This is a genomic window from Flavobacterium ammonificans, from assembly GCF_020886115.1.
Classification (GTDB): Bacteria; Bacteroidota; Bacteroidia; order Flavobacteriales; family Flavobacteriaceae; genus Flavobacterium; species Flavobacterium ammonificans.
In genome coordinates this window covers 1845489-1903159 of record NZ_AP025185.1, presented here as the reverse complement: position 1 = coordinate 1903159, position 57671 = coordinate 1845489, and the positions used below count along the sequence as shown (strand labels likewise).

Here is a 57671-nt window from a genome sequence, read left to right as displayed (position 1 = left end):
GGGAAACAATTACTGGAACAGTTTTTACCTTCAGTAGTTCAATTTTCTCCAGAAGCGACTGTTTATGTTGCAGACAATGCTTCGACAGATGATTCCGTTTCATTTGTTCAGGCTAATTTTCCAACCGTTTCTGTAGTTGTTAATGCTACTAATACCGGTTATGCTGGTGGTTATAACGAAGCTTTGCAACATATTGAAGCTGATGTTTATGCATTAGTGAATTCGGATATAGAAGTAACCGAAAATTGGTTACAACCTATTATCAAAACATTTCAAAACGAAACTGCGACTGCTATAATTCAACCTAAAATCTTAGATTATAAGAACAAAGACTATTTTGAATATGCTGGTGCAGCAGGAGGTTTTATTGATCAATACGGTTATCCATTTTGTCGTGGGCGTATTTTCGATACTTTGGAAAAAGACAACGGACAATACGATTCCAATCAAGAAATTTTTTGGGCTTCGGGAGCTTGCTTCTTTATTAGAAGTTCCGTTTACAAAGAATTGAATGGATTTGACTCTTCCTTTTTTGCACACCAAGAAGAAATTGATTTATGTTGGCGTGCTATAAATAAAGGATATAGCATTAATTATCTATTTGAGTCAAAAGTATACCATGTTGGAGGTGCTACTTTACAACAAGGCAATCCAAAAAAAACGGAATTGAATTTCAGGAATTCGTTGTTGATGCTAACTAAAAATCTTCCACAAAAAGACTTGTATCGAATACTTTTCATACGAATGGTTTTGGACGGAATTGCAGGTATCAAATTCCTATTAGAAAAACAACCCAAGCATTGTATAGCCATCTTGAAAGCTCATTTTGCTTTTTATAGATTATTTAAAGCTAATTATGAAAAAAGGTATAGTTACCAACAACCGAAATACTATTTCTCAAAAAGTATCGTTTTTAGTTATTACATTGAAAAAAAACTATTTTTTAGCAATTTATTTAGAAAAACTAAAATTTAAAAAACTAAATTTGTATAACATTAATTAAAAATTTCATTTTATGAGAAAAGTTGTATTAGCTGTATCAGTTTTAGCACTATTGAGTTCATGTGTTTCAAAAAAGAAATATGCTGAACTAGAAGCTAAAAACAAAGAAACACAAGATTTATTAAATACTTGTACCGTTAAATTGAATACTTGTTTAGAGGAAAAGGCAGCATTATCTGCAACTACTATTGCTCTAAAAGACCAAAATCAAAATTTAATGGAAACTTCTAAAGAGATGGCTATCTTGTCTACTAAAGGAGCTGAAAATATTGAAAAAGCTTTAGAATCTATCAAAGAAAAAGATTTGAAAATTAGCAGAATGCAAGACGCTTTGACTAGAAAAGACAGTGTTACTTTAGCAGTTGTTACTAGCTTAAAAAGTGCAGTTGGATTATCTGATCCAGATATCGAAATTAATGTAGAAAAAGGTGTGGTTTTCATTTCTATTGCTGATAAATTATTATTTAAAAGCGGAAGCTACGAAGTGTCTGACAAAGCAAAAGGTGTTTTAGCTAAAGTCGCTAAAGTAATAAATGACAAGCCAGATTTCGAATGTATGGTTGAAGGACACACAGATAATGTTCCTTTTACTGGAAGCGGAATTTTATTAGACAACTGGGATTTAAGTGTTAAACGTTCTACATCTATAGTTCGTGTATTAACCAATAGTTTAGGAGTAAAACCTTCACAATTAATTGCTGCTGGTAGAAGTTCTTATGTTCCATTAGTGGACAACACAACCTCAGAAAATAAAGCGCGTAATAGAAGAACACGTATCGTAGTTTTACCTAAAATTGACCAATTCTATGAAATGGTAGAAAAAGAAATGAAGAAACAACAAAAATAATTTTCTTCTCATCTCATAAAAAAAACGTCTTGAATTTCAAGACGTTTTTTTTATTTAAAATTTTAAAATACAAACAGTTAAATATGATTATCTAAAGTATATCTACATCTCCTTTTCCTTCTCTGATAACAATTGGTTCATGCCCTGATAAATCAATTATGGTAGAAGCAGTATTATCTCCATATCCTCCATCAATAACCATATTCACCAAATTTTGCCACTTCTCAAAGATTAATTCTGGATCAGTTGTATACTCAATTACTTCATCTTCATCGTGAATAGAAGTGGATACAATCGGATTTCCTAATTGACGAACGATTTCTAATGCAATAGAATTGTCTGGTACACGAATACCAACAGTCGTTTTCTTTTTAAACTCTTTTGGTAAATTAGTACTTCCAGGTAAAATGAAGGTATAAGGTCCTGGTAACGCTCTTTTTAAGATTTTAAAAGTAGCCGTGTCAATTTGCTTCACATAATCCGACAGATTACTCAAATCATGACAGATAAAGGAGAAATTCGCTTTCTCTAATTTCACGCCTTTAATACGGGCAATGCGTTCCAACGCCTTTGTATTCGTAATATCACAACCCAATCCATAAACCGTGTCGGTTGGATAAATGACCAAACCACCCTCTTTCAAGACTTTTACCACTTTGGCAATAGCCGCTTCACTCGGATTGTCGGGGTATATTTTTATAAATTCAGCCATAGTTTAAATGAGTCTATCCTATTATTTCCAACTTTGCAAAACGCAACAAGAGTTTCTTAATTCCTCCCACTTCAAAACGAATTTCCGCTTTTCTGTCGGCTCCAACACCTTCCATATTGATCACTTCGCCTTTGCCAAAACGCTCGTGCATTACAATATTTCCAACTACTAATTTATTATCGAATAAATTAGCATTGCCAGAATTGGGAGCATTTCCAGTTACTGGTTTCAAACGTCTAATAGGACTGTCTGGTTTAGGTTGATTATCGGTAATGTATTTAGGTGGCGTTCCTGAAACGGGTTTTGCTAGACGCAATTTGGATTTGTCAACATCGCCAAAAATATCACTATCAATCATCGGTTTGTAGCGGTAATTAGATTCGGCAGCTGTTAAATATTCTAAATACTGTCCGTCAATTTCTTCAATAAAACGAGAAGGTTCACTATCCGTTAGTTTTCCCCAACGATAACGTGATTGCGCATAGGTTAAATACGCTTGATGTTCGGCACGAGTTAACGCCACATAGAATAAACGACGTTCTTCTTCCAACTCTGAACGGGTACTCATACTCATCGCGCTTGGAAACAAATCTTCTTCCATTCCTACCACAAAAACGTGTGGAAATTCCAATCCTTTGGCCAAGTGAATCGTCATCAAAGCTACGCGGTCTTCATCGCTGGTGTCTTTATCTAAATCGGTAGCCAAAGCCACATCTTCCATAAATTCGGATAAGGCTCCACGTGCACCATCAATTTCTTTTTGGCCTTCGGTAAAATCCTTGATACCATTGAGTAATTCCTCAATGTTTTGGATTTTAGCCATCCCTTCTGGTGTAGCATCTTTCTTCAATTCTTGTACTAAACCTGTTTTTTTGGCTACATGATCGGTAATGTAAAAAGCATCTTGGTTTTCATTGATAATTTGAAAACTCTTGATCATATTGACAAAATCGGTTAGCTTTTGTTTGGTTCCCGAATTCAGTTTCAAGTCGATTTTGTCAATGTTTTGCATCACTTCAAAAATCGAGCGCTTGTAATGATTGGCTGCAATAGTCAACTTTTCGACAGTGGTATCCCCTATTCCTCTGGCAGGATAATTAATCACACGAATCAAGGCTTCTTCATCCTTTGGATTTATTATCAAACGCAAATAGCACAAAACATCTTTGATTTCTTTTCTTTGATAAAAAGAGAGTCCGCCATAAATTCGATATGGAATATCACGTTTACGCAAGGCATCTTCCATAGCACGCGATTGCGCATTGGTACGATACAAAATAGCAAATTGACCATTTAACATTTGGTTTTGCATCTTTTGTTCAAAAATTGTACTCGCTACAAAACGTCCTTCTTCCGCATCGGTCAAACTGCGGTGTACTTTTATTTTTGGTCCAAAATCATTGGCTGTCCAAACAATCTTATCCAGTTTGGTTTTATTCTTATCAATAATGGTATTCGCCGCTTCCACTATATTACGTGTCGAACGGTAATTTTGTTCCAAACGAAAGGTTCTTACATTATCATAATCCTTTTGGAAATTCAAGATGTTATTAATGTTGGCACCACGGAATGCGTAAATACTTTGCGCATCATCTCCCACCACACAAATGTTTTGGAATTTATCCGATAAGGCGCGAACAATCAAATACTGAGAATGATTCGTATCTTGGTACTCATCCACTAAAATATAGCGAAAACGGTTTTGGTATTTGGCTAATATTTCTGGGAAACGAGTGAGTAACTCATTCGTTTTTAATAATAAATCATCAAAATCCATGGCGCCTGCTTTAAAACAACGCTCCACATAATTTTGGTAAATCTCGCCCAAACGCGGTTTCTTAGACATCGCATCGGCTTCTTGTAATTCGGGATTATTGAAATAGGCCTTTACGGTAATTAAACTATTTTTATAGGTGGAAATTCGGCTCAACACCTGTTTGGGTTTGTAAATATCGCGATCCAATTGCATTTCCTTAATAATCGAAGAAATCAAACGCACTGAGTCTTGTGAATCGTAAATCGTAAAATTAGAGGGGTAACCCAAATGCTCTGCTTCAGACCGCAAAATACGCGCAAACACCGAGTGAAACGTTCCCATCCAAAGATTTTTAGCCTCACTGGCTCCCACAATAGACGCAATACGATTTTTCATTTCGCGCGCAGCTTTGTTGGTAAAGGTCAAAGACAAAATATTAAACGCATCTACGCCTTGACTCATCAAATAGGCAATTCGAATCGTCAACACACGGGTTTTACCAGAACCTGCACCCGCAATGATAATCATTGGACCGTCTTTTTGAAGTACGGGTTCACGTTGCGCTTCGTTTAATTGATCAATATAGTGCTGCATTTGGAAATTAAATTAAGGAAAGCAAAAATAAGGATTTCAAACGAGGTTTTGGATACTAATAAAAGTAAGAACAAATAAATTTATTAACCATTTTGAATGCATTTTAATTACCGCAGATTCACAGATTTTATAGTTTATAGTTTTATAAACTGTGAATTACAATATTAATTTATAAATTTAATGAATAATTAATTTTGATATGAAACAACTATTTCTCACTTTCACACTATTAGTGGTTGCTACTTCTTTTGCACAAAAATTATCAGGCAAAGTTTCCGGACTTATTATTTCAAAACCAGAATATTCTATGAACGACTCCATAATAAGAGTTGTATACAGTAAACCTCGATTTAATTTCACTAAAAAACCAGCTATTTATATTAATGGTGTTTTGGCTAAAGAAATAAATCTTTTGACTATGAACTCAAATGAAATCGAATCAATGAATATAGAAAAAGAAGAAATTGAAATTGATAATGTCAAATACTATGGAAAAGTTTATATTAAAACAAAAGACAACTTTAGTTCCATGCCTCGTCATTTAATTTCTTTAAACAATTTAAAAGAAAAATATATAAATTCTTTAAACGGATCTATTATTTTCCAAATTGACAATGAACGGATAACTGCAGATTACGATCAATATCTAGTTGATGAAAAACATATCCTGAAAATTATTGTGGAGGATTTTGAAAATGAAAAAGAAAAACTAAAGTTACACTTTGTAACATTAGTTACAAAAACAGAAGAAAATGTTAAAAAGGCAAATGAGATACGAATTCGTGGAGGAAAAGATATTGCAATAGATTAGTTTACTTAAAAAACACATCGTATCCAAAACGAATTAATGTACCTACTACAACCACCAAAAAGAAAATCCGAATAAAGTTATTTCCTTTATTAATAGCCATTTTAGCACCCAAAAAACCACCTAAAGCATTGCTAAATGCCATCGGAATAGCAATTGCCCAAATGATTTTTCCTTTGATAAAAAACAAACAAATCGAGCCAAAATTGGTAGCCAAATTGACCATTTTTGCATTCGCGGAAGCATGTAAAAAATCAAATCCCATGATAGCGATAAACGCCACCACCAAAAAACTTCCCGTTCCAGGTCCGATAAAACCATCATACAAACCGATCACGAAACTAATACTGACAGCATTGAATAATTGTCTTTGAGCGGAAATATTCTTTTCAATTTGTTGTCCAAAATTTTTCTTGGCATAAGTGTAAATCACTAAAAAAGAAAGAACCACCAACAAAATAGGTTTCATAAAATCGTTACTCACATAAGTAAGTAAAGTCGAACCTAAAAAAGCCGATGGAAAGGCTAATAACATCATAATAGAAAGTAATTTCCAATTCATATCCACTTTTTTGAGGTATTGGTAGGCTGCGAAAGAAGTACCACTAAAAGCAGGAATTTTCAGACTTCCCACTACTGTAGAAACAGGTAAATTGGGCAGTAATATCAATCCCATTGGAGTTTGAATTAGTCCGCCACCACCTACAACAGCATCAATAAATCCTGCAAAAAAGGCAGCCAAACAGAGTAAAATGATAATGTAATTTTCCATAAAGGTTTCGTTGCAATTGATACGCTATTTAAGATTCTAGAATGACAAACTATTTCGTTACAAACTCAAAATGCGTATTTTTGTGTTTCAAAAATAGAAAAAAACAAATGGAAACAGCCAAAATACTTGAAATCCTTGGATATACATTACCTTCATTAGTAACTGGAGGTGTTGCTTATTTTTTATTTGAAGGTTATTTTAAAGACCAACAAAACACACGTCGTTGGTTATTACAAAAAGAAAACAAAAAAGACCTTTTACCTTTACGTTTACAAGCCTACGAACGTTTGACATTATTAATGGAACGCATTCATCCTGCACAAATACTATTGCGAAATAGCCCTGTAACCAATGACAAAAAAGAATATGAAAATTTTATTATTGACCAAATCCAACAAGAATTTGAACATAATTTAAGCCAACAAATCTATGTGTCTGGCGAATGTTGGTCTATCATTCAAACCGCTAAAAATGCGACTATCCAAATGATTCGCATTGCTGCTCAAAACGAAAAAGTTCAGACCGCTGCTGCTTTGAGAGAATTTGTAGTGAGTAGTTTAGTAGATAAAGTCTCGCCTACTTATGCTGCTTTGGACTTGATTAAGGAAGAAGTGGGACAATTGTGGTAAATTGAAATAATTTTTGTTTAAATTTGATTGGTCATTTTAAAAAGTAACCTAAATTATAAAATTATGAAACTTAAAATTATATTCTTACTTACTTTAATATCGAATGCTATTACAGCACAGGATTCCATTAAAATGACTAATAATTATGGAAGTCAAAACAAAGAAATTCAAGATTTAATTGATTTTGAAAATATTTATATTGAACAATTAAACTTTAGTAGTTTAAAATTAATCGGAAAATCATATAAAATAAACATCGAAGAGTATAAAAATGGGATTTTATTGAGTACTACAAAACTTTTTGATGGTTTTGAAACGGACTACTTCAAAATAACTACAAAGGAAGAAACATTAAAATTTTTCTTTCGACTAAGTGATGGTAAATTGAAAACTTACATTAGAGGAAAAAAATTTGGTAGTAAAAAATCTTATTTTAATTTAATGAGTGATTCAGATCAATATGTACTCAAAGATTTTTTTGGAAATAAAGAAGTAATAAACCTCGATATTAATTCGAAAAACACTTTGTTTGCAATAATAACACCAACAATTCACAGTGATGGTTCAGGGTCATATTGTGAAGTTGTACAATCTGACATTAAACCAGAAAAACTAGGAGAACAATTTAATATTCCACACTACTTTTTGATAACAATTACATTTAAATAAAATTTTAGAATCAAAAATCTCTTAACTATAGTTAATTTCCATCTCTACGGGACCTTTATTCTACCCCATGTTACCGCAAAAATCTCTTCGTGTGAAATTTTAAACATATCATCCCTTCGGGACTTAAGTATTAGTTAACTTCTTTTATTACCAAGATTTAGCTCCTAACGGAGCAGGTTTTGCAAATGATTAAAGAGTAACACCAAATCGCGTAGCGATGCAATATTGGTAATTCAAGATGTCATAATAAGACACTTTGTCCCGTAGGGACAAGATAAAGGTTAATCAAACGCAGTATACATTTCCAACAACTGCGTCACCGTATTCCAATTTCTAATTGTAGCTGTCACATTCAGTTTTTTCTCAATGTATTTTTGATCTAATCTAGTTTTTCCTGCACCAACGGCATATTTAATGTATATTCTATTCCCATCAATATGCGCTTGATCTGGCTTTACCTGACTCATTTTTAAATCGTTAATCGAGTCGCTTCGTAACCCAATCGATACAAAAGCTACATACAATTTTTTGGTATCCAAGTCTTTTTCTTTCAAATAGGGATTATTTGTCATACAAGCTTCTAAATCAGATTTATTAACCACCACCACAGGCACTTCGTGACCAAAGGCTTTGAAAAGTTCTTGTTTGATAAGGAAACCTACTTTGGCAGGATTTTCTTCTTCAGTCGTCACAAACACATTCCCTGATTGAATGTAAGTCGTCACGTTTTGAAAACCACAGTTTTCCAAAGTCGTTTTTAACGCCTCCATTTTAATCATATTGTGTCCGGAAACATTGATTCCGCGTAGTAAAGCGAGATGGGTTGTCATAATAATTTACGATTTACGATATTGGATATACGGTTTACGATTTACGATATACGAAGTAGGATTTATTGAATTAAGACTTTTATCACTACTTTCTTCACTTCGGAAGCTAATTCCGTTTGAACACAAGGTTGGTGCAAATCATCTGGGAAGAAAATAGTAAACATTCCTTTTGAAACAAGCACTAATGAAGTCGTCCCTTCATAAAAAGTATAGTCTTTATCTTCGTTTACCTCCAGAATCTTTTGATTGTTCTTAGTAGTTATTCCCATAAATTCCTCACCACGAATCACATATTGAATGTCAATGTATTTTTTATGACTTTCTAATTTACATTCCGCCAAAGGTTTGGTTTGGTATTCTTGTACCAAAGCAAAAATAGTATCGCCATCGATATCGTGTTTTCCTGAAGGAATAGCATCCAAATCGGTATTGTGTAAAAATTCAAATCCTTTGGCTATACGTTCATTAATAGACTGGTAAAGTTGATAGTTATCTAGAGTATCGAGAATCATTTTGTAGTTTTAATAATTTTCAAATATATCATTTTCAAACGCTACTTTCTATTTTCCTAACAAAAAACTATCTTCGCAGTATGCAGCAAAATCTTCTACAAACTCCTATCGAATACCTTAAAGGCGTTGGTCCCAATCGGGGCGAACTCTTGCGTAAGGAATTGGGGATTTTCAAGTACGGAGATTTGGTGAATTTCTTTCCTAATCGTTACATAGACAGAACGCGTTATTATAAAGTTAACGAGTTGCAAAACACCGTTTCTGAAGTCCAAATCATAGGCAAAATCATCCACATTAAAACCGTAGAATTTGGCAAAAATAAAAAACGTTTGGTCGCTACTTTTGTGGATGATACGGGTCAAATGGAATTGGTTTGGTTCCAAGGTCACAAATGGATTCGAGAAAGTTTGAAGTTGAATGAAGTGATGGTAATTTTTGGAAAATGTACTTCATTTAATGGTACGTTCAATATGGCGCATCCTGAAATAGAATTGCTTAGCGAACACCAAAAAAGCTTACGCTCTGCCATGCAAGCCATTTATCCCTCTACAGAAACCTTGGCGAATCGTGGTGTTTCGAACCGAGTTATTATCAAAATGATGCAACAATTATTTTTGGAAACTCAAAACTTGTTTTCAGAAACCTTACCCGATTATTTGCTAGACGAATTGAAATTGATTTCTAAGAAAGCCGCGCTATTTAATATTCATTTTCCTCAAAGTTCGGAAGCTTTGGCGAAAGCTCAATTCCGATTAAAGTTTGAAGAATTGTTTTTTATTCAGCTACAATTAATCACCAAAAACCTAATTCAGAAGCATAAAATTAAAGGACATCCGTTTACTTCTGTTGGGCAGCATTTCAATGATTTTTACCAAAATCATTTGCCTTTTGAGTTGACCAATGCGCAGAAAAGAGTCATAAAAGAAATCCGCACTGATATGGGAAGTAATGCCCAAATGAATCGGTTGTTGCAGGGCGATGTAGGTTCTGGAAAAACCATTGTCGCGTTTATGAGTATGCTTTTGGCAATTGACAATGGCTTTCAGGCTTGCTTAATGGCGCCCACTGAAATATTAGCCAATCAACATTTTTTAGGCTTATCCGAATTGGCAAAGACCGCCAACATCAATATAAAATTATTAACTGGTTCTACTAAAACTGCTGAACGAAAAATAATTCATGAAGCATTGGAAGACGGCAGTTTACATATCCTAATCGGAACCCATGCTTTATTAGAAGATAAAGTACAGTTTAAGAATCTGGGACTCGCCGTAATTGATGAACAACATCGTTTTGGCGTAGAGCAACGTTCAAAACTATGGAAGAAGGCCTCCCCTGACCCCTCCAAAAGAGGGGAAACCGAACGTATCTTAAAAAAGTATCAAACTGCACGACCTTCAATGTATACTCTTTTAAAAGAGCTTAAAAACGAAAATAAAAAAAAGAGTACACAAGCAGAAAATATTCTTTGGGAATGTCTTAGAGATAAAAATCTTAATTCTAAATTTAGAAGACAACATATTATTGATGTTTTTATAGTTGACTTTATTTGTTTAGAAAAAAATTTAATTATTGAAGTAGATGGTGGTTATCATAATACTGCAGAACAGAGAGAAGCAGATGAATTACGAACCAACATATTAAATGAGATTGGTTTTAAAGTGATTCGTTTTACTAACGAAGAAGTAATTCACAATACTGAAAATGTTTTAAAAAAAATAACCTCTATCTTGGAAAGCCTCCCTTCCGGGGAGGTTGGAGGGGCTATCATCCCACCACATGTTTTAGTGATGACCGCCACTCCCATTCCGCGTACTTTAGCCATGAGTTTGTATGGGGATTTGGATATTTCAGTCATTGATGAATTACCTCCCGGACGAAAACCCATTCAAACGGTACATCGATTTGATAGCAACCGATTGAAAGTTTGGAAGTTTTTGAAAGACGAAATTGCTTTAGGGAGACAAATTTACATTGTCTATCCGTTGATTCAGGAATCAGAAAAAATGGATTTTAAAGACTTGATGGACGGCTACGAAAGTATTTCAAGAGATTTTCCCCTACCGCAGTATTCTATTTCCATTTTACACGGAAAAATGAAACCCGCGGATAAAGAGTCTGAAATGAAACGCTTTGCCGAAGGTAAAACTAATATAATGGTCGCAACGACGGTAATTGAGGTTGGAGTTAATGTTCCCAATGCCAGCGTAATGATTATTGAAAGTGCCGAGCGATTTGGATTGTCCCAATTGCATCAGTTGCGTGGTCGTGTAGGACGTGGCGCCGAACAAAGTTATTGTATTTTAATGACCAGCCATAAGTTAAGTTCTGACAGTAAAACCCGAATGGAAACGATGGTAAGTACTAATGATGGCTTTGAAATTGCTGAAGTTGATTTGAAATTACGGGGTCCAGGTGATTTAATGGGAACGCAACAAAGCGGGGTTTTAAATCTTCAAATTGCCGATATTGTAAAAGATAGGGACATTCTTATGCTAGCTAGAAATTATGCTCTGAAATTACTCCGAGAAGATGCAAGCATGCAAAAACCAGAACATGCTACAATGCGGACTGTCTTCATTGAAATGACAAAAAAGAAAAATATTTGGAATTACATAAGTTAATTGCACTCTTACTTTTCTTATTTTAGATGAGTAATTAGTATACCACTTCTTGACTGACTCATCACCCATTTTAAAATATCTTACCATTTTTATGGAATCAATTTAAACCTTTGTGCTTTTTTAATGTCTATTGAATTGCAATTTAAATGTTAAAACTTTTTAAAAAGAGTTAATAACTAATGGTTATTAAATGTCTCTTATAAAACACAAAGCTATAAATTTGTTAATTGCGTAAAATTGACACAAGATTTAAATATGAAAATAAAAACTCTCGTTTATTCCCTATTAATTATCGGTTTAGTAGGATTGATTGGTTACAGAATTACAAAGAACAGTTCTAATGGCGGTCCAAAAGACAAAGGTAAAGAAGAAAAACCTATAACTGTCAGTGGCTATGTAGTTAACTTGCAAACATTTGACAATAATTTAGCGTTATCAGGATCAATTGAAGCCGATGAACAAGTGGAGATTCGCTCTGAAGTTTCAGGAATTGTAACTGCTATTTATTTTCAAGAAGGAAGTAATGTGAGCAAGGGACAACTACTATTCAAAGTCAATGATATTGAACTTAGAGCGCAATTGGCGCAAGCTAAAACCAAAGAAAGTTTGTCTGCCGAAAACGAAAGAAGAGCTAAATTATTACTCCAAAAAGAAGCTATTAGTCAGGAAGAATATGAAGTGGCTCGTGCCGATTACAAAACTACTCAAGCGCAAAGCCAACTGATTCAAGCCCAAATAGAAAAAACTTCGGTGCGTGCTCCTTTTTCAGGAAAGATTGGATTGCGTTCTATTTCTCCTGGAACCTACGTTACTCCTTCTCTTTTAGTAGCTAAGTTGGTGAATAGTGGTCAATTAAAAATTACTTTTTCTATTCCAGAAAAATATGCTTCTCAAGTTAAAAAGAACGCTACTATATCATTTAAAGTATCTGGATCAGATCAATCGTATTCAGCCAAAGTGTATGCTATTGAGCCAGAAGTCGAAATTGCAACAAGAACCCTTCAAGTTCGCGCATTAGCAAGTAATAAAGATGGTAAATTATTTCCAGGAACTTTTGCAGATGTGGAACTTCCTTTAGACATAATTAAAGACGCCGTAGTTATTCCTACCGAAGCAATTATTCCTGTTCAAAACGGAAAAAAAGTATTTATTGCTAATAAAGGAATGGCAAAAGAAGTACTTGTTGAAACAGCTACGAGAACAGATGCCTCAATACTTATATTATCAGGTTTAAAAGCAGGAGATACTGTATTAACTTCAGGAGTGATGTCATTAAAAGACGAATCTCCTATCGTAGTAAAGATTAAATAAGCATCAGCTAATTTACATTTCTAAAAAAACACAAATGAGTTTATCTACATTAAGCATAAAAAGACCTGTATTTACTATTGTTGTCAACTTAACTATTGTTTTGTTTGGTTTAATTGGATACAGTTTTTTAGGCGTTCGAGAATTCCCGTCCATTGATCCTGCACAAGTTTCTATTCGTACGAATTATACTGGAGCCAACTCTGATATTATCGAGTCACAAATTACAGAACCACTTGAGAAAGCGATTAATTCCATCGATGGTATTCGAAATGTTACTTCGTCCAGTATTCAGGGAAGTAGTAACATTACAGTTGAATTTAACTTAGACAAAGATTTAGAAGAAGCAGCAAATGATGTTCGTGATAAAGTGTCGCAAGCTATTCGAAACTTACCTCAAGATATCGATGCGCCACCTGTTGTATCAAAAGCGGATGCTAATAGTGATGCGATTATTTCGATGACAGTTCAAAGTGATTCACGAAATGCTTTAGAGTTAAGTGATTTTGCAGAAAATGTTATTGGTCAGCGATTAGAAACTATTCCAGGAGTCAGTGGAATTCAAATTTGGGGTCAAAAACGTTATGCTATGCGTTTATGGATAGATCCTGTAAAATTAGCTTCTTATGGTTGTACAGTTTCTGAAGTTAGAAATGCACTTGTAAAACAAAATGTAGAATTACCTTCTGGTAAAATAACGGGATCCAATACCGAATTAATGGTGAGAACCATTGGAAACATTTCAAAAGAAGAAGAATTTAATAATATCATTATTCGTTCCGAAGGAGATAAAATTGTTCGTTTTAGTGATATTGGAAAAGCCGAAATTGGTCCAGAAAATGTGGAAACTAATATGATGCAATCTGGCGTTCCTCTTGTAGGGGTTGCTATTGTGCCAAGACCAGGAGCTAATTATTTAGATATAGCGAAAGCATTTTACAAAGAATTTGAACGCTTTAAAAAAGAACTTCCTAAAGATATTAAGTTAAATATTGTAATTGACAATACCGTTTTTGTAAAACAATCGGTTATTGAAGTGGCAGAAACATTAGGGATTTCAATCTTGTTAGTTGTTTTAATTATCTATTTATTCTTTAGAGACTGGGCCATTGCTTTCCGACCTTTAATTGATATTCCAGTTTCTTTAATAGCTACATTTTTTATTATGTGGTTGTTTGGATTCTCTATAAATGTACTTACATTATTAGCTATTGTTTTAGCAACAGGGCTAGTTGTAGATGACGGAATTGTAGTAACCGAAAATATTTTCAAAAAAGTAGAAGAAGGAATGAGTCCAATCGAGGCAGCTATCAAAGGTTCCAACGAAATCTTTTTTGCTGTTATTTCGATTTCAATCACCTTAGCTGCAGTATTCTTACCAGTAATTTTCTTAGAAGGTTTTGTGGGACGCTTGTTCCGGGAATTTGGAGTCGTTATTGGAGCAGCCGTTTTAGTTTCTGCTTTTGTTTCACTTACGCTAACACCAATGTTGAATGCGTATTTGATGAAAGGTGGAAAGCAAGAAAAGTCGAAATTTTACAATCTGACAGAACCGTATTTTCAAAAATTAAACAGTGGCTATGCTGATTCTTTAGCCCGTTTTATGAAAAAGAAGTGGTTGAGTTTCCCAATTTTAATAGCTTGTTTTGGATTAATTTATCTGTTCTTCAATTTGTTAAAAAAAGAAACCGCACCCTACGATGACCGTAGCGGAATGGTATTGCGTGTAGCCACATCAGAAGGTTCTTCGTATGAATATACCGATCGTTTTATGCAAGAGATTTCAAAATTAGTTGACGATTCTATTCCGGAAAAGAAAGTAGCTTTAGTGATTACTTCACCTGGTTTTAATGCTTCATCTGTAAATAGTGGTTTTGTTAGAATTTCGTTATTACAACCCAACGAAAGAAAAGCGTCTCAAAAAGAAGTAGCTGAAAAACTAACCAAATGGACAAGTGGGTATTCCGAAGCAAAAACATCAGTTATCGAACAACCAACAATTGCAGTTAATAGACGCGGTGGATTACCTATCCAATATATTATTCAAGCTTCTAATTTTGAAAAGTTAAGAGAAAAAATTCCTTTGTTTATGGAAGAAGCAGCTAAGAATGAAACTTTCTCCACTACGGATGTGAATTTAAAATTCAACAAACCTGAAATCAATGTTACCATTGACAGAGAGAAAGCAGAAAGTTTAGGTATTTCAGTACTTGATGTAGCTCAAACATTGCAATTGTCATTAAGTGGACAGCGTTTTGGATACTTCCTACGCAACGGAAAACAGTATCAAGTTATTGGACAATTTGAAAAAAATGACCGTTCTAAGCCATTGGATCTGACCTCAATGTTTGTTAAAAATAACAAAGGGGAATTAATTCAGATGGATAACGTCATTACCATTGAAGAGCAAAGTAATCCAACGCAATTGTATCATAATAATAGATTTATGTCTGCTACAGTTTCAGCTGGTTTAGCGCCAGGAAAAAGTATTGGAGATGGGATTGAAGCTATGAACGAAATTAAAGACAAAGTATTAGACGATTCCTTTACTACTGATTTAGGAGGAGAATCAAGAGATTTTGTTGAGAGTAGTTCCAATACTAGTTTCGCTTTTGGGTTGGCTTTATTATTAATATTCTTAATCTTAGCTGCTCAATTTGAAAGTTTTATAGATCCAATAATTATTATTTTAACTGTTCCAATGGCAGTGGCAGGAGCTTTATTTTCATTATGGTTGTTCAACCAAAGTTGGAATATATTCAGCCAGATTGGAACCGTAATGTTAATCGGTTTGGTTACTAAAAACGGAATCTTGATTGTGGAATTTGCCAATCAACTACGCGAACAAGGAAAACCAAAATTAGAAGCTATTTTAGAAGCCTCAGAAGCCCGACTTCGACCAATATTAATGACTAGTTTAGCCATTGCTTTGGGCGCTTTGCCAATTGCACTATCACTTGGAGCAGCTTCTACTAGCAGAATTGGTATGGGAGTGGTTATTGTAGGAGGAACTGTTTTCTCCCTTGTACTAACATTATTCGTTATACCAGCTTTATATATGATGTGGTCTAAAACCAGAAAACATTATCCTGAATTTGATCATATTGCTGAATACGAACAAGAAATTAAATAAAATGAAAAATTGTCACCGAATCAAAATATTCTATTTAATAGTATTTTCTGTTTTTTCGAGTTCTTATTCGCAAGAAGTTTTAACTATTGAAAATGCTATTAAAATTGCGTTAGAGAACAACTTTGAAATAAAAATTGCCTCTAACAATTATAACATTGCAAAAACTAATTCTACTATTGGAAATGCAGGAATGCTTCCTACATTGACAGCCTCCGTAGCTGCAAACAATAGAGTTCAAAACAGTACATTAACGCTACAAAATGGTGTTGTCAATGCATTAGATAACGCATTGAATAATAGTTTAAATTATGGTGTAAGTTTAGATTGGACTATTTTTAATGGATTTAAAATGTTTACTCGATTAGAACAGTTAAAAGAACTTGAAAAACTAGGATCTACTCAACTTCAACAAACAATTATATCAAAGTTAAGCGAGGTATCATCTACTTATTTTAATTTGGTTCAACAGCAACAACAATTAAAAGCGTTGGACTCTACTTTAGTAATTTCTAATCAAAGATTGGCTTTAGCTCAAAATCGGTTTGCAATTGGTAAAGCTTCTAAATTAGAAGTTCTCAACGCTCAAGTAGATTTAAATACAGATAATGTTGTCTTATTAAAGCAGCAAGAAGTATTTCAAAACACTAAAACTTTATTAAATAAGATTTTAGCAAGAGATCTACAAACCCAATTCAATGTAATCGAAAAAATTAAAGTTGATGAAAATCTAAAACTTACCGAATTGTCTGATTTAGTTGAAAAACAGAACCCACAATTAGTAAGTTTATTATTGTCAAAGAATGTTGCCGAATTACAACTTAAACAAATTAAAGGCGATCGTTATCCAGTTATCACATTAAGTTCAGGCTATGTATTTAGTGAAACACAAGCAAGTCTTGGTTTTGCTGCAGCAACATCGGCAAGAGGTTTTAATTATGGATTTAACGCTGCTCTCAATTTGTTTAATGGTTGGAATCAAAATAGAAATGAAAAGATTGCTAAGATAATGTTAGACAATTCTAAACTTACATTAAATTCACAAAGGTTAGAGTTGCAAGCTCAGCTAAACGCAGCTTATCAAACCTACTTAACCAACAATCAATTAGTTGTAATTGAAAATAAAAATGAAATATACGCTAAACAAAATTTAGATATTACATTAGATAAATTCAAGATTGGAACAATTACAACTTTAGAGTTCAGAACTGCACAATTGAATTATGTGAATGCTAAAGTGAGAAATAGTAATGCACAATTTCAAGCTAAATTATCAGAGATAGTACTAAAAGAATTAGCAGGTATAATTAACTTAGACTAATCTATTTTCATGACTTCATACAACCCAAAAGATTGGTTTAGCTTTATTTTTCATTTTAGCAAAGCAGACACTTTCAGGAAATTAATTCCAATTATGATTATTATTGGAATTTATTCAGGAATTATCGCTTATCTTGAAATTGAATATTGGCACTTACCTGATGATAGTCATGTGAAGAATATTTCTATGATGCATGGAATGTTGGGTTTTGTTATTTCATTATTGTTAGCTTACAGAACCAATACTGCTTACGATCGTTGGTGGGAAGGAAGGAAATTATGGGGAGGATTAGTGAACAGTTCCCGTAATTTAGCAATAAAACTTAACGCTATGTTAGTGGATGACAATGATCGTGAATTTTTTAAAAAAATGATTCCGCATTATGCTACTATTCTAAGAAAACATTTAAATGATAGCGATACAGGGAAACAATTATTTGATGATGTCGATTTAGAAATTGACCACCACAAACACCGTCCCAATCAAGTAGCCAATAAATTATTCGTGAAAGTAAATAGTTTGTATCTTTCTGAGAAAATAACGGGAGACCAACTAATTATAATTAATAGCGAATTACAATCGTTTACCGACATATGTGGTGCTTGCGAACGAATAAAAAATACGCCTATACCCTATTCATATAGTGCTTTCATAAAGAAGTTTATCTTTATTTATGTTTTAACATTGCCTTTTGGTTATGTATTTAGTTTAGGATATTTTGTAATTCCAGTAGTAGTTTTTATTTTCTATGTATTGGCAAGTTTAGAATTAATTGCAGAAGAAATCGAAGATCCTTTTGGTCAAGATGCTAATGATTTACCCACTAAAAAAATCGCCGAAAATATCAAGAAACATATTGAAGAAATATTATAAACTCAATTTTTAGTCTATGAAAACATTTGCTACATTTTTTTTAGTTGTACTTCTTTCGTTTTTTGTTTCTTGTCAAAAAATTGTCTCAGAAAATTCGTCTGTATATTTTGAAAAGTCAAACGATAGTATTCAAAATGGTGGTGTAAAAGTAATTCCAATCACTACTTCAAAAGGAACATTTAATGTTTGGACAAAACGTATTGGTAACAATCCGAAAATTAAATTATTGCTTCTTAATGGTGGACCTGGAGCTACACACGAATATTTTGAGTGTTTTGAAAATTTTCTGCCTGCTGAAGGAATTGAAATAATTTATTATGATCAATTGGGTTGCGGTAACTCAGATAATCCAAATGACGCTGCGCTTTGGGATTTGGGACGTTACGTCGAAGAAGTAGAACAAGTTAGAAAAGCGTTGCATTTAGACGAATCAAATTTTTATGTATTAGGACATTCTTGGGGTGGAATTTTAGCAATGGAATATACGTTGAAGTACCAACACAATATGAAAGGTCTGATTATTTCCAATATGATGTCGAGTTGTCCTGAATATGGTAGATATGCTGACGAAGTATTAGCCAAACAAATGGATCCAAAAGTGCTAGCAGAAATTAATAAAATTGAAGCTGCGAAAGATTTTGCCAACCCACGCTATATGGAATTATTAATTCCTAATTTCTATGAAAAACACATTCTTCGTTTTCCTTCAAAAGATTGGCCAGAACCGGTAAATCGTTCTTTTGCTAAAATGAATCAATCGTTATATGTGACTATGCAAGGGCCAAGTGAATTTGGTATTTCTGGAAAATTAGAAAAATGGGATAGAAAATCCGATTTGAAAAAAATTACCATTCCTACCTTAGTTATTGGAGCAAAATACGACACAATGGATCCAAATCACATGTCAGCAATGTCAAAATTAGTTCAAAACGGAACCTATTTATTTTGTTCAAAAGGAAGTCATATGGCGTTTTACGATGATCAAAAAACCTATTTTAAAGGTTTGATTGCCTTTTTAAATAAAAGTAACTAAGACACTTTTTTGTTATATTAACTACTGAAAAATCATAAAATTGTTTCTTACTCCAACAAGCAATCCTTATATTTGCGTTCTTGTAAATAATTCAAAATGAAAATATCATACAACTGGTTAAAACAGTTCATTAAAATAGATTGGCAATCCGAAGAAACGGCTGCATTACTTACCGATTTAGGCTTGGAGGTAGAAATGGTAGAAAAGTACCAATCTGTTAAAGGAGGTCTAGAAGGAATAGTAGTTGGACATGTTCTAACTTGTATTCCTCATCCTGATGCTGATAGACTAAAAATAACTACCGTAGATTTAGGAGATGGAGCTCCTGTTCAAATTGTATGTGGAGCATCTAATGTTGCTGCTGGACAAAAAGTACCGGTTGCCACTATTGGTACAATTTTATACGATAAAGAAGGCGAATCATTTACAATTAAGAAAGGTAAAATTCGTGGACAAGAAAGTCACGGAATGATTTGTGCTGAAGACGAAATTGGTCTTGGCAACAGTCATGACGGAATTATGGTTTTAGACGAATCCTTACAACCAGGAACGCCTGCAGCCACAGTTTTTAAAATTGAAAATGACCAAGTCTTCGAAATTGGATTAACCCCCAATCGTGCCGATGCAATGAGTCATTTAGGTACCGCTCGTGATCTACGTGCTGGAATGTTACAAAGTGGCGTTAATGTTGAGTTAATTACACCATCGGTTACCAATTTCAGAGTTGATAAACGTACCTTAAAAATTGATATTGACGTTAAAGAAAATAAATTAGTTCCGAGATATTGTGGTTTGACTATTTCAGGAATTACTGTAAAACCATCTCCTACTTGGTTACAAAATCGTTTAAAAGCAATTGGATTAAATCCGAAAAACAATATAGTAGACGTTACTAATTATGTTTTACATGAATTAGGACAACCTCTTCATGCCTTTGATGCAGATAAAATAAATGGCAAAATAATAGTAAAGACATTAGCTTCTGGAACAAAATTTACTACTCTTGACGATGTAGAAAGAAGTTTGCACGAAGAAGATATCATGATTTGTGACGAAAATGGTCCGTTATGTATTGCTGGTGTTTTTGGAGGAAAAGAATCGGGTGTGTCAGAAAGCACAACGTCTATTTTCTTAGAAAGTGCCTACTTTAATCCTGTAAGCGTTCGAAAAACCGCTAAAAGACATCAATTGAATACTGATGCTTCTTTCCGTTTTGAAAGAGGAATTGATCCCGCAATTACAGATTATGCATTGAAACGTGCTGCCTTATTAATTCAAGAAGTAGCAGGTGGAGAAATAACCTCCGACTTGATTGATGTTTATCCAAAAAAGATTGAAGATTTTAGTGTTTTTCTAAATTTTAATAAAGTAGCTAAAATTATAGGTCAAGAAATTCCTAAAGATATAATTAAAAAAATCTTAGTTTCTTTAGACATTAAAATAAACAGCGTTACTGATTCAGGTTTAGGACTAACTATTCCTGCTTACAGAGTTGACGTTCAAAGAGAAATTGATGTAGTTGAGGAAATACTTAGAGTTTACGGGTATAATAACATCCAATTTTCTAATAAAGTAAATGCTACAGTATCAAATTCTCCAAGAACAGAAGACTATAAAATACAAAATGTGGTAGCAACACAATTGAATTCGCAAGGATTTCATGAAATGATGGCCAACTCATTAACTACCGCCAATTATGTTCAACTTTCAGAAATGTTACAAGAGGAACATAATGTAACCATGTTAAATCCGCTAAGTAGTGATTTAGCAACTATGCGTCAGTCCTTATTGTTTTCTGGATTAGAAGCTATTTCATACAATATCAATAGAAAAAATACCGATTTAAAATTATTTGAATTCGGAAAAACCTACCACAACTACCCTTCTGGTTATGAAGAGATAAAGCATTTAACTCTTTTCCTTACGGGAAATAGAAATCAAGAATCATGGACTACTAGTCAAAGACCAACAGATTTCTTCTTATTCAAAGGTTATGTCAATGCTGTTTTAGAACGATTAGGCATTCAGAAAACACAAATTCAACCCTTAACTTCTGATATTTTTTCAGAAGGAATTGCTCTAAGTATAGGAAGAGATGCAGTCGTTGAAATTGGTGTTGTGAAGAAATCAATTCTAAAATCGTTTGGTATCAAACAGGAGGTTTTTTATGCCGATTTTAACTGGGCTACTATTTTAAAATTAATTTCGAATAAGATTAAATTTTCTGAAATTCCAAAGTATCCTGAAGTTAGAAGAGATTTAGCATTGCTAATTGACAATGGGGTAACTTATGAAAGTATTTATAAGATTGCCAAACAAACAGAAAAAGAGGTATTAAAAAATATTGATTTATTTGATGTGTACCAAGGTGATAATTTGTCAGAAGGGAAAAAGTCGTACGCTTTAAGTTTTATTCTTCAGGACAACTCTAAAACTTTGACTGATGAACAGATTGATAAAATCATGAACAAATTACAGAAGAATTTTGAAACTGAACTTGGTGCAGTTTTGAGATAAACTTTAATCGAATAGATTCTAAAAACCCTACATCTTTAAATGATGTAGGGTTTTTTATTTGTAGACTTTTAAATTTAATGTTGCCAACAAAAAAAGCCTCACATTACTGTGAGGCTTTACTTTATAAAAACGTAAGAATTATTTTTTCTCTGTTTTTTCCATTTTAGCTTTTAAAGCAGCTAATACATCATTGTTATCTCCTAAAGTTGCAGCAGGTGCATTGTTAGTTGATGCAGATGAAGTATTTTCAGAAACTGTTCTCACATTTTTTTCTTCTTCTTCACGGAAGATAGCAGTATGAGAAGCAACTACTCTTTTGAATTCTTTATTGAACTCAATTACTTTGAAATCAGCAGTTTCTCCTTTTTTCAATTTCTTACCGTCTTCTTTTTCTAAGTGACGAGTAGGAATGAAAGCAACGATATCATCACCAAATTCTACAGTAGCTCCTTTGTCAACGATTTCAGCAATCGCTCCATTGTGGATAGTTCCAACAGCGAATGAATCTTCGTATTGATCCCAAGGATTAGCAGTAGTTTGTTTGTGACCTAAAGATAATTTACGTCCGTCAACATCTAATTCTAATACTACTACGTCTAATTTTTCACCAACATTTACAAATTCAGATGGATGTTTGATTTTCTTAGTCCAAGAAAGATCAGAGATGTAAATTAATCCGTCGATTCCTTCTTCTAATTCTACGAAAATACCAAAATTTGTAAAGTTTCTAACTGTACCAGAATGTTTAGAACCTACTGGGTATTTAGAAGTAATGTCAGTCCATGGATCTTGTGTCAATTGTTTGATACCTAAAGACATCTTACGATCGTCTCTATCTAAAGTTAAGATAACTCCTTCTACGATATCACCCACTTTTACGAAATCTTGAGCAGAACGTAAGTGAGTTGACCAAGACATTTCAGAAACGTGGATTAAACCTTCAACACCTTCAGCAACTTCGATAAATGCACCGTAATCAGCGATTACAACTACTTTACCTTTTACTTTATCTCCAACAGCTAAGTTAGCATCTAAAGCATCCCATGGGTGAGCGTTTAATTGTTTCAATCCTAATTGAATTCTTGTTTTCTCATCATCGAAATCAAGGATTACAACATTTAATTTTTGATCTAATTCAAGCACTTCACTTGGGTGATTGATTCTTGACCAAGAAAGGTCAGTAATGTGGATTAATCCATCAACACCACCTAAGTCAATAAACACACCATAAGAAGTAATGTTTTTAACAACACCTTCTAATACTTGTCCTTTTTGTAATTGACCAATGATTTCTTTTTTCTGAACCTCAATATCCGCTTCGATAAGCGCTTTGTGAGATACAACAACATTTTTGAATTCGTGGTTAATTTTAACTACTTTAAATTCCATGTTTTTGTTAACGTAAACATCATAATCACGGATTGGTTTCACATCAATTTGTGAACCTGGTAAGAAAGCTTCGATTCCGAAAACGTCAACGATCATACCACCTTTAGTTCTACATTTAACAAAACCAGTAACGATTTCACCAGTTTCGTTTGCAGAAATAACTCTGTCCCAAGATTTGATAGTACGTGCTTTTCTATGTGATAATACTAATTGACCTGTTTTATCCTCACGGATGTCAATTAATACTTCTACTTTGTCACCTACTTTTAAGTTTGGATTGTAACGGAATTCGTTTAAAGAAATAACACCTTCCGATTTTGCATTGATATCAACGATAACGTCTCTATCTGTAATTCTAACAACTACACCTTCTACTACTTCTTCTTGATCTGTAGCGATGAAAGTTTTTGAAACTAGTGCTTCGAATTCTTGTAAGTTTTTCTCATCTACTGCATCAATTCCTTCTTGGAAGTTATGCCAGTTAAAATTTGCTAAAAACTCTTCTTGTGATTTTAATTGTTCAGACATGCTGATTAAAAATTTGTATTCTGTATTTTCTCGGATTTCTGAAAGCGAAAGAAAACAACAGAAGTTGTTTGTATAATTAATTGATACCTAGAGGAAATCCTTATTCACCTAAAGGTGGGCAAAGGTAATACAACTTTATACAATTATCAAATTTATTTTAATAGAAAACAAATCATTAATTCACTGACAATCAGAACAAATAGCATTTAACTAATAATTGTATCAAAACCATCTTACTAATTTGGTAAATAAGCATAAAAAAAACAAGAATAAATCTTGGTTTATATACTATCTAGAAACTTAACGTTTAATGTTCTACTTGTTCTAGTTCAGCTGGATTGTGTTTGTGTTTAAAGAAAATAGCAAATGTTAAACCAATAATTAAAGAATAAATAGAAAAAGCAATCCAGATGTTATGCCAATCTTTAATTCCGTTTTGAGTATAATAATTGTCAATCACTAAACCACTTACATAACTTCCTAAAAAAGCACCTACACCATTGGTCATCATCATAAATAAGCCTTGTGCAGAAGATCGAATTGAAGAATCAGTTGTAGTTTCTACAAATAATGAACCTGAAATATTGAAAAAATCAAATGCCATTCCGTATACTATACAAGATACAATGATCATCCAAAGTCCTTCAGCCGGATCTCCGTATGCAAACAACCCAAACCGCAAAACCCAAGCAATCATTGAAAACAACATAACTTGTTTAATTCCAAATCGTTTTAAGAAAAATGGAATTGCCAAAATAAACACCGTTTCAGAAATTTGAGAAATTGACATGATAATGGTTGAAGAACTAACTACAATTGAATCTTTGTATTCTGGAAAGTTTTTAAAATCATTGAGATAAGCATCACCATACATATTAGTTAATTGCAAAGCAGCACCTAAAAACATAGAAAACAATAAGAATAAAGCCATTTTTGAATTAGAAAATAATTTAAATGCATTTAATCCTAATTGCTCTGTAAAAGAAGCGTCTTTTGAAATCAATCGTTGTGGTGGACATTGGGGCAAAGTGAATGAATAAATCCCTAATACAATTGCGAAAAATGCAGCAAAATAAAATTGATTTGCCGTAACCGGACTGTCTAATAAACTAGCGATTCCATTACCGACACTCAATCCAAAATCATGAATGAAACTTGGTGGATTTGGCGAACTAAAAATATTGGTTAACCACATCGCAGCAATAAAACCAATAGTTCCCCAAACACGAATAGGTGGAAAAACTTTTACCACGTCATATTTATTATTTTTAAGTATGGTATATGCTATTGAATTAGACAACGAAATCGTCGGCATGTAACAAATCATAGCTCCGAAAATCACATAATATAATACATTGGGATCATCTACTTTTGGCACATAAATCAATATAATTCCATACAAAATATGAAGAATCCCATATAATTTTTCGGCATTCAACCATTTGTCAGCAATAATTCCGGTTATGGCAGGCATAAATAAAGAAGAAAGCCCTAGAGTAGAAAAAATAGCTCCAAACTCAGCACCTGTCCAACCTTTAGCATTAAAACAATAGGTTCCAATTGTGATCAACCAAGCTCCCCAAACAAAGAACTGTAAAAAGCTCATGACCGTCAATCTAAATTTTATACTCATAATTGATTTATGTTTTTGTGGTAAATAGTTTGTAAATCTAATATTAAAAAAGAAATACGCAAAAAATTAATCTTCTTTAATTATGTTGTTTACTAAATCCAAAACAGCTTGAAACTGTTCTTCTCTATTTAAATACGAATTATCGATTTCTACAGCATCTGAAGCCATTACTAATGGAGAATCCTCGCGATGTGTGTCAATATAGTCGCGTTCTTCGACGTTTTTTAATACTTCTTCGTAAGTCACTACATCACCTTTTTGCAGTAATTCATCATAGCGACGTTGTGCACGGGTACTGGCACTTGCAGTCATAAATACTTTTAATTCAGCATCTGGAAATACAACCGTACCAATATCTCGACCATCCATAACAATCGCTTTGTTTTTTCCCATTTCTTGCTGCTGTTCCACTAATTTAGCGCGAACCTCAGATACTTCGGCCACTTTACTTACAAAACCAGAAACTTCAATTGTACGGATAGCTTTTTCTACATTGTCTCCATTCAAGTACATTTCTGCAAAACCTAAATCCGTATTAAATTTAAATTCTAAAATTATGTCTTTTAATTGATTAACTAACTCCACCTTATTAAAAGAATCAGATGAAATTAAATTATTTTGCATAGCAAAAAATGCTACGGCTCGGTACATTGCTCCTGTATCTACATAGATATAACCTAAGTGCTTTGCCAGTTGCTTTGCCAAAGTACTTTTTCCAGTAGATGAAAATCCGTCAATCGCTATTGTTATTTTTTTAGTCAAAATGGTAAATTTATGTTGCTATTAAAATCTTGCGTTGCGAAGATAAAATTATAAATACAATAAATGAAAAATTCCAAACTCCAAAACTGAAAAATAATCAGTTTGAAATTTGGAATTGTTTATTTTGAAAAGAATAGTTTTAATCTAATTTTTTAGCGTTTTTAACTTTCTGATCGGTTATTGCTATTTGCAATACTTCGCTCATCTCCTTCACATAATGAAAAGTAAGACCATCCAGATATTCCGGTTTGATTTCGTCTATATCCCTTTTGTTTTCGTGACACAAAATAATTTCCTTAATATTCGCTCTTTTTGCAGCTAATATTTTCTCTTTTATTCCGCCCACAGGCAATACCTTTCCTCTTAATGTTATTTCTCCTGTCATAGCTAAATTTTTCTTAACCCTTTTTTGAGAAAATAAGGAAACTAAAGAAGTTAACATTGCAATTCCGGCACTTGGCCCGTCTTTTGGGGTAGCTCCTTCTGGAACGTGCAAATGAATATTGAATTTATTTAGAATATCCGAATTAAGTCCTAAGGCTTGCGCATTGGCTTTAATAAATTCCAAAGCAATTGTAGCTGATTCCTTCATTACTGTACCTAAATTTCCAGTAATAGTCATGGTTCCTTTTCCTGGAGAAAGTAAGGATTCGATAAATAAAATATCGCCACCAACACTTGTCCAAGCTAATCCTGTAACCACTCCTGCTACATCATTACTTTCGTATTTGTCTCTTTCCAATCTTGGAACTCCTAATACTTTTAAAATGTCTTCATCAGTTACTTTTTTATTGTACTCCTCCTCCATTGCAACAGATTTTGCTGCATTTCGGATCACTTGTGCTAATTTATTTTCTAAACCACGAACACCAGACTCACGCGTATAACCCTCTACAATTTTTTCTAATTGTTTTTTTCCAATTGTCAACTCTTTCGAAGTCAGTCCGTGTTCTCTCAATTGTCTTGGAAACAAATGCTGACGAGCAATTTCTACTTTCTCTTCAATAGTGTATCCCGACATTTTAATCACTTCCATTCTGTCTCGTAAAGCAGGTTGAATGGTAGCCATATTATTAGAAGTAGCTATAAACATTACTTTAGATAAATCGTATCCCATTTCAAGGAAATTATCGTAAAATGAATTGTTTTGCTCAGGATCCAAAACTTCTAACAAGGCAGAAGAAGGATCTCCACTATGGCTATTGGAAAGCTTATCTATTTCGTCCAAAACAAAAACTGGATTAGAGGTTCCCGCTTTTTTCAAACTTTGAATAATTCGACCAGGCAAAGCCCCAATGTATGTTTTTCTATGCCCTCTAATTTCAGCCTCATCACGCAATCCGCCTAAAGAAATTCGAACATATTTTCTACCCAACGCCTCAGCAATAGAACGTCCAATGGAAGTTTTACCTACACCTGGAGGTCCTGTTAAACATATAATGGGAGACTTCATATCATTTCGCAATTTCAACACTGCCAAATGTTCAATCATTCTTTTCTTTACTTCTTCTAGACCAAAGTGATCGCGATCCAGAATTTTTTGCGCGCGTTTTAAATCGAAATTATCTTCGGAAAACTCATTCCAAGGCAAATCCAAAAACAAATCCAAATAGTTTCTTTGGATACTAAAGTCAGGCGCTTGCGGATTCATTCTACGCAATTTTGACAATTCTTTTTCAAAGTGCTTTTGCGTTGTTTCGTCCCATTTTTTAGTTTTTGCGCGCTGACTCATTTCGTCAAACTCCTCTTCATGCGAAACACCACCCAATTCTTCTTGAATGGTTTTCATTTGTTGGTGAAGAAAATATTCACGTTGTTGTTGGTCTAAATCAAAACGCACTTTAGACTGAATGTCATTTTTCAATTCCAATTTTTGCAACTCTACGTTCATAAAACGTAAAGTTTCTAAAGCACGGTCTTTAAGATCATTGATTTTTAATAAATCTTGTTTCTCTTTTACCGAAAGGTTCATATTGGATGAAACAAAATTGACCAAAAACGATTTGCTTTCAATATTCTTAATAGCAAAAGTCGCTTCGCTAGGTAAATTAGGGCTTTCTTGTATAATCTTAACTGCTAATTCTTTTAGTGAATCAATAATCGCATTGAATTCGGTATCGTTCTTTTTAGGACGTTTTTCAGGAACTTCTTTTACTTTAGCAGTAATATAGGGTTCTTCCGAAACTACTTCTGCAATTTCGAAACGCTTTTTTCCTTGGAGTATAATAGTAATGTTGCCATCAGGCATTTTTAGCACTCTAAGAATTCGAGCTACAGTTCCTACAGTGTGAATATCATCTTTGGTTGGATCTTCGTCTTCTTCATTTTTCTGTGCAACAACACCAATATTCTTCCCAGACGCATTGGCATCATTGATTAATTTAATAGACTTGTCACGTCCGGCAGTAATTGGAATAACAACGCCTGGAAACAAGACCATATTTCGCAAAGGCAAAATTGGCAGTGAATCAGGCAAGAGTTCGTTGTTCATTTCCTCTTCATCTTCTGGCGTCAATAATGGAATTAATTCTGCCTCCGAATCAAATTCTTGAAGTGACAGATTGTCAATGGTAAGTATTTTATGATTTGACATAAAGTATAATAAGTCGTTTTGTCATTAATTTTTCGAAATTCAATAGATAAAAACTACGAGACGTAGCTTTTTCATAACCGAGGATAAGTAGGTCAATCTTTGTGCCAAAAAGTACAATTGATTATTTAGTTGATAAAGCAGCTGTTTTTGGAACACGCTTTAATAATAGCAAACCAATTACAAAGAAGATACCTAAAAAAACAATAGCAAATCTCGGACTTCCAGTAATTTGGTCTATAATTCCATAAACACACATTCCAATAACAATTCCAATTTTCTCAGCTACATCGTAAAAACTAAAAAAGGAAGCTGTATCCTCAGTTTCAGGTAATAATTTAGAATACGTAGATCGAGACAAAGCTTGAATTCCTCCCATCACTAAACCTACTAAAGAAGCCATTACATAAAAATGAATTGGTAAATAAATAAAATAAGCCAAAACACAAAGAACAATCCAAAACCCATTAATAGCAATCAAAGTAGGGATATTACCGTACTTTTTTGAAGCTTTAGAAGTAAATGTTGCTCCGACAATAGCAACCAATTGTATCAAAAGAATACAAATAATTAATCCTGTAGTACTTTCACTTTGTGATGCCCATTGAATTTCTTGCGCACCAAAATAAGTAGCAATCAACATTACCGTTTGTACTGCCATACTATACACAAAAAAACTGCCAAGATATTTCTTTAATGGGGAATTGTCTGCCAATAATAACCAAACTTTTTTCAGTTCTTTGAACCCATTAAAGATGATATGTTTCTTTATACTACTGGCTACAATCTTATTCCCTTTTGGTAAATAATAATAGGTATATTGACTAAACAAAATCCACCATACGCCAACCATAACAAAAGAATATCGCATCGCTTTCATAGCGGCTTCTCCCTTAGTTCCTGTTATCCCAAATGCATCTGGCATCATAATCATTCCTAAATTAACGATTAACAAAATTACGCTGCCAACATAGCCATATGAAAAACCTTTAGCACTGATTGCATCTTGTTGATTCGCATAGGCAATGTCTGGAAGATACGAATTATAAAAAACCCAACTTCCCCAAAAGCCTACCAATCCTAAAAAGTAAAATACTAAACTGATATAAATACTTTCAAGGCTAAACCAATACAAACCAATACATGATAAAGCACCTAAGTAGCAGAAAAACTTCATAAATGATTTTTTGTTTCCTACATAATCTGAAATACCTGAAAGCAAAGGGGAAACAAAGGCAACCACCAAAAAAGCAAAAGCAGTTACAAAACTTATTAAGGCCGAATTCTTAAGAGAATACCCAAACATCATAATATAATGACTGCGATCTGTAAAAAGTGCTTCGAAAAATATTGGAAATACCGCTGAAGAAATCACAAGAGAGTACACCGAATTCGCCCAATCGTAAAAAGCCCAAGCATTCAATAATTTAGTATCTCCTTTTTGTAAATTTGGCATAATCAGTTTAGTTTAAGTGGCTAATTTATTTATTTTTTTGTCACTAAATAGAAAACTATTCTATTTCACCTCATTTTATCAAAAAAGGCTATTCATAAAAATAGCCTTAGATACATAAAGTGCATCTGGAATTTAATTTGAAATAATGCCAACTTTCAACGCTATTGCTTTAGCTTCTGGGATTAATACTTTTAAATTGGCAATTCGAGTTGCATCAGAGGGATGCGTACTCATAAATTCGGGCTGTGATTTTCCGGAAGATTTTGCAGCCATTCTCCCCCAAAACAAAACTGATTCTTCTACATCATATCCTGCAATTGCCATAAGAGCTAAACCAATTTTATCTGCTTCACTCTCGTGACTTCTGCTAAAAGGCAGCATTCCTCCTACTTGAGAACCTATTCCGTAATACTCTAACCATTGATTTTGTTTGGCTTTACCTTGTTTCGCTGTTGCCAAAGTAACTCCAACTGCTCCGAGTTGTTGTAATTTAGCAGCACTCATTCGCTGTGCACCATGATTGGCTAACGCATGAGATACTTCATGCCCCATAACTGTAGCTAAACCAGCTTCATTTAATGTTACTGGCAAAATCCCCGAATAGACAACAATCTTTCCGCCAGGCATACACCAAGCATTTACTTGTTCATTTTCGACTAGTTTATATTCCCATGCATAGTCCTTTAAGTATTGGTTTTGCCCTAAATAATTCAAATACTTCTCAGCAGCCAACTTAATTTTAACACCCACATTTTCTACTAATTTAGCTTCAGTAGTACCATTTACTACTTTATTTTCCTTTAAGAATGTTCCATATTGTTGGAAAGAAGAAGGAAATAGTTCAGAATTAGAAACAAAATTCAAGGTAGATTTTCCTGTTAACGGATTCGTTTTACAAGAAACTAAAACTAGGATTACATACAGCAAATCCAATAAATAAACGTTTTTTCATTTTTTAAAGATTTAAGAAATACAAAATTACATTATTTACAATGGTAATTGAAAAAATGTTAGTCGCTATTTTACTACAATCTAAATCGAAAAATTACCAATTTAAACTTAAAAAAGTCAATTGTTATTGAAAAAACAACTACTTTAGAACTCACAAAAATGAATCATGACTAAGAAGAAAAATAAAAAACTAGATCCTTTACCAATCCCTAAATTTATTATAAAAACTGGACAGTTTTTATACCTAATTTCAACCAAGGCAGTAGTTTTATATGCTGCTAAATTATTCACCACACCAATTAAACACAGAATTCCAAAACGTGAATTGGAAATGGATACCAATAGTATTCAACAATTGATTCCTGTTCCCTCGATTAATAAATCCATAATGGTATATCAATATGGCAAAAGTGATAAAAAAGTACTTTTAGTTCACGGTTGGTCAGGACGTGGAACGCAACTTTTTAAAATTGCAGATGCTTTGCTTAAAGAAGGTTATGCAACAGTAAGTTTTGATGCGCCTGCTCATGGAAAATCACCTGGAAATTCTAGTATCATGTTGGAATTTATTGCTTCTATTTTTGAATTAGAAAAGCAATATGGCCCATTTGAAGTGGCTATTGGTCACTCCCTAGGCGGAATGGCAGTACTCAACGCAGCAAAATCAGGATTTAAAACTGACAAAATTATTGTTATTGGTAGCGGTGATATTGTTCACGATATTATTGATGATTTTATTAAAAAATTACAATTAAAGCCAGTAATCGGTTTAAAATTAAGAGCTCACTTTGAAAACAAATACAATGAAGCAATGGATAATTATTCCGCTTTCAAAGCAGCAGAAGCAATTGAAAAACCTATTTTAGTCGTTCATGATGAGAATGATTATGAAGTGCCTGTAAAAGCTGGAATAAATATTCATCAGCATGTAAAAAACGGTGAATTGATGATCACAAAAGGATTAGGTCATCGAAAAATATTGGGCGATGCCAATGTGATTCATAAGATAATTGAATTTATAAAATAAAATTTATTCAATCTCTTTTACTAAATTTGAAAATACAAATACTTGAATATATGAAAATTACTTCTATTGTTTGCGCACTCTTTTTGGGATTGATTACGCAAAATAGCTATTCGCAAACCACTGTTAGCGATGCAGAGATTTCAAAAATGGTAAGCGAAATTAGTGCCTCCAACATGGAATCCACAGTTCGTAAATTAGTTTCTTTTGGCACACGACATACTTTGAGTGATACCAAAAGTACTACCCGTGGAATTGGAGCTGCACAACGTTGGGTGAAAGCAGAATTTGATAAATATGCTAAAGATTCCAATGGAAGATTGACGGCTGAAATAGATTATTTTACCATTAAAGCCGATGGTAGACGAATTGCAGTTGACAGTCAGTTAGGAAATGTAATGGCAACTTTAAAAGGAACTGATCCAACTGATAATCGTGTGCTAATTATAAGTGGACATTTGGATTCGCGTGCCTCTGATGTAATGGATTCTAAAATTGATGCTCCAGGTGCTAATGATGATGGATCCGGCGTAGCGGCGGTAATGGAAATAAGCCGAATTATGAGCAAAAGATCATTCCCATTTACCATTATTTTCGTTGCTGTAGTTGGTGAAGAACAAGGTCTCTATGGCGCTAGGCATTTGGCTGAAAAAGCCAAGGCTGAAAATTGGAATATTATTGCTATGTTGAATAATGACATGATTGGTAATAGTTTGTCTAACGGAACCGGATTACGTGACAATATTAATGTGCGCGTTTTTAGCGAAGCCATTCCATATCTTGAAACTGAGGCTGAAGCCAAAGTAAGAAAATCAACCAATCGTGAAAATGACAGTCCTTCACGATTGTTAGCACGTTATATTAAGACAACAACCAATCAATACGTTGACCAATTAAATATCAATTTAGTGTACCGAAACGACCGCTTTTTACGTGGTGGAGATCACACACCATTTTCTCAAAACGGATTCACAGCCATTCGCTTTTGCGAAATGAATGAAAACTACGATCACCAACACCAAGATGTTCGTTTAGAAAATGGAACTCAATTTGGCGATTTACCTGAATTCATGGATTTTGAATACATGCGAAAAGTAACCGCTTCTAACTTGGCTACCTTAAGTAATTTAGCTTGGTCGCCAAAAGCACCAAAAAATGTAGGTATTAAAGTCACTGAGTTAACTAATTTTTCTGATTTAGTTTGGACTGCTCCCGAAGGGAAAGCTGTTTATGGTTATAATGTCTTAGTTCGCGAAACTTCGGCTTCACACTGGGAAAAAACAATTTTTGTAAAAAATACATCCGCAACGATTCCGTATTCAAAAGATAATTTTTTGTTTGCGATACAATCCGTTGATGAGCTAGGTCATGCCAGTTTACCTGTCTTTCCTATACCTGTTAAATAAAATAAAAGGAGTTCAAAAATGAACTCCTTTTTTTATACCAAATTTTTAAAATAATTCAATAAAATAGAATCGTTTTTCCGTGTGGGTGTAAATACCTCTAGTATTTGAGGTTGCTCATTATTGGCATACAATTCGGTTAACGCTTTGTCTAAATTAGTAGCATCACTTGCTATAGCATAATTAAATCCATACATTCTTGCCAAATGTTCTGCCGTATGGCAATGGGAAGTTTCAAAAAAAGTATTGAACACAGGAGTTTCTTGATGTCCAGGAAGAATTCTGAAAATACCTCCTCCTCCATTATTAATTAAAATAATTTTAAAATTATTAGGAATGTAATCGTTCCACAGCGCGTTAGTATCGTATAAAAAACCAATATCTCCTGTAACGAGAATCGTTGGTTTATTATTGGCTACAGCAGCACCAATAGCTGTTGACGTGCAACCATCAATTCCGCTCGTACCTCTGTTGCAATACACTTCTATGGAAGGATCAATAGGAATCAATTGCGCGTAGCGAATGGCAGAACTATTTCCAATTTGTAATTGACTATTGTTAGGTAGTCTTGGAATAATTGATTCAAATACTGTAAAATCAGAAAACGGAATGGAAGCCAAATACGCTTCGTGTTTGGATTTTCTAATAGATTGAATTGCAGCCAAACGTTTGGAATAATCACTTTCGACACCCTTTGTTAATAGAATAAACTGATTAAAAAATACTTGCGGTTCGACTTCAAAATGCTGTGATAACGCCCCAAATGTATCATAAGCTCTATGGCAATCAATATGCCAATGGTGTTTCGGTTTGTACTTTCGCAAAAAAGCTTTGATGCGTTTGGATACCACCATTCCGCCAAAAGTGATGAGTATTTCTGGCTGGAAATTTTCATAATCTTCAGTTGTAAAAGGCGTAATTATAGTATCAATGTTAGTGATAAAACTAGGATGATGCAGATTCGAAGTAGTTTCTGTCCAAACCGTTACCGACTCGTCATTAGCTAAAAAATCAATTGTAGCAGCATCAATAGCATGGGGATCATTCACCCCTACAAGAATCATTTTTTTACTGGATTGGTTCCAAATATCAGCAAATGGAGTTAAGTCCAGTGTTTTTGCAGCATCAACTTTTAAAGTGGAAATATATGATTGTACCTCAAGTTGCGAAACGGTTTCGTACAATGGTTCTTCAAAAGGTGCGTTGATATGAACTGGACCTTTTTGGGCGAAAGCCGTATCCAAGGCTTCATTAATTTTTAGATCGTTTTCTCTACTTACTGCTTCATTTAAATTAGCATTGTACAAAGAATGATTGGCAAACACATTTTCCTGACGAATCGTTTGTCCGTCACCAATATCAATTTTGCTTTGTGGACGATCGGCAGAGAGAACGATTAACGGAATTTGGCTGTAAAAGGCTTCCGCAAATGCAGGATAATAATTCAATAAAGCAGATCCTGAGGTACAAACCAAAGCTACAGCTTGTTTCGTTTGTTGGGCAATTCCAAGTGCAAAAAAAGCAGCAGAACGCTCATCAGCAATACTGTAACATTGAAAAGCGGAATTAGAAGCAAAACCGATAGTCAAAGGCGCATTTCTTGAACCTGGAGAAATAATTATGTTAGTAATTCCTTTGGCTAAAAAAATCTCAAGGATACTTTGTGCTAAAGGTATTTTGGGGTAGATCATAACGAATGGTAATTCAATTAGAATAAGTAACAAATTTACGATTGTAATTCTAATCTGTTAGTAAATTCTGGTATATTTTTCTAGATGGTTTTAAAAAAGAAAATATATTTGTTATCTAATAAAAATTTATTCAAAATGAAGCCCCACTCAAAGTATTTATTTGTTTGTATTCTTTTTTTTAGTGTATTCATATCACAAGCTCAAGACTCCATTCGTTTTGATGAAACTGGATTAGAGTCAGTAATTCAGCGTTCCAAAGTTGAAAAAAAACCTGTTTTTTACATGATTTACGCCAATTGGTGCGTGTATTGTAACAACATCAAGAAAAACGTATTGAAGGATCCTGAGGTAATTAACTATATGAATGCAAATTATATTTTTGCTGGATTGGATTTTGAAAAACCAGGTTCGGAAGATTTTAAAACAAAATACAAAGTTAAAACCTTTCCTACTTTTATTGTTTTAGACGAAAATGGAATTGAATTAGCTCGTTTAACGGGAGAACTAAAGAAAGAAAAATTTCTTTCGGAAGCAAAACTAGCCTTAAACCCTAAACAGCAATTGCCTTTTCTAAAAGCAGAATATGAAAATGACAAAACCAATGGAATCGCTTTGATGCGTTATTTAATAGCTTTGAAGAAAGGAAACGAACGTAAAGAATTGAATCCAATTGCTCATGATTACTTTGAAAAAGTTGCTGACGATAAAATGGTGAATGAAGTCAATTGGAAAATCTTTACCAATGGTGTTACTGATATCGAATCGAGAGAATATAAATTTGTTATTACCAATCAACAAGCCTTTGCGGCTATTACTTCTCAAAAAAGAGTGAATGATAAATTTGTCAATAGCGTTGTTGAACTGCTAAAACCAATTGTAAAAACGAACGATACTGCTAATTATACAAAGCAACGTGCAATTGCAAAAATGATTACAGCACCAGTAATTGATTCGTTATTATTTCAATATGATTTAGATCATTATGAAACTAATAAAGATTGGACACAATATAAAAAAGTGGCATCCGCCAATATTAACAAATTCGTTTGGAACAGTCCAAAAGAAATCAAATCAATTGTATTGAATGTGATGCGTAATTCATCTGATGCACCGAGTTTGAATCAATCGTTAAGTTGGATTAAACATTCTAATGAATTGGAAGAGTCTTATGATGGACTATTGCTTGAAGCTCGAGTGCAACGTAAGTTAAACAACATACCCGTTGCCATTACAATGACCAAAAAAGCAAAAGCATATAGTGATTCAATGGGATGGGACGGTAAAGAAGCCGATAAATTACTAGCTGATCTTATGATACGAAAAAAAGCTATCGCTAAACCTGTTGCTAAACCTAAAAAATAATGGGAATTACCCTTAGGAAATACCAAAAATCAGATGCTTTAGCTATACTTGATATTATTAATTATAATATTTTGAATGCTACAGCTTTATACGATTATACTATTCGTACTTTAGAACAACAAGAAGCTATTTTAGAAGCCAAATTACAGAGCGGTTTTCCGGTTATTGTTGCTGAAAATAATGGTGAAGTTGTTGGTTTCGGAATGTATGCTGAATTTCGCTTTAGAGAAGCCTATAAATTTACAGTAGAGCATTCGGTTTATGTAAGCCATAACCATAAAGGATTGGGCATTGGCAAACAATTGTTAACCGAATTAATTCAATTAGCCAAGAAACAAGGACTACATACTATGATTGGCGTAATTGATGCCGAGAACCAAAATAGCATTGATTTTCATCATCAATTTGGATTTAAAACGGTAGGAATTATTAAAGAATCTGGATTTAAATTCAATCGCTGGTTGGATTCCGTTTTTGTCCAACTGATTTTAGAATAAAAACAATCGTATCTTTGTAGCCTAACCACAATTATGGATTTTACCCTACTCTCTTCTCCGCTACAAGGATTTACTGATTTTCGCTTTAGAAATGCTATTAACACCTATTTTGGAGGCATTGACACCTATTACTCTCCCTATATTCGATTGAATGGTAAGATGGTAATCAAATCGTCTTATGAACGGGATTTATTACCCGAAAATAATTTAGGCTTAGAAGTGATTCCACAAGTAATCACCAATGATGCCGATGAATTTTTATTTGTCGCTAAATACGTAAGGAAATTAGGGTATAAAGAACTAAATTGGAATTTGGGTTGTCCTTATCCAATGGTAACCAAATCAGGAATGGGATCCGGTTTAATTAGCAACACCGAAAAAATTAATACGATTTTAGAAAGAGCTCACGCTGAATCGGATATTCTGATTTCTATGAAAATGCGTTTGGGTTACGAAACTGCTCAAGAAATTTTAGATGTATTCCCCATTTTGGATAAATATCCCTTAAAAAATATCGCTATCCATGCTCGTCTTGGTAAGCAATTGTACAAAGGAGGAGTGCATTTGGATGCATTTCAGGAATGCATTAATTCTACCAAGCACAAGTTGTATTATAACGGAGATATTACTTCTGTAACTAAGTTTAAAGAAATGCAAGAGCGTTTTCCAAGTATAGATCATTGGATGATTGGTAGAGGTTTGATAGGTGATCCTTTTTTACCGAGCATGATTAAGCAAAATACTACTGATTATCCAACAAATAAAATGGCTTTATTCAGTGACTTCCATGAAACTTTATACCAAGGGTATAGCGAATCGCTTTCGGGACCATCGCATATTTTATTGAAGATGCACCATTTATGGGACTACTTTTCGGTAATCTTCTCCAATCCACATAAGGTGTTGAAGAAAATCAACAAGACTAAAAACATTCGAAATTACGAATTGGCTGTGAAAGAAATTATAGCTGCCGAATAAAAAAAAGAGATTTTCAGTTAATGAAAATCTCTTTTTTTACAATGTTACAATTGAATAACTTATCCTTTTACCCAATTGACAATTTCTTCGTCTAGCGGTTTAGTTCTTGGCGAAATCACTTTTTCTAACTCCCCGTTTTCATTCAATAAATATTTTTGGAAATTCCATTCTACATCAGAATCTTCTACTCCATTTTTAGCTTGTTGCGTTAAAAACTGATACACCTCACACATGTCTTTCCCCTTTACAGATACTTTAGCCATCATCGGAAAAGTAACGCCATAATTCAATTGGCAAAACTGTGCTATTTCTTCATTGGTTCCCGGTTCTTGAGAAAAAAAGTTATTGGCAGGAAAACCTACGATAACCAAACCTTTGTCTTTGTAAGTAGTATACAAAGTCTCTAAATCTTTATACTGAGGCGTCAAACCACATTTAGAAGCGGTGTTTACCACTAGTATTTTTTTACCTTTAAGGGTTGCAAAATCAAAAGTGTTTCCTGATAAATCAGTCACTTTAAATTGGTGAATAGATTGTTTAGTCATTGGTACAGAGGAATTAGTAGTGGTTGACATAGCAGTTTGTGCCTTGTTTTGGCAACTAAACAACAATGCAATACAACAGGTTAATGCAGCTAGTTTCATAAAATATAATTTTTAAATGATTGTAAATGTATGTTTAAAATATGAAACAATGCGTTAAACAATTGATAAATAGTAGTATTAAAAATACATAACTGCTCTTACGCTTAGTAAACTCCCTCTAAAACTTCTAGAATTATTTGCATTGCTAGAATTTACATCTGTAGCTCTATCTTGAAAGACATCGCCTGATGATGTCCAATACCAATTACTTTTACTAGAAGCGTTAGTTGAATCATAAAAAAGTCCGCCGATCAAATTTTTATTTTGATACAACTTTAACATTTCATCTTTACTTGGTAAAAACCAATCATTATAAGTTACTCCATTTGACACTACACTATAGTTAGAGCATATTAATGCTGCGTAATCAGTCGGTGAACTTTCAGTATTCGAAGCAATAATTAGACTAGTATTTGATCTTCCTGCACCTATTGCACATGGCAATGCAAATCCAGAAGCACTATGTCTATTTACACAATCATATGTTGTTGACAAACCATCATTACCTTGGCCCCATCTTATTCCATTACTTAAATCTGAATTTGAAGCTATAATTCCATGAAATTCACCTGCTACATATCCAGGGTCTCCTGATTGAAAGATATATGCGATTTTACCCCCTTTGTAACTAGATCCAACAACCAAAGGTTCTGATGTTGCACCTCCAATAAAATTAGTCCAATTAGTACCGTTATATACTTGCAATTCTCCATTTTCTCCACAGTTTTTACACCAAACAATGAGGCCAGCTAATGGATTATTTATTCCATTCCTTTGATCTTTATTCATTCTAGGAGGCAAAAAACCTTGCGTTGTAGAAACTACATTTAATACCGCAGAAGACTCTGGAGAATTAGTTCCAATTGATAATTGGCCTGTCATATTTCCACCACTTAAAGGTAAGTAATTTGATAAAGTTGAACTTGATACAGATCCATCAGCCATTAAATATTGAGAAGAAGTGCCGGTAGGAGTTTTGAATCCTGAAGAAGTAATTGAACCAGCTACTGTAATATTACCGCCAATTAATTGAGAAACATACGTTTCAAATATCCAAGATTGAGATATACCACCACGATAATTTGGAAAAGAAACTGTCGTTCCAACATTATTCTGACCCCAATTTAGACCAACATTAAGGGATGTTCCAGAAATTTTAATCCAATAAATATCACCAGCTGTTATAGGAGTATTTGTAATTGGAATACTAGACATTACATTATTGATTGATGTAAATGTTGATTGAAATAATTGTATCCCTCCTGGATTATTTTCAGACATAACATTGCCTCCTTTATAAATAGATACTGTGTATGTCCCACTTGAAAATAATTTAACTTTGATATTTGATAGATATCCAGAAATTCCAGCTGTAAATGATTGTCTAGCTTCTTGATCAGGTGCTCCAACTGGTGAAGTAGGATTGTTAGCATTGATATCTTTAACCGGAGTATCCATTGAAGTTTGAGTTTCAAAATTTCCTATTACAATTTTATTACCTGAATAAGTTTGATTACCTGTTGTTACAATACCACCATTAGTTGCATCAGCAGGTGATAATTTAATAACTCCATTTGCAATAGTTGCCCCGTTTGAATTTGGAGTTTCATTAATTGTTGAAATTGAAATATTCGTGGGCGAACTCCAAGCTACCACACCTGCACCGTTTGTGGTTAAAATCTGACCTGTAGTTCCATCTGTATTTGGTAAAGTAATTGCACCTGTCGTTAATTTTCCACTTGTTTTAACATTAGTAACACCTAGATTACCTAATTGAATTGTATTGTTTTCGGTAACAACTGCGCCATATCCCAAAGCAGTTGCATTAGAAATAGTTGCACCTGCACTAGTAGTTCTGGCTTGTGTTCCAATAAAAGTGTTATTAGTTCCAGTAGTCAGTCCATCTCCAGATCGAGCACCAACCCCAACGTTATTATCTCCAGCTGCATTAATCAAAGATTGATTTCCTATACCTGTATTATTTGAGGCGGTACCTACATTAAACATGGTTTCTGCACCAATAGAGGTATTTCCATAACCCGTTGTTAAACCTATCATATTGAAATAACCCACACCAGTATTATTATCGAATGTAGTTCCTGCATATTGAGTTAGTGCTAGATACCCAATAGCAGTATTTCTTGTTCCGTTGGCATTACTCGAATTTAAAGCACCTGCACCAAAGACAGTATTGTAATTATTTTGACCTTTTCCTTTACCAATAATTAAGCCGTTTGCAATTATATCAGAATTAAACGTTTTTGTTCCAGCAATAGTCTGATTCGTAGTTAAATCAACAAACTTATTTGCAACAGTAGTATTTACAAATGCTGTGGTAGCAATTTGCGTTGTATTTGTATTTGAAGATGCTGTTGGTGCGGTTGGAACCCCTAATAGAGAGGGTGAAAAAATATCAGCTTTCAAAGCCACTGAAGCAGCTGTTGCTAATGCACTTAAATCCTGATCGCCTGTATTCACTCCAGAAATTGCCGCTAATTTATTTTTTTCTAAAGTAGTATAATCATTTGAAGATAATTCTTTTCCTGCCACTTTATCTACTTTAGTGGTCAAATCTGTTATAGTAGCATAGGAACTCAAATCTAGTGTTCCTCCAAGAGAAGCCAACTTAGTTTTCTCAGCTGTAGTAAAATCTTCTGTTGATAAATTTTTACCTACGACTTTATCTACTTTTGAATCTAAAGCCAATTGAGTCAATGTAGAAATGGGTTTATTTAAGTCTGTAGTATTATCTACATTTTGCAATTGCAAGTTGGTTTTTGCACCCAAAACTGTTGAAGAATTAGTACCACCATTGGCGATCCCTACAATTCCGGAAACAGAAGATGCGCTATTGGCAGCCAAAGCAAAAGGAACATAACTTAATACCTGATTACTAATTTCATCAAATGAATTACAGTATCCTGATTGATCTAAACTTACTTTTAGATATTTCTTTGCTGAATTCCAAACGATGGATTCAAAAGAATTAGCATAACCACCAGTTTGATTTCCGGTGCCTATAATTAAATTCACCATACCATAATCGTCAGTGGTTACTATGACTTTCTCTTGGTATTCAGTTTGTAAAAAATCATCAACAATACTAAATTGTAAACAAATTTTTCTGTTGGCAAGAGGAGCATTCGCATTATTAATCCCTGGAACTGATTCTCCATTAGCGCTATAGATAACAGCTTGATAGGTAATTCCATTAGTTTGAGCAAAGCTAAAAGTCGAAAGTATAAAAGCTAAAAAGAGTAGTGTTTTTTTCATAGCAGATTATTTTGTTAAGTTAAATTGTAAACCAAAAACGATTTGGTTGGTTACGATAGTCAAATGTTCTTTATGAGATAAACTGGGCTTAAAAGTGGTCGAATGATTGTAGCTTAATGAAGCAAACCCCAATTCATTAATTTTATATTTAACTTTCAATCCTAAGTAGGGAATCAATTTGATTCCTGTAAACTCTTTATTGGACTTAATGTCATATACAACACCATTGGTTTCTTGTTTACCATATATAATTGTAGAGAAATTAATCCCAAACAAGGGTACAATTTTCAGTTTGTTTATGTCTAAAAAATTATATTCAAATCCTGTTCGGAGCCCTAAATACTTGGTGTTCCAACGGTACGAATTAGCAGAAGTCCCCGCTAATGCATTGAACTCATTTATTCCTAAACCGAAAATATAATTCAATTTTTCTTTTTTGGAAGGTAGCAAGTATCCAATTTCGGTAAAGGAACCAGTTCCTGTTTGGATAGGTGTATTGGTAAAACTTTCAGGATTTTTTAAATTAAACTGAGAAAAGTTAGTCCCAATATTAAATGATAATTCTTGTGAACTAATTGTGTTTGCTACAAACAAACTGATAATTAATAGTAATTTTAATTTCATTTGGTTTTGATTATTTGTGTACTGTATTTATAATTTTGAGAAACTAATGTTATGATGTATTGGTTTTGAGCAAAGCCAAGGTTTTCAAGTAGTAACTGATTATTACTAGTTTCTTTTTTAACAGAGTAGACTAACCGTCCTAACATATCAAAAATGGAAACTGAGATGAAACCAGAAACAGGTTGAGAAAATTCAAATTGAATTTGATCTACAAATGGATTGGGATACACTTTAGTTAGTACATTGTTAGTTTCAAAACTCTTTTTTGAATTCATAACCAAACTTTGTATGAACCCCTGACCAAGAAAAGCTTTAGGAGTGGAATAATTTCCAGAAACCGACTGTTGTCCAATTGATTGATGTATAGTTATACCTTTATGGAATAAACTGGAGCCTCCTTGTGCAGCTATCATTTGGTGATGAAGTTGCTGTCCATATCCGCAAAAAGATAGTAGCAAAAGATAAAAATATTTCATTCATTTGAGTTTAATTGAAACAAGAGTACAACTCGAGTTGGTGGTATACAATAGATGTCAGTAGTAGTCTGATTAATTTCAACAAATAAGTAAAAGCTTTTCGGTTTTTAGTAACTCCTATTTTTAATAAGAAAGGACAATTTGAACAAATTCTTTTAATTTAGCTTTACAAATTAAACGTGAACATTTAATAGTTTATAAGTATCACCAATACCTGAACTCGAAATGATTTAATCGTATATTTGTATGTATCTCAAAAGTTTCCTCCCCCCACATTACCTCACAACAAATAGCACTTAATGATTGAAAATTTAATTGTTGCTTTTTCTGGATTAATGGGTATTTTAACCATATTAATCATTCTTGTTCGCTATCAAACCAATCGAATTACCAACATTTACTTGGTGATTATCTTTAGTATTGTTTCCACTAGAATGTTATTGATTGGTGCTTTTAATTTAGAAAACAATGACTTTATCACTTCATTATTAGACAAATACAACAATCTTTTAATTGTAGTAATTCCTTGTAGTTATTTGTATTTTCTAAATTTAGTTAAGGATCGTAAAATGATGGATATAGATAATGTGAAGCATTTTATTATTCCTTTACTTTTTAATGGAATTGATTTCGTTTTAGATAAAAAGTATATTGATATTATGCGATCTGATTTTTACTATTATACATTTTTTACGCTGTATACCATAACCTATCTGGCACTTAATTTTAATTTATTGAATAAAAATATTTGGAATAGAAAAGGAGATATTGGTATAGTTGTGAAGCAAAATCAACTCATAAAAAAATGGAGTGTTTTCTTGTTTTCAATGTTTGTAATCAATGCAATTCGAATTATCATTGTTTTATATTGGGAAATTAATAATGACAACTATTCTTTTGGAGCTAGTTTCTTGTGGATATCTGGAGTATTCTGGTTGGTATTGTACTTTAAAATTATTATTTCTCCTGAAATACTCTATGGATTTACTTATTTGAATACTGCAATAAATGAAAAGAAAAAAGGAGACAAGACAACAATATCCTTTTGGAATACTAATTCGAACATTGTTATTGCTAACATTCAAGACAAACAATTAAAAGCAAAAATTAAAGACAGTATTTCTAATTATATGGAGCTAGTTGATCAATTTTCGTTTCACAACAATTATTACAGAAGTATGGGATTCTCCAAAACCGATTTATCCAATAAACTTAATATTCCCAAAAGTCATCTCCATTATATATTTAAATACCATTCTAAAATTTCTTTTTCAGAATACAAGAAAATCGTTCGTATTCATGATAGTTTAGCGCTAATTAGTGAAGGTTACTTAGCAACAAATACCTTTGATTCCTTAGCCAAAGAAGTGGGTTTTAAATCCTATAATACTTTTTTTGTCAGCTTCAAGGATTTTACTGGCGTCACCCCTCATGAATATTTAATTAAATTATTAAAAAATAAAGGGGCAAACTAATCAGCATAAAAAAAGGTTCCACTAGGAACCTTTTTTTATGCAATATTATTTCTTGTAGTATTTACGATACTTCGGATAAGTAATTGCAGCTAGCAATACAATTGCTCCAATGGATTGCCAAATCCAACTTAACGATTTAGCCTCACCACTAGCATAGGAATGCAATCCAACCAAATGGAAATTCACTCCATAATAAGTAAACAAAATAGATATAAAAGCGAGCATACTCAATACATTAAATACCCATTTACCTCTTAAAGCAGGAACAAATCGCGCATGAATCACAAAAGCATAGACAAAAATACTAATTAAAGCCCAAGTCTCTTTTGGATCCCAACCCCAGTAACGTCCCCAACTTTCGTTAGCCCATTGACCTCCTAAGAAGTTTCCAATAGTTAACATAATCAAACCTACTGTCAATGCTAGTTCATTGATATATGTCAACTCCTGAACATTCAATTCCATTCTTGCTTTATTCTTCTCATTAGTAAAGAAAATCAACACCAATGAAACTAATCCTAATATCATTCCTAAAGCAAATGGTCCATAACTCGCCACAATTACTGCCACGTGAATCATCAACCAATACGAATTCAAAACGGGCTGTAAATTCGCAATTTCAGGATCAATCCAATTCATATAAGCTGCCATCAAAATCATCGCTGTAACAAAAGCCGAAGAAGCTACTGTTAACTTTGATTTTCTGTCAAAGGCTAATCCAAAGAACATGGTTGCCCAAGCTACATAAATGATAGATTCGTAGGCATTACTCCATGGCGCATGACCTGATATTAACCAACGTGCAACTAATCCTAAAGTATGTAGCAAAAATAATAGCCCAATACTAATGTGCATTGCATTAATTGCAATACGTAGTGATTTTCTAGATTTAAAAATGTCAACTATACACAACAACAACATTAGTATTGATGCTGTGATATACCAATACGGAAGTTTCTTGAAAACATCATATTTATTATAAGCAATCTCTAAATCAATTTTATCATCAGTTGGCATGACACTACTTCCAAATTTCTTTTGAAAACCATTCAAGCTAGCCAATAACTCATTAGCTGATTTATAGTCATTTGTAGTAACTGCATTACTCAGTGTGCCAAAATAAAGTGGTAAAATACTTTTAGTATAGGTAGCGTCCATCCCTTTCATTCCCGATTCATTCAATTCTAAATAGGAAATCCATTTATTATTTGGATCATTTGGAATAGGAAATATTTTTAAGATTCGTCCACTCAAGGCAGATTCCAAAAGGTTTACTTTCTTATCCGTCTCAATAAAATCTTTCTCAAATTGGTTCGGATTAGCAGTTTTAAATGCTTCTTCTAAATAAGGAGTTAATTTGTAATTGCCTTTGGCATCAAAAAAGGAAACAAAAGGAGCAAACTCTGCTTTAGAATCGATACCAATTATTTTACGAATACTATCATTGCTAGCTTTTATATAGATTATTGGAATTTGAATCCAAGCACTAGCATATTGCGTCATTGATAAAAAGGCTTGATCCGAATTCATTCCTTTAAAAGTCTCAGAATGACTAACTTTTCGTAACAATTCAGATGAAAACGTATTGATAGGTTTCATTCGACCTCCTGCATCCTGAATAATCAAACGTCCAAATTTTGCAGCATGTTCTTTGTCAACAGTAAATTTTGATATTAATTTTTCTGTTTCTTGTAATGACATCATTTTGTTAGAATGAGCCGGTGCTTTTTCCTCTTTGGAAGCATGTTGATGCCCTTCGTGGTCATGGTCGTGATCATGATCTTGTGCAAATACTGTCCCGGATAAAAGGAAAATGATAATTGTTAGTAATTTAGCTTTCTTCAACTTTACAACTTCTAACTTTCGTTTGATATCAGCAAATCGAGAATGTTTGGTAAATAAAATCGCCATCATAGCTATGTATAAAAGGAAATAGCCCAAGTAAGTAATATTGGTTCCCCAAAAATCATGGTTCACAGACAATATTGTTCCTTTCTCATCCGGATCAAATCCAGATTGAAAAAAGCGATACCCATCATAATCTAAAACATGATTCATATAAATTTGGGCATCAAAGGTTTCAACCGAATCTTTAACTGTTACTTGGCTTTCAAAAGCAGAATAACTCTTTTCAGTTCCGGGATATTTGGTAGCAATAAAATCATTCAACTTAATTGTAAAGGGAAGTTCGTAGGTTTTACTTCCAAAAAAGAACGAGTAGTCTTTATCTCCGATTTTAACCGTTTGCGGTTCGCCTGTTTTTCCTTTTGAACCCAAAAGCGTTACTTCTTTTTCTTGACCTGCTGCTTGAATCTTCAATACTAATGCATCGTCATGATTTTTTGCTTTAAAATCATTATTGGATTCGTAAGCAATTACACCTTTAACAGGCATGTCAGGAAAAACAAAGCGCTTTTCGCCAATAGAATATAACGATCGCATCATCAAAGGCTGTACAATGTCTTTTTTAACTTCACCTTGTAATTTATCTGCCATTCGCATAAAATTTCCTTCAAAAGGAGTTTGAATGGTTGGCGTTGCTCCCGTAGTATTAATATTAATTGCACCTTCCGTAGGTTTATTTAATGCGAATAATACATTATGAATGTTTTGTACTTCTCCTTCTTTTAAGAAATGTTCCTCTCTTCCACCCTCGCCAGCTTCTACTAATTTTAGGTACAATTCACCCTTATTATCTGGATTGATTTTTTGTTTGGCACCCATAATATAATTGACATAACTCACTTTAAAAGGACTGTCGGCAAATTCACCCGAAAGTGTAAAATCATTATCAGTAACCGGTGAAAGCAGTAATGGTTTTTCAAAAACTCTACGTCTTGGTTCTCCTTTGTATTCTCCATCCACAAATACAGTCAAAAAGGTTTTATCTGAGTATATTTTATTCTCAGTAGCTCCTTCACGAATAGGCATTACTCCTTCATAACTAATGTATCGTGTAATAAAAGCACCCAAAAGAATCAAGATAAATGATAAATGCACTAATAAAGTAGCCCATTTTTCTTTCTTTAACAATTGGTATCGTTTGATGTTGCCAAAGAAATTAATCATAAAAAAGACCATAATTACTTCAAACCACCAAGCATTATAAATCCATATACGAGCGGTATCGGTATTGTATTTACTTTCTATAAATGTTCCTGCACCCATTGCTACAGCAAAAACAATAAATAAAACCGCCATTAAGCGGGTAGAAAACAAAATTGAGCTTACTTTTTTATCCATTTCTAAGGAGTTGTATTTTAGTATAAGTGGCACAAAAGTACTTAAAAATGTTGACTTCCATAATCCTACAGTTGTTAATTAAATCCAAAATTAAATCCATTTACGAATTCCCGATATAGCAGTTGCACTCTCCTTTTTTTTGTTAAATTTGTGGCTATGACTAAAGTAAGTATAATCGGTTCTGGAAATGTAGCACAACATTTAATTCAGGCTTTTCAATTGGATAATTCAATTGAAATAGTTCAGGTATTTGCGCGAACTAAAAAGAATTTGGCACACCTACTCCATTCAGATCGTATTATTTCCGACTATTCGCAATTACAAGCTGCGGATGTTTACATCATAGCCGTTTCAGATGATGCTATTGCTGATGTGTCGGCTGCGTTACCTTTTAATAACCAATTGGTAGTTCATACTTCAGGAACTGTTGCTTTAACATCCATTGCAATTACAAATCGCCGTGGTGTTTTTTATCCTTTACAAACATTTTCTAAAGACAAAGCAGTGAATTTTAAAACAATTCCTATTTGCTTGGAAGCCGAGAATGAAAAGGATTTCAAAACTCTAAGTTCAATTGCCTCTACTATTTCAGATGCTGTATACAAAATCAATTCTGAACAGCGAAAAGCCTTGCATATAGCAGCCGTATTTGTAAACAATTTTGTGAATCATTTGTACCAAATGGGCAACGAAATTTGTGAAAACAACCAAGTCCCTTTTGAAATTTTGAAACCATTAATTCAAGAAACAGCACATAAAATTATAACGCTTTCGCCAAAAGATGCACAAACTGGTCCAGCAAAGCGAAACGACTTAAAAACAATTGAAGCACATCAACAATTTTTAACTGACGAAAATCAAGCTAATGTGTATAGAATATTAACTCAATCCATACTAAATAATGGCAAAAAGCTATAAAGAAATAATGAACGACATCAAGACTTTTGTTTTTGATGTGGACGGTGTACTTACTGACGGTTCCGTTTTTGTTTCAAACGAAGGAGAAATGTTACGAACTATGAACATTCGAGATGGTTATGCTTTAAAATCAGCCATAGATTGCGGATATAATGTATGTATCATTTCGGGCGGAAGCAACGAGGGAGTTCGTGTTCGTTTACGCAATTTAGGAATTACCGATATTCATTTAGGAACTCCTGATAAAGTGGCAACTTTTGATGAATACATGGATATTTATAACATTAAACCGGAACAAGTGCTCTATATGGGCGATGACATCCCTGATTATCACGTAATGAAATTAGTAGGTTTACCAACTTGCCCTCAGGATGCTTGTCCAGAAATAAAATCCATTTCAAAATACATTTCGCATAAAAATGGCGGAAAAGGAGCTGTTCGAGATGTAATTGAACAAGTGATGAAGGTGCAAGGAAAATGGATGGGAAATTTTGACGGAAAACACGATTAAAACCAACAAATGCTTAAAAACAAATTAGCCAACTACTCCATCATTTTAGCTTCGGGTTCACCGAGACGCCAACAGTTTTTCAAAGATTTAGATTTGGATTTTGAAATTCGTCTTAAAGAAATTGAAGAAATCTATCCGTCGGAATTGAAGGCAGGTCAAATTACAAATTATTTAGCCGAGCTAAAAGCCAATGCTTTTGAAGGGGAATTAAACGATAACGAAATCCTAATCACAAGTGATACTATTGTTTGGCACAACGATAAAGCTTTGGGAAAACCCAAAGATAAAGAGGATGCTTTTGCAATATTAAAATCACTTTCAAATGCAACGCACGAAGTGATTACTTCGGTTTGTTTTAAAACAAAAAACAAAACAGAACTGATTTCTGAAATTACAAAAGTGACATTTAACCCACTAACCGATGCGGTGATTGACTACTATTTGGAGCATTATAAACCTTTTGATAAAGCGGGTGCTTACGGCATTCAAGAATGGATTGGATTTATTGGCGTTGCTAAAGTAGAAGGTTCCTATACCAATGTAATGGGAATGCCTACGGATAAAGTTTTTGAGTATTTAAACAATTTAGATAAATAATATGATGACTACTACATTATTTGATGATTATGCCCGAGAAGCCATAGCTACTGGAATTGTGTTGATTTTATTGGTCGTTTTACGTGTCATTACAACAAAATTAGTTCGCCGATACGCTCGTTTAAGCCAAACTGTCGAACGTAGAACTAATTTAGTTATCAAATACCTCCATTTGCTAATTAATATATTTCTAATTATTGCTCTTACCATAATTTGGGGAGTTGATGCAAAAGATATTATTATTGCGGTTTCATCATTGGCAACAGTTGTGGGTGTCGCTATGGTTGCCCAATGGTCTATCTTGAGTAACATTACCTCAGGAATAATATTGTTTTTTTCATATCCGTTTAAAATAGGCGACACAATACACATTCACGATAAGGATTTTCCAATTATAGCTGAAATTGATGATATAGGTGCTTTTTATATAAGTATGATTACAAAGGAAGGTGAGTTAGTTATATACCCCAACTCTTTGGTATTACAAAAAGGAATTTCTATTGTTAAAACCGAATTTCCATCCTCTGAATTCACAGACTAAAGAGAACACTCAAACGCATAGAGTATGAATTTAAAAAATACCGTTTGGAAAAAAAGATATACTTGGGTACTCCTAATTAATACGGTGTATATTCTATTTTTTTATTTCATAATGCAATTATACGCTTAAGCTATGCAATTATTTGACTGGATCATATTAATTGCTACCTTACTATTTATAGTAATATATGGCGTTTGGAAAACCAATGGAAGTAAAAATGTCCAAGATTATATTTTAGGTAGTAATGAAACACCTTGGCATATCATAGGTCTATCCGTTATGGCCACTCAAGCAAGTGCTATCACATTTTTATCAACTCCAGGTCAAGCCTATCATGACGGTATGGGTTTTGTACAGTTTTATTTTGGTTTACCCATAGCCATGGTGATTGTTTCCTTAACATTTATTCCAATTTATCATAAATACAAAGTCTATACCGCTTACGAATATTTAGGAAAACGTTTCGATACTCGAACACGTTCATTAGCGGCCTTTCTATTTTTGTTCCAAAGAGGATTAGGTACTGGGTTAACTATTTACGCTCCAGCAATTATTTTATCTGGTTTATTAGGTTGGAATATTAACTACCTCAATATCATTATCGGCCTATTGGTAATAGTATATACTGTAACTGGCGGAACTAAAGCGGTGAACGTAACCCAAAAACAACAAATGTTTATCATCTTGTTAGGAATGCTTATCACCTTTTTTTGGATACTGTATTACTTGCCAAATGATATGAGTTTTAGTAATGCTATGCATATTGCTGGCGCCAATGATAAAATGAATATTGTCAATTTTTCTTTTGATCCAGAAGAAAAATATACTTTTTGGAGTGGAATTACAGGAGGTTTTTTCTTGGCTTTGGCTTATTTTGGCACAGATCAATCTCAAGTAGGACGTTATTTATCTGGAAAAACGGTAAAAGAAAGTCAGATGGGTTTAATAATGAACGGCATACTCAAAGTTCCTATGCAATTCTTTATTTTGTTAACAGGTGTACTTGTTTTTGTCTTTTTCCAATTTAACCCAGTACCTCTAAATTTTAATCCTAATAACAAAATTAGTGTTGAAAATTCACCCTATAAAAGCGAATACAATCTGCTTGAAAAAAAATTAGAGCTAATATCGGAAGACAAGAAAGTAATCAACCTCTTGTACATGGAACAGTTGAATCAGGATTATGACAATCCTATTCTGCGTAAAGAAATGATTGCTTTATCAGATAAAGAAAAAAATTTACGCGATCGTGCTAAAGAATTGATCTCTAAAGCCAATAAAAACAATGAAACCAATGATAAAGATTATGTCTTTTTTCATTTTATCTTAAATTACCTACCCAAAGGACTCATCGGATTGTTATTAGCTGTAATCATTTCAGCAGCCATGTCATCCACAGCTTCCGGTTTGAATGCATTGGCTTCGACCACAACCATTGATATTTACAAACGCAATTTAAAAGAAGAAAAATCAGATAAACATTATCTGAATGCTAGTAAACTTTTTACGTTGTTTTGGGGAATTGTAGCCATTCTATTTGCTTGTATTGGCACTTTATTCGAAAACTTAATCCAATTGGTAAACATTATTGGCTCCATTTTTTACGGAACTGTATTAGGAATATTTTTAGTTGGGATTTACTCCAAAAGGATTCAATCGGATGCCATTTTTTACAGTGCTGTTTTTAGCCAAATTGCCATTTTCATCATCTATTACTTTGCTATTTATATTTATCCAAGTGGCGAAGAAAAACTAGGCTATTTATGGCTTAATTTCATAGGTGCGTTATTAACAATGATCTTGTCTTGGCTATTAGAACGATTGGTATTCAAAAATCAGAAAGCATTTATAGACTAAAAAAAATCCCGTTTCAATTGAAACGGGATTTTTTATTGAAATGAATTTCTAATTATTTTTTGCTCCATTCAGCAATACTATCTTTATTCATTTTAACGTAATCTTGATTCTTAGCTTCTTCAGCAGCTTCAAGCGATAGTTTAGCAGTTTCAATTGCTCCTGATTTATCTCCTATTTTAGCTTGAATTACAGATTTAAGGCGTAAATACCAAAATGGTTTAACTTTACTCATCTCCAACGATTTATTAACGTAATCTAAGGATTTACCCATATCAGAATTAGACTGGAACAAATAATTGGCAGCCGAATAATAATCATTAGCGGTTGGTCCAGCTAAAACTTTATCTATACTAGCCATAGCCGTTTTTTGAGTCGGAACCTCAAATTTCAAACTTACAAAAGAGTTCTCCCAAGAGATTTCTAATGTTGCCGAATTATTGTCCAAATTAGAAATGGCAATAGTTAAATTCTCAACTGGTTTTGATAAAGCTTCTTCCTTAACAGTAGTTTTCAAGGCAACATTGGCTTCATTGAATTGCTCTGGTAAACCCCAGTTATCAGTTGTGGTATAAAAAATAACATCCCAACTTTCAATTCTTGGCACTGTATACAAGGCATATTTTCCTTTCTTTAAGGTTTTGCCATCAATAACTACATCATCACTAAATGAGATTGTTGTATTTTCATTGGCACCCGTTCTCCAAAGTTTACCAAAAGGAACCAAATTTCCAAAAACAGGTCTTCCTTTTGCTCCTGGACGCGAATAATTTAAATCAACTTCTGTTAATCCAACCATTTGACTAACTATAGCTCTTGGACTTGACTGTGGTGTTTTGATTTGTGCTTGTGCAACAAATTGAGAAATTAATACGGCTAATGCAAAAATTATTTTTTTCATAGTTTTATTTTTAATTGATTCCAAATTTACAAATTCAAATGAATGCGAAGTGTTAATTTTAATTTAATATCTTGACAGCTTGAGCATTTAGCTCATTAAAATGATTAATGATACAATCTGCCTCATCAAGATTTTGATCTTTTGAATGTGCACTTACATATCCCACACAAAAAATTCCTGCAGCTTTGGCTGCTTTTACACCATTAGTACTATCTTCAATAACAATACAATTTTCTTTTGACGCAATTGATAAAGAAGCCGCATGTTCAAAAATTGCTGGATGTGGTTTGGATTTTGGAAAATCTTCTCCACTGACAATATGAGTAAAAAAGTCATGCAAGCCAAAACGAGTAAAAACGCGATCAATCGTCACTTTCGAAGCTGAAGAAGCTAAAATCAATTGAATTCCGTTTTGGTGCAAATCTTCTATTAAAGTTCTAACACCTTCAAGCAATTCCAAATCTTCTTTGGTATCAAAAGCATCATTAAAGATACTTCTCTTTCGCTGAATCAAGTCTTCTACCTCCTGCTCTAATTGAAATTGTTCTTTTAAAGTTTGAAACGTATTTCGAGTCGAAAATCCAGTAAACGAAGTATACATTGCCTCGGTTACTTCAATATTCAGTTCCTCAAATTGTTTGAAATAGGCATAGCGATGAACCGGTTCGGTATCCACAATTACTCCATCCATGTCAAAAATCACCGTCTGTATCATAGTTGATTTATCTAAAACTAATTAGTCTCTGTTTAATAAATAGCGAATCACGGTTTCTGCTGCATACAAGCCAAACAATCCAGGCATATAACTGTTAGTGCCGTAAAATGATTTCTTGAAATTCTTTCCGTCAGTTGTTTTTAAACTTGTTTCGTCCTGAATTTCTGAAGAGAAAACTACTTTCACTCCTTTGTCAATTTTTACTTCTTTCAAACGGCGTTTGATGGTTCGCGCTAAAAAGCAATTTTCTGTTTTACTAATATCAGAAACTTTTACTTTAGCCGCTTCCATTTTACCTCCAGCGCCCATACTGCTGATTACTTTTACCCCTTTTCTTTTGGCAGCGATAATTAAATTCAATTTGGGTGTAACGCTATCGATACAATCCAAAACATAATCAAACTCTGTTGAAACCAATTCAAACGCACGCTCTGGCGATAAAAATTCTTGGATTCGAGTCAATTGTAATTCGGGATTAATGTCCATTAAACGATCACCCACAATGGAAATTTTAGATTGACCAACGGTAGAATGTAAAGCAGGTAATTGTCTGTTAATATTGGTAATATCCACTACATCTCCATCAACGATAGTCATAGTGCCAACTCCTGCTCTTGCTAAAAATTCAGCCGCAAAAGAACCCACACCTCCTAAACCAACGACTAATACTTTAGCATTTTGTAATTTATCTAATCCTTCTTTTTTAAATAATAATTCGGCTCTTTCTGTCCACTCTGCCATACTATTGATTGTTTATTAGTTTATAAGTTTATTTGGTTATTTGTTAAATGGGTAGCAAAAATGGTATTAAAATTAGTATTCACTATTTCTTGTATTTGAGCAACTGAAAGCCCTTTATATTGTGCCGCTAGCTCATACACTTCTTGAATCGTTTGTTCGTCTGTATCGGTTTCCAAAAAAAATCGGTCGTTGGGCATGGCACAAAAAACGGATTCTAATTGGTGCATTCGCAATAAATATTTTCCAAATGAAATATAACAACCATTTGCTAGTAATTCATTGGCTACGGATTCATTTTTAGAAAATCCATGTATGAGAAAAGGAACCGAAATTTTCAATCGCTTTTTAATCGCAATCAACTCCTGAAAAGCCGCTACACAATGAATCACAACTGGTTTTTGGTATTTTTCTGCCAAAAGCAATTGTCGTTCAAAAACGGCTTGCTGTAATTCAAACGGAATTACAATTCGCTTGTCCAATCCGCACTCGCCTATAGCCAAACAATTTTTCTCTTTTAATTTACTTTCAATACTAGCGAAATCACTTTCGATACGATCTTCCACAATAAACCAAGGGTGAATTCCAATAGAATAATTAGGAATTACATCATTAAATTCTTGAGGATATTGATTCACTAATTCAACCACATCTGATTGATTGCTATACGAATGCGTATGTAAATTAAAGTACTGCATTAATCATGAAACTTTTGAACACCCGCGCGAATTTCAATTTTTAAATCGTTTTCCAAAGGCACTTTCGGACATGAATATTTCGGATTATAGGCACAATACGGATTATAAGAAGTATTGAAATCAATCACAATAGTATTACCTTGAGGGATTTCCAAATCAAGATATCTTCCCCCAATATAACTTTCGTTCCCACAAGTCAAATCCGAAAAAGGCAAGAACAAATAATCTTTGTATTCTTTCTTTTTGGACAATTCAATATTGCTATATATGTTCAATTTAAAATCCTGGCCATCAATGCTAAAATGCGCTTCACCATACTTCACATAAACGGGTTTTCTAGTAGTAGTCGTTTTCATTTCGAAAGGTTGCTCGTTCTCGGTACGAATAAATTTTGCTACTACAAAAAATTGGGCATTGGCAGGATAAAAATCCAAGGTTTGAAATGATATTAAATCTTCTGGTAAAAGCGGACTCGTTTTAGCATCGGCATATTCGGCATTCAATTCCTTTTGGAATTTCTCTATACTAGCCAAATCAAATTGGGCTTGGGCAAAGCCAAAACCAAATTGCATCATCATTAATAAAGCAACTACCTTCTTCATCTGAAAATTATTTCAGCAAAAATACTACAATCCAATAGAAAACAAAGTATTTTAAAAGCAAATGAAATTAATTTAAAACATCCTGATTTCAAGAATAAATCCTTAGCTAAAAGTTGGTACCTTTGCCACACAATTTTTACTATGATTCAGTCAGGACTGCAACGATACATCAATAATTTTAGAGGCTTTCGAAGAGAGGTTTGGATTTTGGCGTTGATTACTTTTATCAATCGCGCCGGAACAATGGTCTTGCCATTTCTATCCAAATACCTCAAAGAAGACTTGCATCTTTCCTATTCTCAAGTAGGATGGATTATGGTGTGTTTTGGTTTTGGCTCGATGCTTGGCTCCTGGTTAGGTGGAAAATTATCTGACAAAATTGGATTTTACAAAATCATGATTTTCAGTTTATTTACTAGTGGTGTGATGTTCTTTTTCTTGCAATACGTCACTTCTTTTTGGGCCTTGTGTGTAAGTATGTTTACCATTATGGTGATTGCCGATATGTTTCGTCCCGCCATGTTTGTGTCATTAGGCACCTATGCCAAACCCGAAAATCGTACGCGCGCTTTGACCTTAGTTAGATTAGCTGTCAATCTAGGTTTTGCAGCTGGACCCGCCTTAGGTGGTTTGATTATTTTAAGCCAAGGCTACCAAGCCTTATTTTGGGTAGATGGAAGTTCTTGTATTATAGCCATTGTTCTATTTGCAGTATTGGTAAAAGAAAAGAAAGTCCCTGAAGATTTAATTGCCAAAAAAGAAGCTGAAGCCAAAAGAGAATCAGTTTTTAAAGACAAAATATTTTGGATTTTCTTATTCGTTTGTTTCATAACAGCGGTTTTATTTTTTCAATTATTTACTACGCTACCGCTCTATCACAGCGAACATTTTGGTTTAACCGAATTTCAAAGCGGATTGATTTTGTCCTTTAACGGAATCCTTATTTTCTTTCTAGAAATGCCAATTGTAAGTTATTGCCAACGTAAAAACATCAGTAAACTCAAGATTATTTTGTGGGGAAGCATACTAATGGCAATTAGTTTTTATGTATTGCTATTGAATGCCTGGGCAGTCTTCTTAATTGTGAGTTTACTCTTTATTACTTTTGGTGAAATGTTTATTTTCCCCTTCTCCAATTCTTTTGCATTGAGTCGTGCAACCAAAGGCCACGAAGGACGTTATATGGCTTTGTTCACCATGAGTTTCAGTTTGGCGCATATTGCAAGTTCCAAAATGGGGTTAGAAATTATTAGCCACTTCAACTACCAAGCCAATTGGTTTGTAATGGGAACATTGGGAGTTATTGCTGTATTGTGTTGCATTTGGTTGCAACGTTTACTTAAACAAGCCCAGTAACATCCCGATGCTTCACGAGTAGCGAAATTCGGAACTTTATATTTTCTGTTTAGGAAAAAATTATTGCGAAACTAAAAGTGAACTTACTTCAAAATTTGAAATTGCTTGAAACTGCTGTTGTAAAACATTTTTATTTCTCTTCCTTTAGTAAATAGTTTCCATAAAATAAAACCCCAATAGATATTATCAAACATTGAAATAATCCTGTCCTAATAAACCCAATTTGGAATCCCAATATTAGACCTCGAGCAAATAATAACATAATTATATATAAAATATATCCAGAACCAAATTTTAAAACTCT

The 57671-nt window shown here is 33.5% G+C and carries 47 protein-coding genes (2 of these 47 cut by a window edge); 24 read left to right on the top strand and 23 right to left on the bottom strand.

The annotated features are described in order from the left end of the window. Together LPC20_RS08425 and LPC20_RS08420 are read left to right on the top strand one after the other, a co-directional pair. Positions 1-975, top strand: the 3' portion of a protein-coding gene (locus tag LPC20_RS08425) for a glycosyltransferase family 2 protein (protein ID WP_229324402.1). 33 nt of this gene lie to the left of the window's left edge; 975 of the gene's 1008 nt are visible here — the last part of the coding sequence; the start codon falls outside the window, past its left edge; the stop codon is at positions 973-975. Between the two features lie 40 nt (positions 976-1015). Next, positions 1016-1849, top strand: coding sequence for an OmpA/MotB family protein (locus LPC20_RS08420; protein ID WP_229324400.1), 834 nt, complete (start codon positions 1016-1018; stop codon positions 1847-1849). A gap of 91 nt (positions 1850-1940) precedes the next feature. Here LPC20_RS08420 and LPC20_RS08415 read toward each other — a convergent pair whose 3' ends face one another. Together LPC20_RS08415 and LPC20_RS08410 are read right to left on the bottom strand one after the other, a co-directional pair. Beyond that, complete coding sequence (locus tag LPC20_RS08415; RefSeq protein ID WP_229324398.1) at positions 1941-2561, bottom strand: L-threonylcarbamoyladenylate synthase; 621 nt, start codon at positions 2559-2561, stop codon at positions 1941-1943. 13 nt (positions 2562-2574) lie between these two features. Then, positions 2575-4911, bottom strand: a complete 2337-nt coding sequence (locus tag LPC20_RS08410; RefSeq protein ID WP_229324397.1) for an ATP-dependent helicase — start codon at positions 4909-4911, stop codon at positions 2575-2577. Positions 4912-5110: 199 nt separating this feature from the next. On the opposite strand from LPC20_RS08410, the gene LPC20_RS08405 reads away from it, so the two are divergent. Continuing rightward, positions 5111-5722: a hypothetical protein gene (locus LPC20_RS08405; RefSeq protein WP_229324395.1), complete on the top strand. Its 612-nt coding sequence runs from the start codon at positions 5111-5113 to the stop codon at positions 5720-5722. Between the two features lies 1 nt (position 5723). On the opposite strand, the gene LPC20_RS08400 is transcribed toward LPC20_RS08405, so the two are convergent. Further along, positions 5724-6491 (bottom strand): sulfite exporter TauE/SafE family protein, encoded by a 768-nt coding sequence (locus LPC20_RS08400; RefSeq protein ID WP_229324393.1) that lies wholly within the window; start codon positions 6489-6491, stop codon positions 5724-5726. 107 nt (positions 6492-6598) lie between these two features. Here LPC20_RS08400 and LPC20_RS08395 point away from each other — a divergent pair, with 107 nt between their 5' ends. Together LPC20_RS08395 and LPC20_RS08390 are read left to right on the top strand one after the other, a co-directional pair. After that, complete coding sequence (locus LPC20_RS08395; RefSeq protein ID WP_229324391.1) at positions 6599-7120, top strand: DUF7935 family protein; 522 nt, start codon at positions 6599-6601, stop codon at positions 7118-7120. 63 nt (positions 7121-7183) lie between these two features. After that, the gene (locus LPC20_RS08390) at positions 7184-7789 is read left to right on the top strand and encodes a hypothetical protein (protein ID WP_229324389.1); all 606 of its coding nucleotides are present in this window, start codon (positions 7184-7186) and stop codon (positions 7787-7789) included. 281 nt (positions 7790-8070) lie between these two features. Here LPC20_RS08390 and LPC20_RS08385 read toward each other — a convergent pair whose 3' ends face one another. Both LPC20_RS08385 and LPC20_RS08380 read right to left on the bottom strand, forming a co-directional pair. Beyond that, complete coding sequence (locus tag LPC20_RS08385; RefSeq protein WP_229324388.1) at positions 8071-8619, bottom strand: DUF1697 domain-containing protein; 549 nt, start codon at positions 8617-8619, stop codon at positions 8071-8073. Between the two features lie 62 nt (positions 8620-8681). After that, positions 8682-9131 carry a NanQ anomerase/TabA/YiaL family protein gene (locus LPC20_RS08380; protein ID WP_229324386.1) on the bottom strand — a complete coding sequence of 150 codons (450 nt, stop codon included), beginning with the start codon at positions 9129-9131 and terminating at the stop codon, positions 8682-8684. A gap of 80 nt (positions 9132-9211) precedes the next feature. Here LPC20_RS08380 and LPC20_RS08375 point away from each other — a divergent pair, with 80 nt between their 5' ends. The 7 genes from LPC20_RS08375 to pheT all read left to right on the top strand — a co-directional run bounded on the left by LPC20_RS08375 (position 9212) and on the right by pheT (position 21937). Then, on the top strand, positions 9212-11755 hold the full coding sequence (locus tag LPC20_RS08375) for a DUF559 domain-containing protein (protein WP_229324384.1): 2544 nt from the start codon (positions 9212-9214) through the stop codon (positions 11753-11755). A gap of 255 nt (positions 11756-12010) precedes the next feature. Beyond that, complete coding sequence (locus tag LPC20_RS08370) at positions 12011-13066, top strand: efflux RND transporter periplasmic adaptor subunit (RefSeq protein WP_229324382.1); 1056 nt, start codon at positions 12011-12013, stop codon at positions 13064-13066. Between the two features lie 34 nt (positions 13067-13100). Continuing rightward, positions 13101-16196, top strand: coding sequence for an efflux RND transporter permease subunit (locus LPC20_RS08365; RefSeq protein WP_229324380.1), 3096 nt, complete (start codon positions 13101-13103; stop codon positions 16194-16196). Between the two features lies 1 nt (position 16197). Then, a complete protein-coding gene (locus LPC20_RS08360) occupies positions 16198-17514 on the top strand; it encodes a TolC family protein (protein ID WP_229324378.1) in 1317 nt (438 codons plus the stop codon). A 9-nt stretch (positions 17515-17523) separates the two neighbouring features. After that, positions 17524-18387: a bestrophin family protein gene (locus LPC20_RS08355; RefSeq protein ID WP_229324376.1), complete on the top strand. Its 864-nt coding sequence runs from the start codon at positions 17524-17526 to the stop codon at positions 18385-18387. Between the two features lie 16 nt (positions 18388-18403). Next, a complete protein-coding gene (locus tag LPC20_RS08350) occupies positions 18404-19420 on the top strand; it encodes a proline iminopeptidase-family hydrolase (protein ID WP_229324374.1) in 1017 nt (338 codons plus the stop codon). A gap of 96 nt (positions 19421-19516) precedes the next feature. Further along, complete coding sequence (gene pheT, locus LPC20_RS08345) at positions 19517-21937, top strand: phenylalanine--tRNA ligase subunit beta (protein WP_229324372.1); 2421 nt, start codon at positions 19517-19519, stop codon at positions 21935-21937. Positions 21938-22075: 138 nt separating this feature from the next. On the opposite strand, the gene rpsA is transcribed toward pheT, so the two are convergent. The 6 genes from rpsA to LPC20_RS08315 all read right to left on the bottom strand — a co-directional run bounded on the left by rpsA (position 22076) and on the right by LPC20_RS08315 (position 31228). Beyond that, complete coding sequence (rpsA, locus tag LPC20_RS08340) at positions 22076-23854, bottom strand: 30S ribosomal protein S1 (protein ID WP_229324370.1); 1779 nt, start codon at positions 23852-23854, stop codon at positions 22076-22078. A 307-nt stretch (positions 23855-24161) separates the two neighbouring features. Then, entirely contained in the window at positions 24162-25487 is a 1326-nt protein-coding gene (locus tag LPC20_RS08335) for a nucleoside permease (protein ID WP_229324368.1), read from the bottom strand. Positions 25488-25553: 66 nt separating this feature from the next. Beyond that, entirely contained in the window at positions 25554-26249 is a 696-nt protein-coding gene (gene cmk, locus LPC20_RS08330; protein ID WP_229324366.1) for a (d)CMP kinase, read from the bottom strand. Between the two features lie 139 nt (positions 26250-26388). Further along, positions 26389-28842: an endopeptidase La gene (lon, locus tag LPC20_RS08325; protein ID WP_229324365.1), complete on the bottom strand. Its 2454-nt coding sequence runs from the start codon at positions 28840-28842 to the stop codon at positions 26389-26391. A 121-nt stretch (positions 28843-28963) separates the two neighbouring features. Further along, positions 28964-30295 (bottom strand): MFS transporter, encoded by a 1332-nt coding sequence (locus LPC20_RS08320; RefSeq protein WP_229324363.1) that lies wholly within the window; start codon positions 30293-30295, stop codon positions 28964-28966. Positions 30296-30427: 132 nt separating this feature from the next. Continuing rightward, the gene (locus tag LPC20_RS08315) at positions 30428-31228 is read right to left on the bottom strand and encodes a M48 family metallopeptidase (protein WP_229324361.1); all 801 of its coding nucleotides are present in this window, start codon (positions 31226-31228) and stop codon (positions 30428-30430) included. A 184-nt stretch (positions 31229-31412) separates the two neighbouring features. Here LPC20_RS08315 and LPC20_RS08310 point away from each other — a divergent pair, with 184 nt between their 5' ends. Together LPC20_RS08310 and LPC20_RS08305 are read left to right on the top strand one after the other, a co-directional pair. Beyond that, positions 31413-32273 carry an alpha/beta hydrolase gene (locus tag LPC20_RS08310; protein ID WP_229324359.1) on the top strand — a complete coding sequence of 287 codons (861 nt, stop codon included), beginning with the start codon at positions 31413-31415 and terminating at the stop codon, positions 32271-32273. Between the two features lie 50 nt (positions 32274-32323). Next, complete coding sequence (locus LPC20_RS08305) at positions 32324-33676, top strand: M28 family metallopeptidase (RefSeq protein ID WP_229324357.1); 1353 nt, start codon at positions 32324-32326, stop codon at positions 33674-33676. Between the two features lie 32 nt (positions 33677-33708). On the opposite strand, the gene menD is transcribed toward LPC20_RS08305, so the two are convergent. Beyond that, positions 33709-35364 carry a 2-succinyl-5-enolpyruvyl-6-hydroxy-3-cyclohexene-1-carboxylic-acid synthase gene (gene menD / locus LPC20_RS08300; RefSeq protein ID WP_229324355.1) on the bottom strand — a complete coding sequence of 552 codons (1656 nt, stop codon included), beginning with the start codon at positions 35362-35364 and terminating at the stop codon, positions 33709-33711. Between the two features lie 135 nt (positions 35365-35499). Here menD and LPC20_RS08295 point away from each other — a divergent pair, with 135 nt between their 5' ends. Genes LPC20_RS08295 through LPC20_RS08285 form a run of 3 tightly spaced genes read left to right on the top strand, consistent with a single transcriptional unit; the run spans position 35500 to position 38201 of the window. After that, positions 35500-36726, top strand: coding sequence for a thioredoxin family protein (locus tag LPC20_RS08295; RefSeq protein WP_229324353.1), 1227 nt, complete (start codon positions 35500-35502; stop codon positions 36724-36726). Further along, on the top strand, positions 36726-37223 hold the full coding sequence (locus tag LPC20_RS08290; protein WP_229324351.1) for a GNAT family N-acetyltransferase: 498 nt from the start codon (positions 36726-36728) through the stop codon (positions 37221-37223). Before LPC20_RS08295 ends, LPC20_RS08290 begins: the two co-directional genes overlap by 1 nt. Positions 37224-37256: 33 nt before the next feature. Continuing rightward, positions 37257-38201: a tRNA dihydrouridine synthase gene (locus tag LPC20_RS08285; RefSeq protein WP_229324349.1), complete on the top strand. Its 945-nt coding sequence runs from the start codon at positions 37257-37259 to the stop codon at positions 38199-38201. Positions 38202-38260: 59 nt separating this feature from the next. Here LPC20_RS08285 and LPC20_RS08280 read toward each other — a convergent pair whose 3' ends face one another. From LPC20_RS08280 to LPC20_RS08265, 4 genes are all read right to left on the bottom strand, one after another. Further along, a complete protein-coding gene (locus LPC20_RS08280) occupies positions 38261-38845 on the bottom strand; it encodes a glutathione peroxidase (protein WP_420827824.1) in 585 nt (194 codons plus the stop codon). A gap of 78 nt (positions 38846-38923) precedes the next feature. Then, positions 38924-42118: a beta strand repeat-containing protein gene (locus LPC20_RS08275; protein WP_229324347.1), complete on the bottom strand. Its 3195-nt coding sequence runs from the start codon at positions 42116-42118 to the stop codon at positions 38924-38926. A 6-nt stretch (positions 42119-42124) separates the two neighbouring features. Next, positions 42125-42742 (bottom strand): outer membrane beta-barrel protein, encoded by a 618-nt coding sequence (locus LPC20_RS08270; RefSeq protein WP_229324345.1) that lies wholly within the window; start codon positions 42740-42742, stop codon positions 42125-42127. Continuing rightward, positions 42739-43218, bottom strand: coding sequence for a T9SS type A sorting domain-containing protein (locus LPC20_RS08265; protein WP_229324343.1), 480 nt, complete (start codon positions 43216-43218; stop codon positions 42739-42741). The genes LPC20_RS08270 and LPC20_RS08265 overlap by 4 nt, the downstream gene beginning before the upstream one ends. A 299-nt stretch (positions 43219-43517) precedes the next feature. Between LPC20_RS08265 and LPC20_RS08260 the strand changes: the two genes are divergently transcribed. Continuing rightward, entirely contained in the window at positions 43518-44693 is a 1176-nt protein-coding gene (locus LPC20_RS08260; protein ID WP_229324341.1) for a helix-turn-helix domain-containing protein, read from the top strand. 45 nt (positions 44694-44738) lie between these two features. Here LPC20_RS08260 and LPC20_RS08255 read toward each other — a convergent pair whose 3' ends face one another. Next, positions 44739-47936, bottom strand: coding sequence for a cytochrome c biogenesis protein CcsA (locus tag LPC20_RS08255; RefSeq protein WP_229324339.1), 3198 nt, complete (start codon positions 47934-47936; stop codon positions 44739-44741). A gap of 156 nt (positions 47937-48092) precedes the next feature. Here LPC20_RS08255 and LPC20_RS08250 point away from each other — a divergent pair, with 156 nt between their 5' ends. The 5 genes from LPC20_RS08250 (at position 48093) to LPC20_RS08230 (ending at position 52360) form a co-directional block, all read left to right on the top strand. Continuing rightward, positions 48093-48854 (top strand): Rossmann-like and DUF2520 domain-containing protein, encoded by a 762-nt coding sequence (locus LPC20_RS08250; protein WP_229324337.1) that lies wholly within the window; start codon positions 48093-48095, stop codon positions 48852-48854. Next, on the top strand, positions 48838-49365 hold the full coding sequence (locus tag LPC20_RS08245) for a KdsC family phosphatase (RefSeq protein ID WP_229324335.1): 528 nt from the start codon (positions 48838-48840) through the stop codon (positions 49363-49365). The genes LPC20_RS08250 and LPC20_RS08245 overlap by 17 nt, the downstream gene beginning before the upstream one ends. Positions 49366-49374: 9 nt before the next feature. Next, positions 49375-49962, top strand: a complete 588-nt coding sequence (locus LPC20_RS08240) for a Maf-like protein (protein WP_229324333.1) — start codon at positions 49375-49377, stop codon at positions 49960-49962. A 1-nt stretch (position 49963) separates the two neighbouring features. After that, on the top strand, positions 49964-50503 hold the full coding sequence (locus tag LPC20_RS08235) for a mechanosensitive ion channel domain-containing protein (protein ID WP_229324331.1): 540 nt from the start codon (positions 49964-49966) through the stop codon (positions 50501-50503). A 132-nt stretch (positions 50504-50635) separates the two neighbouring features. Beyond that, positions 50636-52360, top strand: coding sequence for a sodium:solute symporter family protein (locus tag LPC20_RS08230; protein ID WP_229324329.1), 1725 nt, complete (start codon positions 50636-50638; stop codon positions 52358-52360). Positions 52361-52412: 52 nt separating this feature from the next. Here LPC20_RS08230 and LPC20_RS08225 read toward each other — a convergent pair whose 3' ends face one another. Genes LPC20_RS08225 through LPC20_RS08205 form a run of 5 tightly spaced genes read right to left on the bottom strand, consistent with a single transcriptional unit; the run spans position 52413 to position 56011 of the window. Next, entirely contained in the window at positions 52413-53258 is an 846-nt protein-coding gene (locus tag LPC20_RS08225; RefSeq protein WP_229324327.1) for a DUF2911 domain-containing protein, read from the bottom strand. A gap of 58 nt (positions 53259-53316) precedes the next feature. Beyond that, positions 53317-53973 carry an HAD family hydrolase gene (locus LPC20_RS08220; RefSeq protein ID WP_229324325.1) on the bottom strand — a complete coding sequence of 219 codons (657 nt, stop codon included), beginning with the start codon at positions 53971-53973 and terminating at the stop codon, positions 53317-53319. Positions 53974-53994: 21 nt separating this feature from the next. Beyond that, positions 53995-54714 carry a tRNA threonylcarbamoyladenosine dehydratase gene (locus tag LPC20_RS08215; RefSeq protein ID WP_229324324.1) on the bottom strand — a complete coding sequence of 240 codons (720 nt, stop codon included), beginning with the start codon at positions 54712-54714 and terminating at the stop codon, positions 53995-53997. A 20-nt stretch (positions 54715-54734) separates the two neighbouring features. Further along, positions 54735-55409, bottom strand: coding sequence for a TatD family hydrolase (locus LPC20_RS08210; protein ID WP_229324322.1), 675 nt, complete (start codon positions 55407-55409; stop codon positions 54735-54737). After that, a complete protein-coding gene (locus tag LPC20_RS08205; RefSeq protein WP_229324320.1) occupies positions 55409-56011 on the bottom strand; it encodes a DUF1684 domain-containing protein in 603 nt (200 codons plus the stop codon). Before LPC20_RS08205 ends, LPC20_RS08210 begins: the two co-directional genes overlap by 1 nt. A 141-nt stretch (positions 56012-56152) precedes the next feature. On the opposite strand from LPC20_RS08205, the gene LPC20_RS08200 reads away from it, so the two are divergent. After that, complete coding sequence (locus LPC20_RS08200; RefSeq protein WP_229324318.1) at positions 56153-57367, top strand: MDR family MFS transporter; 1215 nt, start codon at positions 56153-56155, stop codon at positions 57365-57367. A 130-nt stretch (positions 57368-57497) separates the two neighbouring features. Here LPC20_RS08200 and LPC20_RS08195 read toward each other — a convergent pair whose 3' ends face one another. Beyond that, positions 57498-57671, bottom strand: partial view of a helix-turn-helix domain-containing protein gene (locus LPC20_RS08195; protein ID WP_229324315.1) — the 3' portion only. The gene runs 402 nt beyond the window's last position; only the last 174 of its 576 coding nucleotides appear in the window; its start codon lies off the right edge, out of view; it ends in the stop codon at positions 57498-57500.

Coding starts and splice junctions, on each gene's coding strand:
- LPC20_RS08420 (WP_229324400.1), top strand. CDS start 1,016: ATGAGAAAAGTTGTATTAGCTGTATCAGTTTTAGCACTATTGAGTTCA.
- LPC20_RS08415 (WP_229324398.1), bottom strand. CDS start 2,561: ATGGCTGAATTTATAAAAATATACCCCGACAATCCGAGTGAAGCGGCT.
- LPC20_RS08410 (WP_229324397.1), bottom strand. CDS start 4,911: ATGCAGCACTATATTGATCAATTAAACGAAGCGCAACGTGAACCCGTA.
- LPC20_RS08405 (WP_229324395.1), top strand. CDS start 5,111: ATGAAACAACTATTTCTCACTTTCACACTATTAGTGGTTGCTACTTCT.
- LPC20_RS08400 (WP_229324393.1), bottom strand. CDS start 6,491: ATGGAAAATTACATTATCATTTTACTCTGTTTGGCTGCCTTTTTTGCA.
- LPC20_RS08395 (WP_229324391.1), top strand. CDS start 6,599: ATGGAAACAGCCAAAATACTTGAAATCCTTGGATATACATTACCTTCA.
- LPC20_RS08390 (WP_229324389.1), top strand. CDS start 7,184: ATGAAACTTAAAATTATATTCTTACTTACTTTAATATCGAATGCTATT.
- LPC20_RS08385 (WP_229324388.1), bottom strand. CDS start 8,619: ATGACAACCCATCTCGCTTTACTACGCGGAATCAATGTTTCCGGACAC.
- LPC20_RS08380 (WP_229324386.1), bottom strand. CDS start 9,131: ATGATTCTCGATACTCTAGATAACTATCAACTTTACCAGTCTATTAAT.
- LPC20_RS08375 (WP_229324384.1), top strand. CDS start 9,212: ATGCAGCAAAATCTTCTACAAACTCCTATCGAATACCTTAAAGGCGTT.
- LPC20_RS08370 (WP_229324382.1), top strand. CDS start 12,011: ATGAAAATAAAAACTCTCGTTTATTCCCTATTAATTATCGGTTTAGTA.
- LPC20_RS08365 (WP_229324380.1), top strand. CDS start 13,101: ATGAGTTTATCTACATTAAGCATAAAAAGACCTGTATTTACTATTGTT.
- LPC20_RS08360 (WP_229324378.1), top strand. CDS start 16,198: ATGAAAAATTGTCACCGAATCAAAATATTCTATTTAATAGTATTTTCT.
- LPC20_RS08355 (WP_229324376.1), top strand. CDS start 17,524: ATGACTTCATACAACCCAAAAGATTGGTTTAGCTTTATTTTTCATTTT.
- LPC20_RS08350 (WP_229324374.1), top strand. CDS start 18,404: ATGAAAACATTTGCTACATTTTTTTTAGTTGTACTTCTTTCGTTTTTT.
- pheT (WP_229324372.1), top strand. CDS start 19,517: ATGAAAATATCATACAACTGGTTAAAACAGTTCATTAAAATAGATTGG.
- rpsA (WP_229324370.1), bottom strand. CDS start 23,854: ATGTCTGAACAATTAAAATCACAAGAAGAGTTTTTAGCAAATTTTAAC.
- LPC20_RS08335 (WP_229324368.1), bottom strand. CDS start 25,487: ATGAGTATAAAATTTAGATTGACGGTCATGAGCTTTTTACAGTTCTTT.
- lon (WP_229324365.1), bottom strand. CDS start 28,842: ATGTCAAATCATAAAATACTTACCATTGACAATCTGTCACTTCAAGAA.
- LPC20_RS08320 (WP_229324363.1), bottom strand. CDS start 30,295: ATGCCAAATTTACAAAAAGGAGATACTAAATTATTGAATGCTTGGGCT.
- LPC20_RS08310 (WP_229324359.1), top strand. CDS start 31,413: ATGACTAAGAAGAAAAATAAAAAACTAGATCCTTTACCAATCCCTAAA.
- LPC20_RS08305 (WP_229324357.1), top strand. CDS start 32,324: ATGAAAATTACTTCTATTGTTTGCGCACTCTTTTTGGGATTGATTACG.
- menD (WP_229324355.1), bottom strand. CDS start 35,364: ATGATCTACCCCAAAATACCTTTAGCACAAAGTATCCTTGAGATTTTT.
- LPC20_RS08295 (WP_229324353.1), top strand. CDS start 35,500: ATGAAGCCCCACTCAAAGTATTTATTTGTTTGTATTCTTTTTTTTAGT.
- LPC20_RS08290 (WP_229324351.1), top strand. CDS start 36,726: ATGGGAATTACCCTTAGGAAATACCAAAAATCAGATGCTTTAGCTATA.
- LPC20_RS08285 (WP_229324349.1), top strand. CDS start 37,257: ATGGATTTTACCCTACTCTCTTCTCCGCTACAAGGATTTACTGATTTT.
- LPC20_RS08280 (WP_420827824.1), bottom strand. CDS start 38,845: ATGAAACTAGCTGCATTAACCTGTTGTATTGCATTGTTGTTTAGTTGC.
- LPC20_RS08275 (WP_229324347.1), bottom strand. CDS start 42,118: ATGAAAAAAACACTACTCTTTTTAGCTTTTATACTTTCGACTTTTAGC.
- LPC20_RS08270 (WP_229324345.1), bottom strand. CDS start 42,742: ATGAAATTAAAATTACTATTAATTATCAGTTTGTTTGTAGCAAACACA.
- LPC20_RS08265 (WP_229324343.1), bottom strand. CDS start 43,218: ATGAAATATTTTTATCTTTTGCTACTATCTTTTTGCGGATATGGACAG.
- LPC20_RS08260 (WP_229324341.1), top strand. CDS start 43,518: ATGATTGAAAATTTAATTGTTGCTTTTTCTGGATTAATGGGTATTTTA.
- LPC20_RS08255 (WP_229324339.1), bottom strand. CDS start 47,936: ATGGATAAAAAAGTAAGCTCAATTTTGTTTTCTACCCGCTTAATGGCG.
- LPC20_RS08250 (WP_229324337.1), top strand. CDS start 48,093: ATGACTAAAGTAAGTATAATCGGTTCTGGAAATGTAGCACAACATTTA.
- LPC20_RS08245 (WP_229324335.1), top strand. CDS start 48,838: ATGGCAAAAAGCTATAAAGAAATAATGAACGACATCAAGACTTTTGTT.
- LPC20_RS08240 (WP_229324333.1), top strand. CDS start 49,375: ATGCTTAAAAACAAATTAGCCAACTACTCCATCATTTTAGCTTCGGGT.
- LPC20_RS08235 (WP_229324331.1), top strand. CDS start 49,964: ATGATGACTACTACATTATTTGATGATTATGCCCGAGAAGCCATAGCT.
- LPC20_RS08230 (WP_229324329.1), top strand. CDS start 50,636: ATGCAATTATTTGACTGGATCATATTAATTGCTACCTTACTATTTATA.
- LPC20_RS08225 (WP_229324327.1), bottom strand. CDS start 53,258: ATGAAAAAAATAATTTTTGCATTAGCCGTATTAATTTCTCAATTTGTT.
- LPC20_RS08220 (WP_229324325.1), bottom strand. CDS start 53,973: ATGATACAGACGGTGATTTTTGACATGGATGGAGTAATTGTGGATACC.
- LPC20_RS08215 (WP_229324324.1), bottom strand. CDS start 54,714: ATGGCAGAGTGGACAGAAAGAGCCGAATTATTATTTAAAAAAGAAGGA.
- LPC20_RS08210 (WP_229324322.1), bottom strand. CDS start 55,409: ATGCAGTACTTTAATTTACATACGCATTCGTATAGCAATCAATCAGAT.
- LPC20_RS08205 (WP_229324320.1), bottom strand. CDS start 56,011: ATGAAGAAGGTAGTTGCTTTATTAATGATGATGCAATTTGGTTTTGGC.
- LPC20_RS08200 (WP_229324318.1), top strand. CDS start 56,153: ATGATTCAGTCAGGACTGCAACGATACATCAATAATTTTAGAGGCTTT.